The organism is Streptomyces sp. NPDC036764 (assembly GCF_055609385.1).
The window spans coordinates 1-57,671 of sequence record NZ_JBVJPT010000001.1; the positions used below are offsets into that span (position 1 = coordinate 1).

General features: G+C 70.3%; 45 protein-coding genes, 1 tRNA gene and 1 rRNA gene. 31 read left to right on the forward strand and 16 right to left on the reverse strand.

Features of this window, described 5'->3' with window-relative positions; genetic code table 11:
• Positions 1-167: 167 nt before the first annotated feature.
• The 3 genes from rrf (at position 168) to ACZ69Q_RS00015 (ending at position 1,211) form a co-directional block, all read left to right on the forward strand.
• A 5S ribosomal RNA gene (gene rrf, locus ACZ69Q_RS00005) occupies positions 168-284 on the forward strand.
• 113 nt (positions 285-397) lie between these two features.
• The gene (locus tag ACZ69Q_RS00010) at positions 398-1,060 is read left to right on the forward strand and encodes a DegT/DnrJ/EryC1/StrS family aminotransferase (RefSeq protein WP_471039950.1); all 663 of its coding nucleotides are present in this window, start codon (positions 398-400) and stop codon (positions 1,058-1,060) included.
• Between the two features lie 75 nt (positions 1,061-1,135).
• Positions 1,136-1,211 (forward strand) — tRNA-Thr (locus ACZ69Q_RS00015).
• Positions 1,212-1,270: 59 nt separating this feature from the next.
• On the opposite strand, the gene ACZ69Q_RS00020 is transcribed toward ACZ69Q_RS00015, so the two are convergent.
• Entirely contained in the window at positions 1,271-4,015 is a 2,745-nt protein-coding gene (locus ACZ69Q_RS00020) for a SpoIIE family protein phosphatase (protein WP_471033761.1), read from the reverse strand.
• Between the two features lie 379 nt (positions 4,016-4,394).
• Between ACZ69Q_RS00020 and ACZ69Q_RS00025 the strand changes: the two genes are divergently transcribed.
• The 9 genes from ACZ69Q_RS00025 to ACZ69Q_RS00065 all read left to right on the forward strand — a co-directional run bounded on the left by ACZ69Q_RS00025 (position 4,395) and on the right by ACZ69Q_RS00065 (position 18,822).
• A complete protein-coding gene (locus ACZ69Q_RS00025) occupies positions 4,395-9,869 on the forward strand; it encodes a HAMP domain-containing protein (RefSeq protein WP_471033762.1) in 5,475 nt (1,824 codons plus the stop codon).
• A 244-nt stretch (positions 9,870-10,113) separates the two neighbouring features.
• Positions 10,114-10,797 carry a response regulator gene (locus ACZ69Q_RS00030; RefSeq protein ID WP_030949665.1) on the forward strand — a complete coding sequence of 228 codons (684 nt, stop codon included), beginning with the start codon at positions 10,114-10,116 and terminating at the stop codon, positions 10,795-10,797.
• Between the two features lie 161 nt (positions 10,798-10,958).
• On the forward strand, positions 10,959-13,697 hold the full coding sequence (locus ACZ69Q_RS00035) for a DNA translocase FtsK (protein WP_471033763.1): 2,739 nt from the start codon (positions 10,959-10,961) through the stop codon (positions 13,695-13,697).
• A gap of 283 nt (positions 13,698-13,980) precedes the next feature.
• A complete protein-coding gene (locus tag ACZ69Q_RS00040; protein WP_471033764.1) occupies positions 13,981-14,817 on the forward strand; it encodes a helix-turn-helix domain-containing protein in 837 nt (278 codons plus the stop codon).
• A 94-nt stretch (positions 14,818-14,911) separates the two neighbouring features.
• Positions 14,912-16,393, forward strand: coding sequence for a 30S ribosomal protein S12 methylthiotransferase RimO (gene rimO, locus ACZ69Q_RS00045; protein WP_471033765.1), 1,482 nt, complete (start codon positions 14,912-14,914; stop codon positions 16,391-16,393).
• The gene (gene pgsA / locus ACZ69Q_RS00050) at positions 16,390-17,181 is read left to right on the forward strand and encodes a CDP-diacylglycerol--glycerol-3-phosphate 3-phosphatidyltransferase (protein WP_471033766.1); all 792 of its coding nucleotides are present in this window, start codon (positions 16,390-16,392) and stop codon (positions 17,179-17,181) included. The genes rimO and pgsA overlap by 4 nt, the downstream gene beginning before the upstream one ends.
• Positions 17,178-17,723 (forward strand): CinA family protein, encoded by a 546-nt coding sequence (locus tag ACZ69Q_RS00055; RefSeq protein WP_471033767.1) that lies wholly within the window; start codon positions 17,178-17,180, stop codon positions 17,721-17,723. The genes pgsA and ACZ69Q_RS00055 overlap by 4 nt, the downstream gene beginning before the upstream one ends.
• A 109-nt stretch (positions 17,724-17,832) precedes the next feature.
• Positions 17,833-18,213, forward strand: coding sequence for a helix-turn-helix domain-containing protein (locus tag ACZ69Q_RS00060; protein ID WP_030046881.1), 381 nt, complete (start codon positions 17,833-17,835; stop codon positions 18,211-18,213).
• A 312-nt stretch (positions 18,214-18,525) separates the two neighbouring features.
• The gene (locus ACZ69Q_RS00065; protein WP_471033768.1) at positions 18,526-18,822 is read left to right on the forward strand and encodes a hypothetical protein; all 297 of its coding nucleotides are present in this window, start codon (positions 18,526-18,528) and stop codon (positions 18,820-18,822) included.
• Here the strand turns inward: ACZ69Q_RS00065 and ACZ69Q_RS00070 are convergent.
• From ACZ69Q_RS00070 to ACZ69Q_RS00080, 3 genes are all read right to left on the reverse strand, one after another.
• Positions 18,770-19,534, reverse strand: a complete 765-nt coding sequence (locus ACZ69Q_RS00070; protein ID WP_471033769.1) for an SDR family NAD(P)-dependent oxidoreductase — start codon at positions 19,532-19,534, stop codon at positions 18,770-18,772. The two genes, ACZ69Q_RS00065 and ACZ69Q_RS00070, sit on opposite strands and share 53 nt — an antisense overlap.
• Positions 19,535-19,566: 32 nt before the next feature.
• Positions 19,567-20,454, reverse strand: coding sequence for an Fpg/Nei family DNA glycosylase (locus ACZ69Q_RS00075; RefSeq protein ID WP_471033770.1), 888 nt, complete (start codon positions 20,452-20,454; stop codon positions 19,567-19,569).
• Between the two features lie 100 nt (positions 20,455-20,554).
• Positions 20,555-25,495 carry an ATP-dependent helicase gene (locus tag ACZ69Q_RS00080; protein WP_471033771.1) on the reverse strand — a complete coding sequence of 1,647 codons (4,941 nt, stop codon included), beginning with the start codon at positions 25,493-25,495 and terminating at the stop codon, positions 20,555-20,557.
• Positions 25,496-25,998: 503 nt separating this feature from the next.
• Between ACZ69Q_RS00080 and ACZ69Q_RS00085 the strand changes: the two genes are divergently transcribed.
• From ACZ69Q_RS00085 to ACZ69Q_RS00095, 3 genes are read left to right on the forward strand one after another with little or no spacing between them, the layout of a single operon-like run.
• Positions 25,999-26,835, forward strand: coding sequence for an AraC family transcriptional regulator (locus ACZ69Q_RS00085; RefSeq protein WP_471033773.1), 837 nt, complete (start codon positions 25,999-26,001; stop codon positions 26,833-26,835).
• 22 nt (positions 26,836-26,857) lie between these two features.
• Positions 26,858-27,580 (forward strand): AzlC family ABC transporter permease, encoded by a 723-nt coding sequence (locus ACZ69Q_RS00090; RefSeq protein ID WP_471033774.1) that lies wholly within the window; start codon positions 26,858-26,860, stop codon positions 27,578-27,580.
• The gene (locus ACZ69Q_RS00095; RefSeq protein ID WP_471033775.1) at positions 27,577-27,885 is read left to right on the forward strand and encodes an AzlD domain-containing protein; all 309 of its coding nucleotides are present in this window, start codon (positions 27,577-27,579) and stop codon (positions 27,883-27,885) included. Before ACZ69Q_RS00090 ends, ACZ69Q_RS00095 begins: the two co-directional genes overlap by 4 nt.
• 5 nt (positions 27,886-27,890) lie before the next feature.
• On the opposite strand, the gene ACZ69Q_RS00100 is transcribed toward ACZ69Q_RS00095, so the two are convergent.
• The 3 genes from ACZ69Q_RS00100 to ACZ69Q_RS00110 all read right to left on the reverse strand — a co-directional run bounded on the left by ACZ69Q_RS00100 (position 27,891) and on the right by ACZ69Q_RS00110 (position 30,232).
• On the reverse strand, positions 27,891-28,835 hold the full coding sequence (locus ACZ69Q_RS00100; RefSeq protein ID WP_471033776.1) for a hypothetical protein: 945 nt from the start codon (positions 28,833-28,835) through the stop codon (positions 27,891-27,893).
• 675 nt (positions 28,836-29,510) lie between these two features.
• Positions 29,511-30,017, reverse strand: a complete 507-nt coding sequence (locus tag ACZ69Q_RS00105; RefSeq protein ID WP_471033777.1) for a hypothetical protein — start codon at positions 30,015-30,017, stop codon at positions 29,511-29,513.
• Positions 30,018-30,097: 80 nt separating this feature from the next.
• The gene (locus ACZ69Q_RS00110; protein WP_471033778.1) at positions 30,098-30,232 is read right to left on the reverse strand and encodes a hypothetical protein; all 135 of its coding nucleotides are present in this window, start codon (positions 30,230-30,232) and stop codon (positions 30,098-30,100) included.
• Between the two features lie 62 nt (positions 30,233-30,294).
• Between ACZ69Q_RS00110 and ACZ69Q_RS00115 the strand changes: the two genes are divergently transcribed.
• From ACZ69Q_RS00115 to ACZ69Q_RS00125, 3 genes are all read left to right on the forward strand, one after another.
• Positions 30,295-30,606 carry a hypothetical protein gene (locus ACZ69Q_RS00115; RefSeq protein ID WP_471033779.1) on the forward strand — a complete coding sequence of 104 codons (312 nt, stop codon included), beginning with the start codon at positions 30,295-30,297 and terminating at the stop codon, positions 30,604-30,606.
• A gap of 112 nt (positions 30,607-30,718) precedes the next feature.
• Complete coding sequence (locus tag ACZ69Q_RS00120) at positions 30,719-31,345, forward strand: TetR/AcrR family transcriptional regulator (RefSeq protein ID WP_471033781.1); 627 nt, start codon at positions 30,719-30,721, stop codon at positions 31,343-31,345.
• Positions 31,346-31,451: 106 nt separating this feature from the next.
• Positions 31,452-33,371, forward strand: coding sequence for a Stk1 family PASTA domain-containing Ser/Thr kinase (locus ACZ69Q_RS00125; protein WP_471033782.1), 1,920 nt, complete (start codon positions 31,452-31,454; stop codon positions 33,369-33,371).
• Positions 33,372-34,011: 640 nt separating this feature from the next.
• On the opposite strand, the gene ACZ69Q_RS00130 is transcribed toward ACZ69Q_RS00125, so the two are convergent.
• The gene (locus ACZ69Q_RS00130; RefSeq protein ID WP_471033783.1) at positions 34,012-34,329 is read right to left on the reverse strand and encodes a type I restriction-modification system subunit M N-terminal domain-containing protein; all 318 of its coding nucleotides are present in this window, start codon (positions 34,327-34,329) and stop codon (positions 34,012-34,014) included.
• A gap of 647 nt (positions 34,330-34,976) precedes the next feature.
• Positions 34,977-36,590 carry an MFS transporter gene (locus ACZ69Q_RS00135; protein ID WP_471033784.1) on the reverse strand — a complete coding sequence of 538 codons (1,614 nt, stop codon included), beginning with the start codon at positions 36,588-36,590 and terminating at the stop codon, positions 34,977-34,979.
• Positions 36,591-36,775: 185 nt separating this feature from the next.
• Here ACZ69Q_RS00135 and ACZ69Q_RS00140 point away from each other — a divergent pair, with 185 nt between their 5' ends.
• Together ACZ69Q_RS00140 and ACZ69Q_RS00145 are read left to right on the forward strand one after the other, a co-directional pair.
• A complete protein-coding gene (locus ACZ69Q_RS00140; RefSeq protein ID WP_471033785.1) occupies positions 36,776-37,414 on the forward strand; it encodes a TetR/AcrR family transcriptional regulator in 639 nt (212 codons plus the stop codon).
• A gap of 36 nt (positions 37,415-37,450) precedes the next feature.
• A complete protein-coding gene (locus ACZ69Q_RS00145) occupies positions 37,451-38,233 on the forward strand; it encodes an LmeA family phospholipid-binding protein (protein ID WP_471033786.1) in 783 nt (260 codons plus the stop codon).
• 2 nt (positions 38,234-38,235) lie between these two features.
• Here ACZ69Q_RS00145 and ACZ69Q_RS00150 read toward each other — a convergent pair whose 3' ends face one another.
• Positions 38,236-38,871 carry a TetR/AcrR family transcriptional regulator gene (locus tag ACZ69Q_RS00150; RefSeq protein WP_471033787.1) on the reverse strand — a complete coding sequence of 212 codons (636 nt, stop codon included), beginning with the start codon at positions 38,869-38,871 and terminating at the stop codon, positions 38,236-38,238.
• 134 nt (positions 38,872-39,005) lie between these two features.
• Here ACZ69Q_RS00150 and ACZ69Q_RS00155 point away from each other — a divergent pair, with 134 nt between their 5' ends.
• The 8 genes from ACZ69Q_RS00155 (at position 39,006) to ACZ69Q_RS00190 (ending at position 49,140) form a co-directional block, all read left to right on the forward strand.
• Complete coding sequence (locus ACZ69Q_RS00155) at positions 39,006-40,151, forward strand: VOC family protein (RefSeq protein WP_471033789.1); 1,146 nt, start codon at positions 39,006-39,008, stop codon at positions 40,149-40,151.
• A gap of 26 nt (positions 40,152-40,177) precedes the next feature.
• Positions 40,178-41,116, forward strand: coding sequence for a fumarylacetoacetate hydrolase family protein (locus ACZ69Q_RS00160; RefSeq protein ID WP_471033790.1), 939 nt, complete (start codon positions 40,178-40,180; stop codon positions 41,114-41,116).
• 19 nt (positions 41,117-41,135) lie between these two features.
• A complete protein-coding gene (gene mhpA / locus ACZ69Q_RS00165) occupies positions 41,136-42,716 on the forward strand; it encodes a bifunctional 3-(3-hydroxy-phenyl)propionate/3-hydroxycinnamic acid hydroxylase MhpA (RefSeq protein ID WP_471033791.1) in 1,581 nt (526 codons plus the stop codon).
• On the forward strand, positions 42,713-44,692 hold the full coding sequence (locus ACZ69Q_RS00170; protein WP_471033792.1) for an acetoacetate--CoA ligase: 1,980 nt from the start codon (positions 42,713-42,715) through the stop codon (positions 44,690-44,692). Before mhpA ends, ACZ69Q_RS00170 begins: the two co-directional genes overlap by 4 nt.
• A complete protein-coding gene (locus tag ACZ69Q_RS00175; RefSeq protein ID WP_471033793.1) occupies positions 44,689-45,033 on the forward strand; it encodes a DoxX family protein in 345 nt (114 codons plus the stop codon). The genes ACZ69Q_RS00170 and ACZ69Q_RS00175 overlap by 4 nt, the downstream gene beginning before the upstream one ends.
• 80 nt (positions 45,034-45,113) lie before the next feature.
• On the forward strand, positions 45,114-47,246 hold the full coding sequence (locus tag ACZ69Q_RS00180; protein ID WP_471039952.1) for an ATP-binding SpoIIE family protein phosphatase: 2,133 nt from the start codon (positions 45,114-45,116) through the stop codon (positions 47,244-47,246).
• Positions 47,247-47,610: 364 nt separating this feature from the next.
• Positions 47,611-47,805: a DUF3046 domain-containing protein gene (locus tag ACZ69Q_RS00185; protein ID WP_471033795.1), complete on the forward strand. Its 195-nt coding sequence runs from the start codon at positions 47,611-47,613 to the stop codon at positions 47,803-47,805.
• A gap of 60 nt (positions 47,806-47,865) precedes the next feature.
• Positions 47,866-49,140 carry an AI-2E family transporter gene (locus ACZ69Q_RS00190; RefSeq protein WP_471033797.1) on the forward strand — a complete coding sequence of 425 codons (1,275 nt, stop codon included), beginning with the start codon at positions 47,866-47,868 and terminating at the stop codon, positions 49,138-49,140.
• A 114-nt stretch (positions 49,141-49,254) separates the two neighbouring features.
• Here ACZ69Q_RS00190 and ACZ69Q_RS00195 read toward each other — a convergent pair whose 3' ends face one another.
• Both ACZ69Q_RS00195 and ACZ69Q_RS00200 read right to left on the reverse strand, forming a co-directional pair.
• Entirely contained in the window at positions 49,255-50,421 is a 1,167-nt protein-coding gene (locus tag ACZ69Q_RS00195) for an MFS transporter (protein ID WP_471033798.1), read from the reverse strand.
• Positions 50,418-51,029 (reverse strand): helix-turn-helix domain-containing protein, encoded by a 612-nt coding sequence (locus ACZ69Q_RS00200; RefSeq protein ID WP_471033799.1) that lies wholly within the window; start codon positions 51,027-51,029, stop codon positions 50,418-50,420. Before ACZ69Q_RS00200 ends, ACZ69Q_RS00195 begins: the two co-directional genes overlap by 4 nt.
• Between ACZ69Q_RS00200 and ACZ69Q_RS00205 the strand changes: the two genes are divergently transcribed.
• The 3 genes from ACZ69Q_RS00205 to recX all read left to right on the forward strand — a co-directional run bounded on the left by ACZ69Q_RS00205 (position 51,028) and on the right by recX (position 53,941).
• Complete coding sequence (locus ACZ69Q_RS00205) at positions 51,028-51,549, forward strand: GNAT family N-acetyltransferase (protein WP_471033800.1); 522 nt, start codon at positions 51,028-51,030, stop codon at positions 51,547-51,549. The genes ACZ69Q_RS00200 and ACZ69Q_RS00205 overlap by 2 nt on opposite strands.
• Positions 51,550-51,889: 340 nt before the next feature.
• Positions 51,890-53,017 (forward strand): recombinase RecA, encoded by a 1,128-nt coding sequence (gene recA / locus ACZ69Q_RS00210; RefSeq protein ID WP_471033801.1) that lies wholly within the window; start codon positions 51,890-51,892, stop codon positions 53,015-53,017.
• Positions 53,018-53,020: 3 nt separating this feature from the next.
• A complete protein-coding gene (gene recX, locus ACZ69Q_RS00215; RefSeq protein ID WP_471033802.1) occupies positions 53,021-53,941 on the forward strand; it encodes a recombination regulator RecX in 921 nt (306 codons plus the stop codon).
• Between the two features lie 219 nt (positions 53,942-54,160).
• On the opposite strand, the gene ACZ69Q_RS00220 is transcribed toward recX, so the two are convergent.
• The 4 genes from ACZ69Q_RS00220 to ACZ69Q_RS00235 form a co-directional block, all read right to left on the reverse strand.
• Entirely contained in the window at positions 54,161-54,574 is a 414-nt protein-coding gene (locus ACZ69Q_RS00220; RefSeq protein WP_471039954.1) for a rhodanese-like domain-containing protein, read from the reverse strand.
• A gap of 206 nt (positions 54,575-54,780) precedes the next feature.
• Positions 54,781-55,377 carry a cupin domain-containing protein gene (locus ACZ69Q_RS00225; protein ID WP_471033804.1) on the reverse strand — a complete coding sequence of 199 codons (597 nt, stop codon included), beginning with the start codon at positions 55,375-55,377 and terminating at the stop codon, positions 54,781-54,783.
• A 91-nt stretch (positions 55,378-55,468) separates the two neighbouring features.
• Positions 55,469-55,636: a putative leader peptide gene (locus ACZ69Q_RS00230; protein ID WP_471033805.1), complete on the reverse strand. Its 168-nt coding sequence runs from the start codon at positions 55,634-55,636 to the stop codon at positions 55,469-55,471.
• A gap of 236 nt (positions 55,637-55,872) precedes the next feature.
• A complete protein-coding gene (locus ACZ69Q_RS00235; protein WP_471033806.1) occupies positions 55,873-57,519 on the reverse strand; it encodes an FAD-dependent monooxygenase in 1,647 nt (548 codons plus the stop codon).
• Positions 57,520-57,671: the final 152 nt, after the last annotated feature.

A 57,671-nucleotide genomic window follows, 5' to 3' on the forward strand; every position in this document is an offset into this window, starting at 1 on the left:
GTTGATAGGCCGGATCTGGAAGCACCGCAAGGTGTGGAGGTGACCGGTACTAATAGGCCGAGGGCTTGTCCTCAGTTGCTCGCGTCCACTGTGTTGGTTCTGAAACCACGAACAGCCCCACGTCCGGTCACGGCGTGGTGCGGCATCGTTCGACAGTTTCATAGTGTTTCGGTGGTTATAGCGTGAGGGAAACGCCCGGTTACATTCCGAACCCGGAAGCTAAGCCTTACAGCGCCGATGGTACTGCAGGGGGGACCCTGTGGGAGAGTAGGACGCCGCCGAACTCCTTTTATAGGGTTGGACCCGGAACTTTGGTTCCGGGTCCAACCCTTTTTTGTTGTGCGTCACCTGGCGTTCACGTTCCGCAACCAACATCACCCACATGGGTACTGCTGCAATGCTCAGGGCTGCCGGCGTCGGTGTCGGTGATGAGGTTGTCGTACCGGCCTTCGGGAACATCGAAGTCGCCGAGGCCGTGGTCCTGGCCGGAGCGCTGCCGGTGTTCGCCGACATAGACCCGGTGACGTACTGCCTGGACGCCGCCGCTGTCGAGGCGGTTGTCACTCGGCGCACGGCCGCCGTTGTCGCCGTACACCGCTTTGGTCGGTCGGCCGATATCGCGCGGTTGCATGAGATCGGGAAGCGGCACGAGCTGCTCGTGCTGGAGCAGGGGGAGTCCGAGGCTCCCTACGACGAGATCGCTCAGCGCAGGCAGCGGGCCTCGTACCTCGATGCGAAGCTCAAGGGTGTGTACACGCCGGACGGCGGCGACGGGCACACCTACCAGCAGTACGTCGTGCGGGTGCCGGGGAACGGGCGGCCGGATCGGGACGCTTTCGCTCGGGCCGTGCGGGCCAGGGGAGTTGAGTGCCGGGTGCCGGTGAAGACGCCTGTGCATCGGCTGCCCGAGTTCCGGCGGTGTGTGTCTCTGCCGGAGACCGAGCGGGCTGCTGACGAAACGTTGGCTCTGCCGGTTGACGCTTCCCTGACCAAGCGGGACATGCAGCGCATCGTGTCCGTCTGTAACGCGCTCGGAGGGCTGCTTCAGCCCGCGTTCTGAGCGAATTTGGGAGCGCGGCGCGTTCAGGGTATGATCTATTCCGTTGCCGCGAGGGAAACTTCGCAAAGGCAGCAAGCCCCTATAGCTCAGTCGGTAGAGCGTCTCCATGGTAAGGAGAAGGTCAACGGTTCGATTCCGTTTGGGGGCTCCACGCAGAAGGCCCCGCCCAATTGGGCGGGGCCTTTCTCATGCCCTTCTCCCTGCCCCGCCTCAGTCCTTGTGGATGCCCGGCACGCGCATCGCGAGGATCGCCATGTCGTCGGACGGGGCGTCAGAAGCGAAGCGTTCGACGGCGCGCATGATGCGGGCGGCCACCGCGCCCGCCGTGAGGCCGGTGCAGGTCGTGAGGACGTCGGTGAGGCCGTCGTCGCCGAGCATGCGGCTGCCTTCACGGCGTTCGGTGACACCGTCCGTGACGCAGAGCAGGACGTCGCCCGGGTCGAGTGTGACCGTCTGCTCGTAGAGCTCCAGGTCCTCCATGACGCCGAGCAGCGGTTGCGGTTCCGCGGCCGGTTCGACCGTGCCGTCCTGGCGCAGGCGCAGCGGCAGGGGGTGGCCGGCGCAGACCACCTTCAGCTCGGCGCTGCCGTCCTCCTGGGGCCTCAACTCGCCGTAGAGGAGCGTCAGGAAGCGGCTGCGGGCGCCCTCGTCGAGGATCGCGGAGTTCAGGCGCTCCAGGACCGCCGGGCCGCTGAGGCCCTCGCGGGCGAGGAGGCGGAGGGCGTGCCGGGCGAGGCCCGTGACGGCCGCCGCGTTGGGTCCCGTACCGCATACGTCGCCGATGGCGAAGCCGTAGGCGCCGTCGCTGATCGGGAAGAGGTCGTAGAAGTCGCCGCCGACCTCGTTGCCCTCGCCGGCCGCGCGGTAGATGACCTCGACCTCGACGCCGCCGATCTCCGGGAGCTCGGGCGGCAGGAGGCTGCGCTGGAGGGACTGGCTGATGGCCGTGCGTTCGGAGTAGAGGCGGGCGTTGTCCAGGGCCAGGGCGGCCCTTCGGGAGAGGTCCTCGGCCAACTCCAGGATTTCCTGGCGGAAGTGTTCGTCGGTGGGCTTGCCGAGGGTGAGCATGCCGATGACGCGGTTGCGGGCCACGAGGGGCAGGACGACCGTCTCGCCGCCGACCGCGGACGCCGTGGCGAGCGTGGGGCCGATGCCCGCGCTGATGCGGCCGATGGGCTCGCCCAGGCCCAGGCTGCGCATGGAGGTGCGCAGGGCGGCCTGGTGGGCAGACTCGGCCGGGGCCGACCAGACGCGGGCGCCAGGGGTGGGTACCGGGTCCGGCGGGGGGATTTTCGAGAGCAACGACTTGATGCCGTCGATGAGTTCCTCGTCCTCGTGCAGGACGTACGACAGGTACGGCTCCGAGGCCTGGTCGGCGATCGTGTAGACCGCGCACCAGGTGGCGAGGGTCGGGACCGTCATCTGGGCCATCAGGGCGAGGGTCTGGTCGCGGTCCAGGGTGCCGGCGAGGAGGTCGGAGGCCTCGACGAGGAAGCTGAGGGAGCCGCGGCGCAGGCGTTCGAGTTCGCCGAGGCGGGCCGACTCGACCGCGAGCGCGATGCGGTCGGCGGCGAACTGGAGGCGCAGTGCCTCCTCGTTCGAGTATCTGGCGGGGGCCTCTGCGGCGACGCCGAGGGAGCCGGTCAGGCGTCCTTCGACCTTCAGGGGGACCGTGACGACCGAGCGCATGCCGGTGCCCCGCAGGAGGGGTACGGCGCCGGGGACCATGGTGAGGTCCTCGTGGACCGCCGGCATGCGGGCCGAGCCGTAGCGGCCGGGACCTGCTTCGACGGGCACGCGCGCGAAGCGCTGGCGGGCGGAAGGCAGGCCGGTGGAGGCGCGGACCTCCAACTCCGTCTCGTCGTCGGTTGCGAGGAGGAGGAAGGCGGAGTCTCCGTCCAGCATGTCGCGGGCGCGTTCCACCGTGCGCTGGAGGAGGCCGTCGAGGTCGTCCGGGGCGGGCGAGCCGATGAACACCTCGAACGGGTCGGCGCTCGTCCCTTCGGAGGCGGTGTCGGAGGCGGGGACGCGCAAGGGGGTCTGGAGAACGGCGCGTTCGTGGTTGCGGACCAGGAGGCAGACCGTGGAGGGTTCGCCGCCGGTGTCGCGGACCCGGAGGTGGGAGGCGTACACGGGTGTGACGCGGCCGTTGGCGCCCCTGATGCCGTAGCTGCCTTCCCAGCGTGAGAGTTGGAGTGCCTCCGCGATGCCGGTGCTGGTGCCCGGGGTGTGCGGCCAGGCCGCGAGGTCGGTCAGGGGCTTGCCGGTGACCTGCTCGGCCGCGTAGCCGAAGAGTTCCTGCGCGTCCTCGTTCCACGACGAGATGGAGCCCGTGCGGTCGATCTGGATCACCGCGACGCGGACGCGGCCGTCGGCGAGCGGGAGGAGGTCGGAGGGCAGCGACGGGCCGGCGGCGCGGGTGCCCACCGGGCGCTCGGGGAGGTCGAGTTGGAACCAGACCTGCTTGTGCGTCGGCGTGTACTCGACGCCCCAGCGGCCGGCCAGGGCCGCGCAGAGCTGGAGGCCGCGGCCGCCCTCGCGGTCGGGGCTGCCCATGTTGACCGGTGAGCCCTGGAGCGGGATCTCGCGCTCCGGATACCGGTCGGCCACCTCGATTCGTACGCCTTCCTCACTGCGCAGACACAGGACGTCCGCGGAGGTGCCGGCGTGCACGACGGCGTTGGTCACCAGTTCACTGGTGAGGACGACGGCGTCATCGACGATGTCGGCGAAGCCCCAGCCCTGCAATGTGTCGCGGACGAAGGAGCGGGCGCTCGCGACCGATCGCCCGACGGGGTCGAAGCTGGCTGCCGCGCGCGCGGTGATCACTGAACTCCTAGTCCGGTTGTCGACGTGCAGGGCTCCCTGGCCGACCGGCTCGCGCCGCTGGTGCGGCATGTGCGCGCCCGTCGGCCGGTCCGGGGATTGTCCCCCCGGGATCAGTCCGGTGGTCATGTCCGGCTGCCCCTCCGTTGCCCGCTCGTGCTCCTCCTGTCACCGCCCAGTCCGGACGGGACCGGCGCGGCTGGACAGCCGCATGCAAGGTTACTTACCTTCGCGGTCCATGCGGATGCCGGTCTGCAGTGTTTCCGCCCGGAGGGTGTGCGGACCATGTGCGAAGCTGCCGAACTGTTATGGCCGGGTTCAGGCAGGGTGAAACACTGGGCAAGCTTCTTGTGAAGGTCCGGGCAGCCTGAGTGTGATTCGCGTACCGCGGGCAGCAGCACGTGGATGCGGCCTGGTATTACCGGCAGGACTACCCAGCAGTAATGGGTACGCGGAGCAGCAGAACCCGAGCATGGCAGTAACGGTCGACCCCTGCGGGAGGGACACAGTGGAGTCTGGCGCAGCGACGCGGGGCACTAAGACGCGCGCGAAAGGCGGACAGTCGCTGAGGAACGAGCGCAAGACGCGTGGCGGGACCACTGCCGTGGACACGGCTGCCCTGAACCGGCTGCTGGCGGCTCTGGTGTCGATGCGGGACGGGAACTTCCGCAAGCGGCTCACGGTGTCCGGGGACGGCGTGATGTCGGAGATCGCCGCCGTCTTCAACGAGGTGGCGGACCGAAATCTCCACCTCACGGGTGAGCTGGCGCGCGTGCGGCGCATGGTCGGCCGGGAGGGCAAGCTCACGGAGCGGCTGGAGACGGGCGCCTGCGAGGGCTCCTGGGCGGCCGCGATCGACAACTCCAATTCCCTGGTCGACGACCTCGTACGGCCGGTCTCCGAGGTCGGCCGGGTGCTGTCCGCGGTGGCCGAGGGTGATCTGTCGCCGCGGATGGAGCTGCGTACGCAGCCGTCGGACGGGACCGGGCATCCGCTGCGGGGCGAGTTCCTCAAGGTCGGGCGAACTGTAAACAACCTTGTCGATCAGCTCTCGACGTTCACCGACGAGGTCACGCGCGTGGCCAGCGAGGTCGGCACCGAGGGCAAGCTCGGCGGGCAGGCACGCGTGCGTGGGATGTCGGGTTCGTGGAAGGACCTCACGGACTCCGTCAACACGATGGCGTACCGGCTGACGGCGCAGGTGAGGGACATCGCCTTGGTGACCACGGCGGTCGCCAAGGGTGATCTGTCCCGGAAGGTCACGGTGCACGTGGCCGGCGAGATGCTGGAGCTCAAGAACACCGTCAACACGATGGTGGACCAGCTTTCGTCCTTCTCCTCCGAGGTGACGCGAGTCGCGCGCGAGGTGGGTACCGAGGGCGAGCTCGGCGGGCAGGCGCAGGTGCCGGGTGTGGCCGGCGTCTGGAAGGACCTCACCGATTCGGTGAACCTGATGGCCGGCAACCTGACGGCGCAGGTGCGCGGGATCGCGCAGGTGACGACGGCGGTCGCCAACGGTGATCTGTCGCAGAAGGTGACCGTGTCGGCGCGGGGCGAGGTCGCTCAGCTCGCGGACACGATCAATCAGATGACCGAGACGCTGCGGATCTTCGCGGACGAGGTCACGCGCGTGGCCAACGAGGTCGGCGCCGAAGGACAACTGGGCGGTCAGGCCAATGTGCCGGGCGCCGCGGGCACCTGGAAGGACCTGACGGACTCCGTCAACACCGTCTTCCGGAACCTGACCATTCAGGTGCGCGACATCGCCGCCGTGACGACGGCCGTGGCCAACGGTGACCTGTCGCAGAAGGTCACCGTCGACGTGGCCGGCGAGATGCTGGAGCTGAAGAACACCGTCAACGGCATGGTCGACCAGCTCTCGTCGTTCGGTGCCGAGGTCACGCGGGTCGCGCGTGAGGTCGGTGTCGAGGGTGAGCTGGGCGGGCAGGCCCAGGTGCCGGGGGCGGCGGGTACGTGGAAGGACCTGACGGACTCCGTCAACACCGCGTTCCGGAATCTCACCGGACAGGTGAGGAACATCGCCCAGGTGACGACGGCCGTGGCCAACGGTGATCTGTCGCAGAAGGTCACCGTGGACGTCTCCGGCGAGATGCTCCAACTGAAGAACACCGTGAACACGATGGTGGACCAGCTCTCGTCCTTCGCCGACCAGGTCACGCGGATGGCCCGGGACGTGGGTACCGAGGGCCGGCTGGGCGGTCAGGCCGTCGTACCGGGTGTCGCCGGTACGTGGAAGGAGCTGACCGACTCCGTCAACGGAATGGCAGGGAACCTCACTGCCCAGGTGCGCAACATCGCGCAGGTCACCACCGCGGTCGCGCGGGGCGACCTGTCGCAGAAGATCGACGTCGACGCGCGCGGCGAGATCCTGGAGCTGAAGAACACCATCAACACGATGGTCGACCAGCTCTCCGGCTTCGCCGACCAGGTGACCCGGGTGGCCCGCGAGGTGGGTACCGAGGGCCGGCTGGGCGGGCAGGCGCAGGTGCCCGGTGTGGCCGGTGTGTGGCGGGACCTGACCGACTCCGTGAACGGAATGGCAGGGAACCTCACCGCGCAGGTGCGCAACATCGCCCAGGTCGCCACCGCGGTGGCCCGTGGTGACCTGTCGCAGAAGATCACCGTGGACGCGCGCGGCGAGATCCTGGAGCTCAAGAACACGCTGAACACGATGGTGGACCAGCTTTCGTCGTTCGCGGAGGAGGTCACCAGGGTCGCCCGTGAGGTGGGTACGGAGGGCCAGCTCGGCGGTCAGGCCGAGGTGCAGGGCGTCTCGGGTACCTGGAAGGACCTCACCCAGTCCGTGAACTTCATGGCGAACAACCTGACCATTCAGGTGCGCCAGATCGCCGAGGTCACGACCGCGGTCGCCAAGGGCGACCTGTCGAAGAAGATCACCGTCGACGCCAAGGGCGAGATCCTCGAGCTCGTGACGACCGTCAACACGATGGTCGACCAGCTCTCCAGCTTCGCCGAGCAGGTGACCCGGGTGGCCCGAGAGGTGGGCACCGAGGGCATCCTGGGCGGCCAGGCGCACGTGCCCGGCATCACGGGCATCTGGAAGGACCTCAGCGGCAACGTCAACCTGATGGCCAAGAACCTGACCATGCAGGTGCGGAACATCTCCCAGGTCGCGGCGGCCGTCGCCAACGGCGACCTGACGCGGACGGTGACGATCGAGGCGCGCGGTGAGGTCGCGCAGCTCGCCGACACGTTCAACACCATGGTGAAGACGCTGAGTTCGTTCGCCGACCAGGTCACCAAGGTGGCCCGTGAGGTGGGCACGGACGGGATCCTCGGCGGTCAGGCGCACGTACCGGGTGTGGCCGGTACGTGGAAGGACCTCACCGAGTCGGTGAACCAGATGGCGTCCAACCTGACCGGCCAGGTCCGCAACATCGCCATGGTCACCACCGCGATCGCGAAGGGTGACCTGACCAAGAAGATCGACATCGATGCACGCGGCGAGATCCTCGAGCTGAAGACGACGATCAACACGATGGTCGACCAGCTCTCGTCGTTCGCCGAGGAGGTCACCCGAGTCGCCCGCGAGGTGGGCACCGAGGGCCAGCTCGGTGGCCAGGCACGCGTGCGTGACGTCGACGGAACCTGGCGCGACCTCACCGAGTCCGTGAACGAAATGGCAGGAAACCTGACTCGCCAGGTGCGCGCCATCGCGCGCGTGGCGACGGCGGTGACCCGTGGCGACCTGAACCTGAAGATCGACGTCGACGCGTCCGGCGAGATCCAGGAGCTCCAGGACTACATCAACAAGATGATCGCCAACCTGCGCGACACCACGATCGCCAACAAGGAGCAGGACTGGCTCAAGGGCAACCTCGCCCGCATCTCCGGGCTGATGCAGGGCCGCCGCGACATGCACGACGTGGCCTCGCTGATCATGAGCGAGCTGACGCCGGTGGTGACCGCCCAGCACGGCGCGTTCTTCGTCGCCATGCCGCTCCTCGACGGCAAGGACCTGGCTGCCGAGAACGACGAGGCGTACGAGCTGCGGATGCTCGGGTCGTACGGCTATTCGATGGGGTCGATGCCGACGTCCTTCCGGCCGGGTGAGGCGCTCATCGGGACGGCCGCGGAGGAGAAGCGCACGATTCTCGTGGAGAACGCGCCCAGCGGTTATCTGAAGATCTCCTCCGGGCTCGGTGAAGCGCCTCCCGCGCAGGTGATCGTCCTTCCGGTGCTGTTCGAGGGCAAGGTGCTCGGCGTCATCGAGCTGGCCTCCTTCACGCCCTTCACGCAGATCCAGAAGGACTTCCTCAACCAGATCGCGGAAATGATCGCGACCAGCGTCAACACCATCTCGGTCAACACCAAGACCGAGGTGCTGCTGAAGCAGTCGCAGGAGCTGACCGAGCAACTGCGCGACCGGTCGGAGGAGTTGGAGAACCGGCAGAAGGCCCTCCAGGCGTCCAACGCCGAGCTGGAGGAGAAGGCCGAGCTGCTGGCCCAGCAGAACCGCGACATCGAGGTGAAGAACACCGAGATCGAGGAGGCGCGGCAGGTCCTGGAGGAGCGCGCCGAGCAGCTCGCCGTCTCCATGCGCTACAAGAGCGAGTTCCTCGCCAACATGTCGCACGAGCTGCGTACGCCGCTCAACTCGCTGCTGATCCTGGCCAAGCTGCTCGCCGACAACGCCGAGGGCAACCTCTCGCCGAAGCAGGTCGAGTTCGCCGAGACAATCCACGGCGCCGGCTCCGACCTGCTCCAACTGATCAACGACATCCTCGACCTGTCGAAGGTCGAGGCGGGCAAGATGGACGTCTCCCCGACGCGTATCGCGCTCGTGCAGCTCGTCGACTACGTGGAGGCCACGTTCCGGCCGCTGACCGCGGAGAAGGGCCTGGACCTGTCCGTACGGGTCTCCCCGGAGCTGCCGGCCACGCTGCACACCGACGAGCAGCGGCTGCTCCAGGTGCTGCGGAACCTGCTGTCGAACGCGGTGAAGTTCACCGACTCGGGCTCGGTCGAGCTGGTCATCCGGCCCGCCGGGATGGACGTGCCGCAGGTCATCCGGGAGCAGCTCCTGGAGGCCGGATCGCTGACCGAGGCGGACGCGCCGCTGATCGCGTTCTCCGTGACGGACACGGGCATCGGGATCGCGGCCAGCAAGATGCGGGTGATCTTCGAGGCGTTCAAGCAGGCGGACGGCACGACCAGCCGAAAGTACGGCGGTACGGGGCTGGGGCTGTCGATCTCGCGGGAGATCGCGCAACTGCTGGGCGGCGAGATCCACGCGCAGAGCGAACCGGGACGCGGTTCGACGTTCACGCTGTACTTGCCGCTGCACCCGAGCGAACTGCCCCCGCACGGCTACCAGCAGCAGCTTCCGTCCCTCGACGCGGGTGATCTGGTGGCCGCGGCCGACCTGGCGGAGCTGTCGGACGCGGAGATCGAGACGCCCGCGGAGGTGCGGTCGTACCGGGAGACCCAGAACGGCGCCGCAGCGCTCTTCAGGCGCCGTCGCAGGGCCGCGCACGAGCTGGAACAGCGTCCGGCGCAACTGGAGCAGTGGTCGGCGCCGGAGCGGCAGGAAACGGCTCCGAAGTCGCGCCGCGGCATCCGGTTCGGCGGCGAGAAGGTGCTGATCGTCGACGACGACATCCGGAACGTCTTCGCGCTCACCAGCGTCCTGGAGCAGCACGGCCTGTCGGTGCTGTACGCCGAGAACGGCCGTGAGGGCATCGAGGTCCTGGAGCAGCACGACGACGTGGCGGTCGTCCTGATGGACATCATGATGCCGGAGATGGACGGGTACGCGACGACCACGGCGATCCGCAGGATGCCGCAGTTCGCCGGGCTCCCGATCATCGCGCTGACCGCGAAGGCGATGAAGGGCGACCGGGAGAAGGCGATCGAGTCGGGTGCTTCCGACTACGTGACGAAGCCGGTCGATCCGGATCATCTCCTGGCGGTGATGGACCAGTGGATGAGGGATCAGTGACGGCGGCTGAAAGTGTTCACACGGAGTTGCTGACTCAGTGTGCTCGAAGCCGTGTAGAAGTGCGGGATTCGGGGAACCTTCTGGTCTCCTGCTGCGTTTCTGCTACGTGCACAGTGACATCGCGGTGACAGGGTGTGGCGACAGGCGGGGTGCGGCTACCATGACCGGCACGAGGGCGGGCGGCGTAAGGGAGTCGTCCCCTGGGGCGGAGCCCGGTGCACTGCCGGGGCGAGGAGGGCGGGCCATGGTGCAGAAGGCCAAGATCCTCCTGGTCGATGACCGGCCGGAGAATCTGCTGGCGCTGGAGGCGATCCTCTCTGCGCTCGATCAGACCCTGGTGCGGGCATCGTCCGGGGAGGAAGCGCTCAAGGCACTTCTGACGGACGATTTCGCGGTCATTCTGCTGGATGTCCAGATGCCGGGAATGGACGGTTTCGAGACCGCTGCGCACATCAAGCGGCGGGAACGGACCCGGGACATCCCGATCATCTTCCTCACCGCGATCAACCACGGCCCGCATCACACCTTCCGCGGCTACGCGGCAGGCGCGGTGGACTACATCTCCAAGCCGTTCGACCCGTGGGTGCTGCGGGCGAAGGTCTCCGTCTTCGTCGAGCTGTACATGAAGAACTGCCAGCTTCGCGAGCAGGCGGCGCTGCTGCGGCTCCAGTTGGAGGGCGGTGGCGGCAAGGCCGCGGGCGCCGACTCCAAGGAGCCGGCGGGACTGCTGGCCGAGCTGTCGGCGCGGCTCGCCGCCGTCGAGGAGCAGGCCGAGGCGCTGTCCAAGCAGCTCGACGACGAGTCGGCGGACGCGGCGGCGGTGGCCACGGCGGCTCATCTCGAACGCAAACTCACCGGACTGCGGCGGGCGCTGGACGCGCTGGAGCCGGGCACCGGGAGCACCTCGTCGGTGCCCTCGCAGAACTGACCTCGCGTCGGCTCCGGTTGGCGGGCGAGCGGCGCCCGTTCGTCCTGTACGTGACCGGTCCGTGAACCGGCGTCAGTTCGCCGCCCCCGCAAGGGCGACACGAACGGGTGAAGCAGTGGGCACACGTGTCCACTGTCTTCTGCACCGGTAACCTCACACCCATGGCCTCACGTTCCTCCGCAGCCAAGAAGCCGCCCGCAAAGAAGGCGGCCGCTTCCGCGAAGGCTCCGGCGAAGAAGGCCGCCGCCAAGAAAGCCCCCGCGAAGAAGGCGCCGGCGAAGAAGGCCGCGGCCAGGAAAGCCGCGCCGCCGAAGCCCGCGCCCAACCCCACCGGGGGCGTGTACCGGCTCGTGCGCGCCCTCTGGCTCGGACTCGCGCACGCGGTCGGCGCCGTGTTCCGCGGCATAGGGCAGGGGGCGAAGAATCTCGACCCCGCCCATCGCAAGGACGGCATCGCGCTGCTGCTGCTCGGCCTCGCGCTGATCGTCGCCGCGGGCACCTGGTCGAATCTGCGCGGGCCCGTCGGCGACCTCGTCGAGATCATCGTGACCGGCGCCTTCGGCCGGCTCGACCTGCTCGTGCCGATACTGCTCGCGGTCATCGCCGTGCGGTTCATCCGGCACCCCGAGAAGCCCGAGGCCAACGGCCGTATCGTCATCGGCCTCTCTGCGCTCGTCATCGGCGTGCTCGGTCAGGTCCACATCGCCGTCGGCTCGCCCGCCCGCGGCGACGGCATGCAGGCCATAAGGGACGCGGGCGGGCTGATCGGCTGGGGCGCGGCGACCCCGCTGACGCACACCATGGGCGACGTCCTCGCCGTACCGCTGCTCGTGCTGCTGACGATCTTCGGCCTGCTGGTGGTCACCGCCACCCCGGTCAACGCCATCCCGCAGCGGCTGCGGCAGTTGGGTATCAAGCTCGGCATCCTGCCCGACCCCGAAGAGGACGACGAGTACAGCGACGACGACGAGCGCTACGACGACCAGTGGCGCGAGGCGCTGCCCGCGTCGCGCGGGCGCAAGCGGGCTGCGGCGCGTGAGGCGTACGACCCCGACGGAGCCGAGCAGGAGGCCCTCTCGCGGCGTCGGGGGCGCCCGAGGCGCTCCGCGGTGCCGCAGCCCGAGATGAACCGTCCCATGGACGCTGTGGACGTCGCGGCGGCAGCCGCTGCCGCGCTGGACGGCGCCGTCCTGCACGGGATGCCGCCGTCGCCGATCGTCGCCGACCTCACCCAGGGCGTCAGCGTGGGAGACCGCGCGGAGACCACCCCGGTGCCGACGCCCGTCCCGGCCGCGCGGCCCAAGCAGGAGAAGCTCCCGAAGACCGACGTACCGGACCTGACGAAGTCCGGGGTGCCGGACCTCACCAAGGCCGCGCCGGACGAGATGCGCGACCTGCCTCCGCGTGCCGAACAGCTCCAGCTCTCCGGCGACATCACGTACTCACTGCCGTCGCTGGACCTCCTCGAGCGGGGCGGCCCGGGCAAGGCGCGCAGCGCCGCCAACGACGCCATCGTGGACTCGCTCACCACCGTCTTCTCCGAGTTCAAGGTCGACGCCCGCGTCACCGGCTTCACGCGCGGGCCGACGGTCACGCGGTACGAGGTCGAGCTCGGGCCCGCCGTGAAGGTCGAGCGGATCACCGCGCTGACGAAGAACATCGCCTACGCGGTCGCCAGCCCGGACGTGCGGATCATCAGCCCGATCCCCGGCAAGTCGGCGGTCGGCATCGAGATCCCCAACACCGACCGCGAGATGGTCAACCTCGGTGACGTGCTGCGCCTCGCGGCCGCCGCCGAGGACGATCACCCGATGCTGGTCGCACTCGGCAAGGACGTCGAGGGCGGCTACGTGATGGCGAACATCGCGAAGATGCCGCATGTGCTGGTCGCCGGTGCGACCGGTTCCGGTAAGTCGTCGTGCATTAACTGCTTGATCACTTCGATCATGATGCGCGCGACCCCGGAGGACGTCCGCATGGTCCTCGTCGACCCCAAGCGAGTCGAGCTGACCGCCTACGAGGGCATCCCGCACCTGATCACGCCGATCATCACCAACCCCAAGCGGGCCGCCGAGGCGCTCCAGTGGGTCGTACGGGAGATGGACCTTCGCTACGACGACCTGGCGGCGTTCGGATACCGGCACATCGACGACTTCAACGAAGCCGTGCGCAACGGCAAGGTGAAGGCGCCGCAGGGCAGTGAGCGCGAGCTCCAGCCGTACCCGTACCTGCTGGTGATCGTCGACGAGCTCGCCGACCTGATGATGGTCGCGCCGCGTGACGTCGAGGACGCGATCGTGCGCATCACGCAGCTCGCGCGCGCGGCCGGCATCCACCTGGTGCTCGCGACGCAGCGCCCCTCCGTGGATGTCGTCACCGGTCTGATCAAGGCGAACGTGCCCTCGAGGCTCGCCTTCGCCACCTCCTCGCTCGCCGACTCCCGGGTCATCCTCGACCAGCCCGGTGCCGAGAAGCTGATCGGCAAGGGTGACGGACTGTTCCTGCCGATGGGCGCCAACAAGCCCACGCGTATGCAGGGCGCGTTCGTGACGGAGGAAGAGGTCTCGGTCGTCGTCCAGCACTGCAAGGACCAGATGGCGCCCGTCTTCCGGGACGACGTCACCGTCGGGACGAAGCAGAAGAAGGAGATCGACGAGGAGATCGGCGACGACCTCGACCTGCTGTGCCAGGCGGCGGAGCTGGTGGTCTCCACGCAGTTCGGTTCGACGTCCATGCTCCAGCGCAAGCTGCGCGTCGGGTTCGCCAAGGCGGGGCGCCTGATGGACCTCATGGAGTCCCGCGGCATCGTGGGCCCGAGCGAGGGGTCCAAGGCTCGTGACGTTCTTGTGAAACCTGATGAGCTGGACGGAGTGCTCGCCGTGATCCGCGGGGAGGCATAAAGCGAGCCCGACGCGGAATACGGGATGCAGTGGTCGCCTCGCGGGCGGTGGGTGGGCGATGAGCCGATGCCCGATCGTGACTCACCCGTAAGGGATCATTGAGCAACCGTTCCCCTTCGGCGTACGTCAAGTTGAGCGAAGAGACAAACAGGTACCCCACCATCAGCGTGTCCGGCCATTCTGATGGCGTATAAAGTCCCACCGCCCGGTTGCCCCACCCTTTCGTTACCCCCCTAGACTGAACCTCCAGCACAGGTGGCTTAAACGCTCGAAAGGCGCCCCCGTGTCCATCGGCAACTCCCCTGAAGACGAGCGTCCGTTCGAAGACGTATCCGAGGAAGCCCGCCCCTCGATCGGCCGTGCCCTGAGGCAGGCGCGCCTCGACGCCGGGCTGACCGTCGACGACGTCACCAACGCCACCAGGGTCCGCATCGCCATCGTGCAGGCCATCGAGGCGGACAACTTCGCCCCGTGCGGCGGCGACGTGTACGCCCGTGGCCACATCCGAACCCTGGCCAAGGCCGTCCACCTCGATCCGGCCCCGCTGCTCGCCCAGTACGACGCCTCGCACGGCGGACGACCGGCGCCGACCCCGGCGGCCCCCCTGTTCGAGGCGGAGCGCATCCGTCCCGAGCGGCGCGGGCCCAACTGGACCGCGGCCATGGTCGCCGCGATCGTCGCGGTGATCGGGTTCGTCGGGTTCACCGCCTTCAAGGGCGGGGACGACGGCGGCAAGTCGGCCGTCGCCGAGGGCGGCTCGACTCCGACGTCCGACAAGACCACGCCCACCCCGAAGACCGACAAGCCCAAGGACCCCAAGCCCGAGCCGTCGGACAGCGCCATCGCCGCCGTCCCGCAGGACAAGGTGACCGTCCAGGTCAGCGCCGCCGATGGGCGGAGCTGGATCGCGGCCAAGGACCACAACGGCCGGTTCCTCTTCGACGGCCTCCTCAAGCAGGGCGACACCAAGACCTTCCAGGACAGCGAGAAGATCAACCTGGTCCTCGGTGACGCGGGCGCGATCGACCTCTACGTCAACGGCAAGAAGATCGAGGACGACTGGCAGCCCGGCGCCGTGGAGCGCCTCACGTACACCAAGGGCGACCCGCAGGCGGGATAAGTCCGGCTGAACGGTCGAGCTGAGGACGGGGTTGGCCAAGATCGGCCAACCCCGTCGACGTGGGCTGTCAGTGAGACAAAGTAGTCTTGAGCCCATGCCTGAACGCCGTACCGTCGCACTCGTCACTCTTGGCTGCGCCCGTAACGAGGTGGACTCGGAGGAGCTCGCAGGCCGCTTGGAGGCGGACGGCTGGGACCTCGTGGAGGACGCCGCGGACGCGGACGTCGCGGTCGTCAACACCTGTGGGTTCGTCGACGCCGCCAAGAAGGACTCCGTCGACGCCCTCCTGGAGGCCAACGACCTCAAGGATCATGGAAGAACCCAGGCCGTCGTGGCGGTGGGCTGCATGGCCGAGCGGTACGGCAAGGACCTCGCAGAGGCCCTCCCCGAGGCCGACGGCGTGCTCGGCTTCGACGACTACGCGGACATCTCGGACCGCCTGCAGACCATCCTGTCCGGCGGCATCCACGCCGCGCACACCCCGCGCGACCGGCGCAAGCTGCTGCCGATCAGCCCTGCCGAGCGGCAGGAGTCGGCGGCCGACGTCGCGCTCCCCGGGCATGCCCCCGTCGACCTTCCCCAGGGGCTCGCTCCGGCCTCCGGCCCGCGTGCGCCCCTGCGCCGCCGCCTCGACGGCGCCCCGGTCGCCTCGGTGAAGCTCGCCTCCGGCTGCGACCGGCGCTGCTCCTTCTGCGCCATCCCGTCCTTCCGCGGCTCCTTCATCTCGCGCCGGCCCAGCGATGTGCTGAACGAGACGCGGTGGCTGGCCGAACAGGGCGTGAAGGAGATCATGCTGGTCTCCGAGAACAACACCTCCTACGGCAAGGACCTGGGCGACATCCGCCTGCTGGAGTCCCTCCTGCCGGAGCTCTCCGAGGTCGACGGCATCGAGCGCGTCCGCGTCAGCTACCTCCAGCCGGCCGAGATGCGGCCCGGCCTCATCGACGTGCTGACCTCCACGCCGAAGGTCGCCCCCTACTTCGACCTGTCCTTCCAGCACTCCGCGCCCGACGTGCTGCGCGCGATGCGCCGCTTCGGCGACACCGACCGGTTCCTGGAGCTGCTCGACACCATCCGCGGCAAGGCGCCGCAGGCCGGTGTGCGCTCCAACTTCATCGTCGGCTTCCCCGGCGAGACCGAGGCCGACCTGGCCGAGCTGGAGCGTTTCCTGAACCACGCGCGGCTGGACGCCATCGGCGTCTTCGGCTACTCCGACGAGGACGGCACCGAGGCCGCGACGTACGACAACAAGCTCGACGAGGACGTCGTCGCCGAGCGGCTGGCACGTGTCTCGCGGCTGGCCGAGGAGCTCGTCTCACAGCGGTCCGAGGAGCGCGTCGGGGAGACCGTGCACGTGCTCGTCGAGTCGGTGGACGACGAGGACTCGGCGGAGGGCGTGTACGGCCGTGGGGCGCACCAGGCACCGGAGACGGACGGCCAGGTGCTGCTCACGAGCGGCGAGGGGCTGAGCGTCGGTCGTATGGTCGAGGCGAAGGTGGTCGGTACGGAAGGTGTCGACCTGGTGGCCGAGCCGCTGCTGGGCTCGCTCGCGTGTAGTGAGGAGGCGGACAGATGACCGGAGTTCCGGCGTCCGCCGCGGGCGGCTCCCAGGCGGGTGCGGCGGGCAAGGCGAGCGCGGTGGGATCGTCCAAGGCCGGCTCGTCCAAGGGCGCCGGCTCGAAGTCGGGCGGTTCGAGGGCGGGCGGCGCCGAGACCGGTGCCCCGGGCGGGGCGAAATCCCCGCGCGGCAAGAAGATCGCGGCCGCGGCCGTCAACCAGGCCAGCGTCTGGAACATCGCCAACCTCCTGACCATGCTCCGGCTGGTCCTCGTGCCCGGGTTCGTCGCGCTGATGCTGGCCGACGGCGGATACGACCCGGCGTGGCGCTCACTCGCCTGGGCGGCCTTCGCCATCGCCATGATCACGGACCTTTTCGACGGTCATCTGGCGCGCGCGTACAACCTCGTCACCGACTTCGGGAAGATCGCCGACCCCATCGCCGACAAGGCGATCATGGGGGCGGCGCTGATCTGTCTGTCGGCACTGGACGATCTGCCGTGGTGGGTGACGGGCGTCATCCTCGGCCGGGAACTCGGGATCACGCTCCTGCGTTTCCTGGTCATCCGGTACGGCGTGATCCCGGCGAGCCGGGGCGGCAAGCTCAAGACGCTCACGCAGGGCGTGGCGGTCGGGATGTACATCCTGGCGCTGACGGGGTGGCTGGCCACCCTGAGGTGGTGGGTGATGGCTGCGGCGGTCGTCCTGACTGTGCTGACCGGGCTCGACTATGTGAGACAAGCCATTGTGCTGCGCAGGCAGGGAATCGCCGAGCGCAAGGCCGCGTTGGAGGAGACGGAAGCGTGAGTTCCCGGGCCACCGACGTGGTGCGACTACTCACAGTGAGGGGTGAGACGCTCGCTGTGGCGGAGTCGCTGACGGGCGGACTGGTTGCGGCGGACATCACAACCGTCCCGGGGGCATCAAAGGTCTTCCGGGGGTCGGTCACCGCCTACGCGACCGAGCTGAAGCACCGGCTGCTCGACGTCGACGCCACCCTGCTGGAGCAGCACGGCGCGGTGAATCCGCAGGTCGCGGCACAGATGGCGGCCGGTGTGCGGAAGGCGCTGGGAGCCGACTGGGGCATCGCCACGACCGGTGTGGCGGGGCCCGACATGCAGGACGGACACCCCGTGGGGACCGTTTTCGTCGCCCTGGACGGGCCCGTCGGCCCTGATTCCGGTTCTGCCGGTGGCGGAAAAGTGGAGGCCCTGCGGTTGAACGGCGGCCGCGAGGAAATTCGTATGGAGAGTGTACGGAGCGTACTCGCACTGCTCCTGAAGGAGCTTGCGGGCGAACACACTGGGAATGAGCGGGCACAGGATACGGAACGGAACGGGGGGTTTTGATGTTTGCAGCCCTGAGTGAACACGACATCGCTCCCCGCACGGCCGCGGCGCAAGGCGGTACGGTGGGGCGTGAAGGATGCGGCTACGCGGTCCGAGGAGGGAGCCACCGATGATTCTGCTCCGTCGCCTGCTTGGTGACGTGCTGCGTCGGCAGCGCCAGCGCCAGGGCCGTACTCTGCGCGAAGTCTCCTCGTCCGCCCGAGTCTCACTCGGCTATCTCTCCGAGGTGGAGCGGGGGCAGAAGGAGGCTTCCTCCGAGCTGCTCGCCGCGATTTGCGACGCGCTGGACGTACGGATGTCCGAGCTCATGCGGGAAGTGAGCGATGAGCTCGCCCTCGCCGAGCTGGCCCAGTCTGCTGCGGCCACACCCAGCGAGCCTGTACCCGCGTCGGTCCGTCCGATGCTGGGTTCCGTGTCGGTGACCGGTGTGCCGCCGGAACGGGTGACCATCAAGGCGCCTTCCGAGGCGGTGGACGTGGTCGCCGCGTGACGGTGACGCCCGTGCGCATGGGCTGACCATGTGCTGAGGAGTTGTGTGAGACCCCGGTCGGGGCTTCTCCAGGGAGACCTGGGGGAGAGCGGCCGGGGTTTCGTGCTGTTCGGGGCCGGTGCCTTTGGCGGGGCCGTGGGCCTGACGTCGCCGTCGGGTGCGTTTGCCGGGGTGTGATCACGCGGTCATGGTGGAGGGGGTGACGGCGCCCGACGCGGCGTGAAGGCGTTGGCCTGCGCCGTCACCGTCTGCCGTTGCTGCGCCCTCCCGGCCGGTGTGCGGGCGGCCTAGCCTCGGGCTGGAGGTGAGCGGATGGCACGGCCGATAGTCCGCTGGGGGGCGGCTCTCGGGTTCGGGGCGCTGTGGTGGTGGGCCGTGCTGCGGCTTGCGCTGGCGCCGGATGCGGGGGTGCTGGAGGCGTCCGTCGCGGCCGGAGGGTGGGGGCTGAGCCTGCTGCCGGTGCACTGCGTGCCGAAGGCGCGGGCCGTGGGGGCCGTCGATCCGCGGCGGTGGGTGCGGGCCTGGCGGGCCGGGCGGACGGGGCAGGCCGCCGCGGTTACCACGGCATCGCCACACCGCCGTTCGGACGCAGGATCTGGCCCGTGGTGAAGGACGCCGCGTCGGACGCCAGGTGCAGCACCGCGTGCGCGACGTCCTGCGCTTCACCGACCCGGCCCAGTGGCGACATCCGCGCCATGAACGTCTCGGTGTGCGTCTGCGCCGCGGTGTCGTGGCGGTCGGTCATGGGCGTGCGGATCCAGCCCGGGGCGACGGCATTGACCCGGATGCCGTGCGGCCCCATCTCGGTGGCCAGCGTCTTCGTGAGCTGTACGACGGCTGCCTTGGCCGCGCCGTAGCAGAGCAGACCGGGGCCGCCGGTGTCCACGGCGCCCGAGGCCATGGTGATGATGCTGCCTCGGACGCTCTCGGCGAGCATCGCGCGGGCCGCCTCCTGGCAGGCGTACAGCACACCCTTGAAGTTGACGCTCAGTACCCGGTCGAGGTCCTCGTCGAGGGTCTCCAGGACCGGGCTGCTGTGCATGATCCCGGCGACCGCGGCCATGACGTCCAGCCGCTCGCAGGAGGCGACGGCCTGGCGGAGCTGCGCGCGGTCGGTGACGTCGAGGTGGTGGACGTGGGCGGTGCCGCCGCTCGACTTGATCAGGGTCGCCGTGTCGTGCAGGCCCTGCGGGTCGCGGTCGGCGCAGTGCACGGCCGCGCCGGCTTCGGCGAGCAGCACGGCCGAGGCGCGGCCGATGCCGCTGGCGGCGCCGGTGACGAATGCGGTGCGTCCGGTGAGGTCGTACGCCTTGACGGGCATGAAGGGACGGTACGAGTGGATCTGACGGGTCGTCAATTAGTCGTACGGGGTTGGGTTCCGCGGTGCGGGTCGGTGCCGGGCGTCCGGCTCGGGGACGGGCCCGCCTGGCAGTTGGGGCACCAGTAGGTCGGGCGCTCGCGGGAACCGTCGCCCTGGTCGGCCGCGCGGATCGGGGTGGTGCAGCGCAGGCAGGGGCGCCGGGCGCGGCCGTACACGAAGAGGTCCTGGCCGCGGCGGCCCGTCGTGCTGCGGACCGGGCGGTCGCGGTTGGCTTCCAGGAGCTTTTTGGCGAGGACCGGCAGTTGGGCGGTGTGTTCGGCGGGGAGCGCGCCGACGGGGAGCCAGGGGGTGACGCGGAGCAGGAAGCAGAGCTCGCTCTTGTAGACGTTGCCGATGCCGGCGAGGTTGCGCTGATCCAGCAGGGCCTCGCCGAGGGGGCGGGCGGGGTCCGTGAGCAGGTTGGCGAGGGCGCGGTCGGGGTCCCAGTCCGGGCCCAGCAGGTCAGGGCCGAGGTGGCCGACGGCGCGGTCTTCCTCGGTGGTGCGCAGGAGTTCGAGGACGGGGAGGCGATAGCCGACGGCCGTGCGGGCGGGGTGGGCGTCGGGGATGCCCGCGGTGCCCGGGGCGGGGGCGGTGGCGAGGACCACGCGGATCTGGTGCACGGGGCCGCCCGTCCAGCGCTGCTGGTCGGCGAACACCTTCCAGGAGCCTTCCATCCCCAGGTGCGAGTGGATCGTCAGGCCGCCTTCGACGCGGGTCAGGAGGTGTTTGCCGCGAGGGGTGACGTCCAGGACGGTGCGGCCCGTGAGGTCGACCGTGGCGTACTTGGGCACCCGGAAGTCGCTACGGGACAGAGTCCCGCCGGCGAGGGCGGTGTGCAGCCGCTTCGCGGTCTGCCAGACCGTGTCTCCTTCGGGCATGGGTCAAGGGTGGCATGGGGGGTGGGCGTGCGCGGGTGGGTGGCGGTCCGGGGCGGTGTCAGGCATCGGGTACCTGGCATCTGGCTTCTGGCATCTGGCGTCAGGCGCGTAGGCGCAGGCCCCTGGGGGTCGCGATGAAGCCCGCTCCTTCCAGGAGGGTGCCCATGGGGGACGTCAGCGCCGAGGCGCCGTTCACCCGTTCCACCGTGACCGTGCCGAGGGAGCCCGCGCGAGCGGCCGCGGCGAGGGCCTCCGCCGCCGTGTGCAGGCGGGGGTCGTCGGTGGGTTCCGTGTCCGGGGCCGAGGGCCAGGCCAGCAGGGTCTTGCCGCCGCGCTCCATGTAGAGGGTCAGCTCGCCGTCGACGAGGACCACCAGGGAGCCCGCTTTGCGGCCCGGCTTGTGGCCGGCGCCGGTGGGGGGCTCGGGCCAGCCGAGGGCGGCGCCGTAGGCGTTCGCAGGATCGGCGGCGGCGAGGACGACGGCTCTGGTGTCGGGGGTCGGCCGGGTGCGGCGGGATGCGGAGCCGGCGCCGTACTGGGCGCCGCCGTTCTGCCATGCGGGCGCTTGCGGGGTGCGTCGGCCGTTCCCGGGGGCGAGGTCGCGGGGTGAGACCCATTCGCTCGGTCCGAGGTGGGCGTCCAGGAAGTCGTGGTCGAGGTCGGGGATGTCGTACGTGGGGGTGCCGTCGGGGTCGTACGTCGATGTGTCGGCCTGGTCGGCGTCGGGATTCCCCGGGGTGCCGTAGGGGGCAAGGGTGCCGAAGGCGTCGGGGGCGCCCGCGCCCGGCAGGTCGTCGCCGCGGTCGCGGGCGTTGGACACCGCGCGGAGGCGGTCCACCGCGCCGTCCATCGCGAACTGGGCCGCGCCGAGTCCCTCCACCACATAGCCGCGTCGCGCCTGGCCGCTGTCCTCGAAGGCGGACAGGATGCGGTACGTCGCCGAGAAGCCGCCTTCGACGCCCTCCGCGCCGACCGCTCCCCGCGTCACCACGCCGTGCCGGTCGAGGAGGGTGCGGGCCAGGGCGTGTGCGCGGACGGTGGGGTCGGGCTCGTGTGCCGGGAGCACGGACCAGCGGCCGGCGACGGTCGGCGGGCCGGTGCGGGACGCGGGTCGGGCGGCGGCCGTGAGGGAGCCGTAGCGGCCTCGGGGGATGGTGCGCTTGGCGCGGTGGGCGGTGGAGCCCGCGGTGCGGCCCGAACCCAGCAGGGAGCGCATGGGGGCGAGCGTGTCGTTGGTCAGACGGCCCGACCAGGCCAGCTCCCAGAGGGCGTCGGCGAGTTGGGGATCCGTGGCGTCGGGATGGGTGGTGGCGCGGACCTGGTCGGCGATCTGGCGGAAGAACAGGCCGTAGCCGCCGGAGAGGGTGTCCAGGACGGACTGGTGCAAGGCCGTCAGCTCCAGAGGGTGGGGCTGCGGCAGGAGCAGGGGGGCCGCGTCCGCCATGTAGAGCGAGACCCATCCGTCCTTGCCGGGGAGTGAGCCGGCTCCGGCCCATACGACCTCCCCGGCCGAGGTGAGCTCGTCGAGCATCGCGGGGGTGTAGTTGCTGACGCGTGACGGCAGCACGAGCTTCTCCAGGGCCGACGCCGGCACCGACGCGCCCTGCAACTGCTCGATGGCGCGGACCAGTCCGTCGATGCCGCGCAGCGCGTGGCCCCTGCCGATGTGCTGCCACTGCGGCAGGAACTGCGCGAGCGCGGCCGGCGGCACTGGCTCCAGTTCATGACGCAGTGCGGCGAGGGAGCGGCGGCGCAGGCGGCGCAGGACCGTGGCGTCGCACCACTCCTGGCCGATGCCGGCCGGATGGAACTCGCCCTGGACGACCCGGCCGCTCGCCGCCAGCCGCTGGAGGGCACCGTCCGTGATCGCCGCGCCCAGACCGAAGCGGCCCGCCGCTGTGGCCGAGGTGAACGGGCCGTGCGTGCGGGCATAACGGGCGAGCAGATCGCCGAGCGGATCCTTGACCGGCTCGGTGAAGGCCTCGGGGACGCCGACGGGCAGCGCTGTGCCGAGCGCGTCGCGCAGCCGGCCCGCGTCCTCGATCGCCGCCCAGTGGTCGGTGCCGGCGAGGCGGACCTTGATGGCGCGGCGGGCGCCGGCCAGCTCCTGGGCCCAGTGCGGCTCGGCGCCTCGCTCGGCCAACTCGGCGTCGGTGAGCGGGCCGAGGAGGCGCAGGACGTCCGCGACGCCCTCGACGTCCTTCACACGCCGGTCCTCGGTGAGCCACTGGAGCTCGCGCTCCAGCTCGGTCAGAACCTCGGCGTCGAGCAGTTCGCGCAGCTCCGCCTGGCCGAGCAACTCGGCGAGCAGCCGTGAGTCCAGCGACAGGGCGGCGGCGCGCCGCTCGGCGAGCGGGGAGTCTCCCTCGTACAGGAACTGGGCGACGTACCCGAAGAGGAGGGAGCGGGCGAAGGGGGACGGCTCGGCGGTGGTGACCTCGACGAGGCGCACCCTGCGGGACTCCAGGTCACCCATCAGCTCGACGAGCCCGGGCACGTCGAAGACGTCCTGGAGGCACTCGCGGACGGCCTCCAGGACGATCGGGAACGAGCCGAACTCGCTGGCCACCTGGAGCAGTTGGGCGGCGCGCTGGCGCTGCTGCCACAGCGGGGTGCGCTTGCCGGGATTGCGGCGCGGCAGCAGCAGCGCGCGGGCGGCGCACTCGCGGAACCGGGACGCGAACAGGGCCGAGCCGCCGACCTGGTCGGTGACCATCTGGTCGACGTCACCCTTGTCGAAGACGACGTCCGCCGCGCCGACGGGCGCCTGGTCCGCGTCGTACTCGGTGCCGGCCTTGCGCGGCTCCTGGTCCAGCAGGTCCAGGCTCATGAGGTCGGCGTCGGGCAGGCGCAGCACGATGCCGTCGTCGGCGTGCATGACCTGCGCGTCCATGCCGTACCGCTCGGAGAGCTTCGCGCCGAGGGCCAGCGCCCAGGGGGCGTGGACCTGGGCGCCGAAGGGGGAGTGGACGACGACGCGCCAGTCGCCGAGTTCGTCGCGGAAGCGCTCGACGACGATCGTGCGGTCGTCCGGGACGTGGCCGCAGGCCTCGCGCTGCTCGTCCAGGTACGACAGGACGTTGTCGGCCGCCCACGCGTCCAGGCCGGCCGTGACTAGACGCAGGCGGGCGTCGTCCTTGGGCAGCGATCCGACCTCGCGCAGGAACGCGCCCACCGCGCGGCCCAGTTCGAGCGGGCGGCCGAGCTGGTCGCCCTTCCAGAAGGGCAGCCGGCCCGGTACGCCCGGTGCCGGGGAGACCAGGACGCGGTCGCGGGTGATGTCCTCGATGCGCCAGGAGCTGGTGCCGAGCGTGAAGACGTCGCCCACGCGGGACTCGTAGACCATCTCCTCGTCGAGCTCGCCGACCCGGCCGCCGCCCTTCTTGGGGTCCGATCCGGCGAGGAAGACACCGAAGAGGCCGCGGTCGGGGATGGTGCCGCCGGAGGTGACGGCGAGGCGCTGGGCGCCGGGACGGCCGGTGATCGTGCCGGCGACCCGGTCCCAGACCACGCGCGGGCGCAGTTCCGCGAAGGCGTCGGACGGGTAGCGGCCGGCGAGCATGTCGAGGACCGCGGTGAAGGCGGACTCGGGGAGGGACGCGAAGGGGGCGGCCCGGCGGACGGTGGTGAGGAGGTCGTCGAACTGCCAGGTGTCCATCGCCGTCATCGCGACGATCTGCTGGGCGAGGACGTCGAGGGGGTTGGCGGGGACCCTCAGGGATTCGATGGAGCCGGTGCGCATGCGTTCGGTGACCACTGCGGCCTGGACCAGGTCGCCGCGGTACTTCGGGAACACCACGCCGGTGGAGACGGCGCCGACCTGGTGGCCCGCGCGGCCCACGCGCTGGAGGCCGGAGGCCACGGAGGGGGGTGATTCGACCTGGACGACGAGGTCCACCGCGCCCATGTCGATGCCGAGTTCGAGGCTGGAGGTGGCTACGACGGCGGGGAGGCGGCCGGCTTTGAGGTCCTCCTCTACGAGCGCGCGTTGTTCTTTGGAGACCGAGCCGTGGTGGGCTCGGGCGATGACCGGGGGCGCGCCCTGGGCTGCTCCTGAGCCGCCCATGAGTTCCGCCGGGGCGTGGTGTTCGTCCAGGGTTTCGCCGGTGGCGCGCTCGTAGGCGATCTCGTTGAGGCGGTTGCAGAGGCGTTCCGCGAGGCGGCGGGAGTTGGCGAAGACGATCGTGGAGCGGTGGGACTGGACCAGGTCGGTGATGCGCTCCTCGACGTGCGGCCAGATCGAGGGGCGTTCCGTGCCCTCGGAGCCGTCGGCCACCGGGGAGCCGCCGAGTTCGCCCAGGTCCTCCACGGGGACGACGACCGAGAGGTCGAACTCCTTGCCCGACTTCGGCTGGACGATCTCCACCCTGCGGTGAGGGGAGAGGTAGCGGGCGATCTCGTCGACCGGGCGGACGGTCGCGGAGAGGCCGATGCGGCGGGCCGGCTTCGGGAGGAGCTCGTCCAGGCGCTCCAGAGTGAGGGCGAGGTGGGCGCCGCGCTTGGTGCCGGCCACCGCGTGGACCTCGTCCAGGATCACCGTTTCGATGCCGGTCAGGGCGTCGCGGGTGGCCGACGTCAGCATCAGGAACAGGGACTCGGGGGTGGTGATGAGGATGTCCGGGGGGCGGGTCGACAGGGCCCGGCGCTCTGCGGCGGGGGTGTCGCCGGAGCGGATGCCGACCTTTACCTCGGGTTCGGGGAGGCCCAGGCGTACGGATTCCTGGCGGATGCCGGTGAGGGGGCTGCGGAGGTTGCGCTCCACGTCCACGGCGAGGGCCTTGAGGGGGGAGACGTAGAGGACCCGGCAGCGCTTCTTGGGGTCGGCCGGTGGGGGTGTGGAGGCCAACTGGTCCAGGGCGGCGAGGAAGGCGGCGAGGGTCTTGCCTGAGCCGGTGGGGGCTACGACCAGCACGTCCGAGCCCTCGTTGATGGCTTGCCACGCGCCTGCCTGGGCTGCGGTGGGCGCGTCGAAGGCGCCCGTGAACCAGCCGCGGGTTGCGGGGGAGAAGCCGGCCAAGGCTCGGCGCGGGTTGCTGACCATGCGTCCATCCTGCACCCGGGGACTGACAATTGGGCTGAGCTGCGGGAATGCCGGATTGGTGGGGGTGCGCGTTGATGCCTGCGGCGCCTGTGCGGGGGTCGGTGGGGGTTCGCGTTGATGCCTGCGGCGCCTGTGCGGGGTTGGTGGGGGTTCGCGACGATGCCTGCGGCGCCTAGTGCGGGGTTGGTGGGGGTGCGCGTCGATGCCTGCGGCGCCTGTGCGGGTTGGGTGGGGGTTCGCGTAGCGCCTGCGGTGGTGTGGTGGGTCGGGGCCGTGCCGGGGGGTGTCCGTCCTCGGTCGGGCGGTTGCTGTCGGGCAGGGAGGGGCTGTTCGTTGACGCCCGCCGCTGCGGGCGGACACCCCCCGGCACGTCCCCTTGCCGCCGTACGCGGCTGCGGCGCCGCCGGGGTGCGCGCCTGTGCCGCCGTACGCGGTGCTGCGGTGTGGGGCGGACGCCCTCGACCCTTGCCGCTGTGCTCGGCTGGTTCGCGGACAATGGGGGTATGGGGTCTCGGGAGCGGGCGCGGCATTGGCGGTATGCCGCGTTGCCCGGTGTCGATCTGCTTCGGGCCCGGTACATAGAGAAGACCTTTGTGCGGCATACCCATGAGCACTTTGTGATCGCCGCGATCGCGGAGGGCGTGGAGGTCTTTCATCATCGGGGGGCCGATCAGTACGCGGGAGCCGGTGCGCTTGCGTTGGTCAATCCTGATACGCCGCATACGGGGCGGGCGGGGGTGCCTGAGGGGTGGCAGTACGGGGCTGTGTATCCGTCGCCGGAGCTTGTGGCTGAGATCGCTGCCGAGACCACCTCTGTGCGGGGTACTCCGGGGTTTGTTCGGCCGGTGCTCGATGACGCTTATGCGGTGGGGCTGGTGCATCGGGTGCTGCGGGCCGCTGATGAGGGCAATGCTCTCGCGGCGGATACGTTGCTGAGGGTGGCCGTGACGCGGTTGCTGCGGTTGAACGGTGGGGCGCTGCCGCAGCGGGAGGTGCGCACGGCGGGGGCTCAGGTCGCCGTACGCGCGCGTGAGGTGCTGGAAGGGCGGATGGCCGAGCCTCCCAGTTTGGAGCGGCTGGCTGCCGATCTTGATACCGGTCCGTTCGCCCTGCTGCGGGCCTTTCGGGACGTGTACGGGATGCCGCCGCATGCCTGGCTGACCGACGCGCGGGTGCGGCGGGCTCGGCGGTTGCTGGATGCCGGGGTCTCGCCGGCCGAGGCGGCGCTCGCCGTGGGGTTCACCGATCAGCCGCATCTGAATCGGCACTTCGCCCGGATCGTCGGCGTGCCGCCGGGGGCCTATCAGCGGGAGCGCAAGAACGTACAAGACCTGCGGTAGCGGGTTGCCTAACGTCGAGGGCGTGTCAGAACAGAACGCGCTCACAGATCTTCACGTCGGGCGGGACAAGCCCGATGCCGCCGTCGTACGGGACGCCCTGGGCGTCGGGGTCGCCGTCGGGCTGTCCGGGTTCGCCTTCGGGGTGACCTCGGCGGGCAGCGGGCTCACGCTCGTGCAGACGTGTGTGCTCAGCCTGCTGGTGTTCACGGGGGCGTCGCAGTTCGCGCTCGTGGGGGCGCTCGCGGCCGGTGGGAGCCCGTTCACCGCGGCTGCCGGGGCCTTCTTCTTGGGGGTGCGCAACGCCTTCTACGGGCTGCGGCTGTCGCAGGTGCTGCGCCTCACGCGCGCGGTGCGGCCGTTCGCCGCGCAGTGGGTGATCGACGAGACGACGGTCGTCGCGCTGGCGCAACCCACTCGGCGCAGTGCGCGGATCGGGTTCGTGGTGACCGGGCTGAGTCTGTATGTGCTGTGGAATCTCACGACGCTGCTGGGCGCGCTGGGGGCCGAGGCCATCGGTGACACCGCCGCGTGGGGGCTCGACGCCGCCGGGCCGGCCGTCTTCCTGGCGCTGCTCGCGCCGATGCTGAAGTCCGGTACCGAGCGGGCCGTGGCCGGGCTGGCGGTGGTGCTGGGGCTCGGGCTGCTGCCGATGCTGCCTGCCGGGGTTCCCGTACTGGTGGCCGCTCTCGCCGCGCCCGTCGTGCTGTGGGTGCAGGGGCGGCGTGTGGGGGAGGGTGCGCGGTGAACACCTGGATCGCCATCGGCGTCACCGTCGTCGGCTGCTACGCGGTCAAGCTCATCGGGCTGCTCGTTCCCGCGGGTGCGCTGGAGAGGCCTCTCGTACGGCGTCTTGCCGCCCTGCTGCCCGTCGCCCTCCTCGCCGCCCTCACGGCCCAGCAGACGTTCGGCGACGGACAGGCGCTGGTGCTGGACGCGAGGGCGGCAGGGGTCGCCGCGGCTGCCCTGGCGCTCGTCCTGAGGGCGCCGTTCCTGCTCGTCGTCGGAGCGGCCGTGGTGGTGACCGCCGGGGTGCGGGCCCTGGGCGGGTGAGGTGATCAGCCGATGTGGCGGCCGTGCGCCCTGAGCGTGCGCAACGCCTGGATCGTCACCATGGGGCGGGCCTCCAGCGGGATGCCCGGTGCCCACTGGCGCCAGCGGACGGGCCAGCCGCCGTCTTCCTGCTGCTCGTCGGCGAGGTGGTCGAGGGAGCGGTTCATCTCGTCGTCGGTGAACCACGCGCGCGCGAGGGAGCGCGGCGTCTGCGCGTAGTCGTGCGGGAAGTGGTGCTCGCTCGGGGCGTAGCCGGGCGGGACAGGGTACGAGTCGAGGTCGTCCGGCTCCAGTACCGCCAGGCGCTGATCGCGCACCAGGCGGCCCAGTCGGTCTGCGGCCGCCTCCGCGCGCGGCCGGTCGGGAGCGGAGTCCAGGAAGGCCACGGCGGCCTCGATCTCGTACGGATGGGACTTCTCCAGGGACTCCACCGCCTGCCAGCAGAAGTCCGTGGCCCGGAACAGCCAGGCGTGCCAGACCTCGTTGCGGTGCAGCAGACCGACCACCGGGCCGGTCGCAAGGAGCGAGCTGGGCGGGTCGTCCACGACCGGGATGAACGGGGCCGCGGGGTAGCCGCGCTGGCCGCTGTGGACCGCCGGAAGGGCGCCGTCCGGAGTGGAGACCGACGTCAGATAGCGGCACACGCGGTCCACGCGCTGTCCGCCGCAGCGCTCGATGGCGTCCAGGACGTGGAGGGCGTGACCGATGTGCAGCGGCTGGCTGACCGGGCCGCGCAGATCCGGCTCGAGCGCGTGGCCGTACCCGCCGTCCTCGTTGCGGTAGGCGTCCAGGGCGGTCTCCACCGGGTCGGCGGCGCCGTTCAGGAAGAGATACGCGAAGAGGCGCTGTTCCAGCACGCGCGCGGTGAGCCAGACGAACTGCTCGGCGCGGAAGAGCGGGGAGTGCGTCGGGGGCGTCGGGGGGAGTGGGGAAGCTCCGGATTCGGGCATGCGTCAGACCGTAGGGCGGAAAGCGGTCTCGGCAAGCGGTCCCGGCGCAGGCCTACCCCCAGGGGCGGGATACTGGACGCATGCGGTTGACGGACTTCTGGGAGCGGAAGACCTGCCGACCTGCGGAGATATACGTGAGTTAGTGCTGTGACACCTTCTGGTACTGGTCTACCGCCGGCTGCCTGGATGAGGTGGTGCGGCGCTGACCCGACGAGCTTCTCGGGGCAGCCGCGCACGACGCGACGACGACGGCGCTGGGGGAGTTCCGGCCGGTGCCGGTCCGCTTCTGCGGTGCTGACGTTACGAACACGGAGAGCCCCCATGGCCTGCGCTTCCGCAGGTCATGGGGGCTCTCGATGAGTGGAGCCAAGGGGAGTCGGTGCTGGGCATGGCGTACGTGAAAAACGGGACCAGACGCGACGATCGGTCTACTGCACCGTGATGTGGCGAGCCGACGGCACTCCTGAGGGGAAGCAGGAGCCAGAGGTATTCGAACGAGGAGCCGGCAGCCGAGCGCCTCAGACCCATCTCACCTGCGCCGGGTAGGAATACGTGGCGGCCTCGGTCATGAAATGAGCCATGGCCCGTGCCAGCGCGGCCACGAGTAACGCGAAGACTCCCACGCACGAGCAGACGAGGGCCTCTCGGGCTAAATCGGGATCTTTGCTGTGGTCATCAGTGGCGGCCCACAAGAGGACTCTGCAGAGCGTGAGAGCAAGCGTGAGGCACATGCCGGTCCAGACGAACCAGACCACGACGGGTACCACCAACCGGGCCATGCGCCTGCGGGCTGCCGCCTCCCCCCTCGCACAGTCCAGGTAGGCAAGCTGTTGTGGTGAGGGGGCCTACACCGGCACGTATGGCAAGGACGTTGACAGCAATCGCTATTTCCTCGTCTTCATAGATCGCCTTGCCTCTTGTCACAAGCCACTTCATAAGGGCGTGAATCTCGATGAAACCGGCCACGAGGACGGCGGCGATCACGGAAGCGATGACCGCAGCGTAGTCATCGCTCATTGCTAAGAAGGTGTTGCACTCGAGGGTCTTGGTGGGCAGTTGGCTCGGGTTGGAGCCGCTGCCGCTGATCGCCCCGGCCGGTGCCGTGGAGCACAGCGGGTCGGCCCACTCAGGACGACCGTTGCAGGCGCCCGTGCCGGTCGCCGCGTAGTACGTGGCGACCATGGTGCCCGCGTCCGACCCGGCCGACTTGGGCAGGCTGCTCTTACTGACGCGGCCCTGGGAGTCGTACGTCAGCGACGTCCTCAGCGCCGGCCCTCCGTGGCGGCGACCGTGGCGACGGACACGCCCTTGGTCCAGTCGTACTGCGTGGCAGTGGTGCGCACGTCCGCGTCCGACGGGTAGCCGCCTACGTACGCGCCCACCTTGGTGGTGGTCACTCGACGTCCCGGCTGCTGACGACGGTGTGGTGGGCGAACCTCCACGTGGGTGACGTACGCATTTGTGTGAACTCTTGGACATCGACCGGATGCCGGTGGAGGACGCCTCGGTCCTGTGGCCCGAGGAACTGTCACCGCACCAGACCGTGGCCGTGCTGCACCTGCCCGCCCAGGACGCCTACAGCGACGCCCGCCGCCGCTACGCCGACGACGTGCTCTCCTTCAGCCCCTGGCGTGCGCTGGAGGCCCACCGCCCGCTGGGCTCCATCATGCGCTCGCGCCGCGCCGCGTACCCCGCCTCCAGCGACTTCCGCCACCGCTTCAACGGCATCGAGGCGCAGGAGCCGTCCGACATCAAGGAGCTTCCCGCCTGATTCCCGTCTGACCAGGTCCCGACCGATCCCCGATGCGGCCGCGAATCGGTCGGGACCCGCGTGCCAGAATGGAGAAGTCCGTCCTCCGCCCTGGCTTCTTCGAGGTTCCGCCGTGTCCCCGCCCGTCGGCCGTGTGCCCCAGCGCCGCAACGCACGGTCCAACCGGGCCCGCATCCTGGCCACCGCGCGCCAGGAGATGGGGCGCAATCCCGACATCACCCTGGAGGAGCTCGCCCGCGCCTCCGGTGTCGTACGACGCACGCTGTTCGGGCACTTCCCCGGACGGGCCGCGCTCCTGGACGCACTGGCCGAGGAGGCCACAGAGGCGCTCCAGGCCGCCGTTGCAGTAGGAGCAGGCGCGACGGAACCGGCGGATCGGGCGCTCGCGCACTTCTCGTTGTCGCTCTGGCCCGTGGGCGACCGCTACCGGATGCTCCTGGCGCTGGCTCGACGGGACCTCGGCATGGACCGGGTCGCCGGGATCCTGGAGCCCGCCCGGGTCAGAGTCACGGCCATTGTCGAGCAGGGACAGCGGGACGGTGTCTTCCACTCCCACCTGCCGGCCCCGGTGCTGAGCGCCGGCCTGGAGGCGATGACGGTCGCCCTGCTGGAAGAGGTCAACACCGGGGCGCTGGAGGACGACGGCACCCGGGTGGCCGTCACCACGCTCATCGCGGCCGGTGTGCCGGAGAAGCAGGCGCGGGCCGTCGTCGACGAGGTGGCCGCCGCTGAGGGCTGAGGCCGCCCACACACAGTTCGACGCGACCCCGGCGCAAAGGCGCCGGGGTCTTTCCGTGTCCGCCCTCACTTCTTTACTTACCCCTTCATGTGCAATTATCTTCGGTATGAACTTCGGTGGACCAGACGATCTGGCCTTCTCCCACCCCGCGCCGGTGGCGGTCCTCAGCGACAGGTATGAAATGCGACTGCTGCTCGGCTCCGGAGGCATGGCCGAGGTGCACCTCGCGCACGATCGCCGGCTCGACCGCAGCGTCGCGGTGAAGACGCTGCGCACCGACCTCGCCCACGATCCGGCAGCCCAGGAGCGGTTCCGGCGGGAGGCCCAGTCCACCGCCTCGCTCAACCACCCGGCCATCGCCGCCGTCTACGACACGGGCGAACACTTCTCGTACGGGGCGCAGTTGCCGTATCTCGTGATGGAGTACGTCGACGGCACGACCCTGCGCGACGCCCTGTATTCCGGACCGCCGCTGACCGTCGAACGTGCCCTGGAGATGACGGCCGGCGTCCTGGCCGCGCTCGCCCATTCCCACCAGCACGGCATCGTGCACCGGGACATCAAGCCCGCCAACGTCATGGTGACCTGGTCCGGTCAGGTCAAGGTCATGGACTTCGGCATCGCCCGTGACGCACGGGACGCCGGGCTGACCCAGACCTCCATGGTGATCGGCACCGCACAGTACCTCTCCCCTGAGCAGGCGATGGGACACGCCATCGACGCCCGCTCCGACCTGTACTCGGTGGGCTGTCTGCTGTACGAACTCCTCACCCTCCGCACTCCGTTCACCGGTGACTCGCCGATGGCGGTGATGTACCAGCACGTCCAGGAGGAACCGCGACCGCCGAGTCTCTACAATCCCGAGGTCGGTCCGCGGGTCGACGCGATCGTCCTGCGGGCCCTGACGAAGGACCCCGCGTACCGCTACCAGTCCGCGCAGGAGATGCTCGCCGACGTCGAGGCGTGCCTCGGGGCGCAGACTGTCCTGGATCAGGCGTTCGACGGTGGCGACGAGGAGCCTGACGGCGGAGACGCGGCGGACAGCGGTCGCCGCAGAGGAAGTGCCGCGCTGATCGGGGTGGGCGTCTCGGTCGTCGTCGTGGCGCTCGTGCTCGGCTGGTTCATGTTCGGGCGCGGTACGGCCGACGACGGCAAGGCGGACGTACCCGACCTCGTCGGCCAGAACCTGGAGGAGGCCCGGCGCACGGCGGACAATGTCGGACTCACGCTCAACGTCACCAAGAAGGAGCCCTGCGCGGACCAGCCCAAGGGCCACGTCTGCGAGCAGACCCCGTTGGACGGCCGGCTCGACAAGGGCGACGCCGTGTCGGTCACCGTCTCCACCGGCGCGCCGAAGGTGGAGGTGCCGGACGTCACGGACAAGGACGAGGACGACGCGGCCCGCATCTTGGAGGACAAGGGCTTCAAGGTGAAGCTCCGGCACGAGGTGTCCGCCGAGGACGCCGGGACCGTCCTGGAGCAGGATCCGGCGGGCGGCGAGAGCGTCGAGAAGGGCACCGAGATCACCCTCACGGTGGCCAAGGAGGCCGAGAACGCCACGGTTCCCGACCTCACCGGAAGCACCCTGAGCGAGGCCCGCAAGCTGCTCGCCGAGCACGACCTCGAACTCGGCGACACCACCGAGGTCGAGAGCGGCGCCGAGGCCGGGACCGTCATCGAACAGAGCGCCACCGCGGGAGATGAGGTCAAGCCTGGTACCTCGGTCGACGTCCAGGTCGCCAAGTCGGTGCAGACCGTGCAGATCCCGACCGACATCGTCGGTAAGACCCTTGCCGAGGTCCGGACCGAACTGGACGGACTCGGCCTTCAGATGACCGTCGCCTCCGGGTACTCCCAGACCTTCGATGCCGTGGTCACATCGAGTACCCCGGGGGCGGGAAGCGAGGTCGAGGCGGGCAGCACGGTGGTCGTCGTCACCCAGGAGGCCCAGGACGCGCCGTCGGACGACGGGACACCGGCCGACGACATGGCGACGACGCCGGGGGCGACGACCGACGGCCAGTGAGACGTCACTGACACCGGAGAGCAGCGAGCCCTCAACCGGCCATGCGCGGTTGAGGGCCTGTTGCTGCCCCTCCTTGAGAAGAGGTCACTCAGTCGATGACCGGATCCAGGGTGACAACCTTCCGGTGTCCTCCCGGGGGAACTTGTGGTCCCTGCCGCAGCGCAGTGTGATGTCCCCGCTCGTCTTGTCGAACTTGTGGAACAGGAACAGCTCCCGTGCGTCGCAGTCCTCGCGGACCTCGACCCTCGCGACGGGCCACGACGGCAGCAGATGCGGGTAAAAGAGGGGCCTTCCACGTGGATGCGGTCCGGGTCGAGGTGCCGGGGAATGAGCGTTGGAAGGGCTCCCGGTCAGGATGGCTTCCTTGGAGACGCCGCCCGATCAGGGTGAATCCGCGGTTGCCGGTGTAGGCGCAGGTGTCGACCAGTTCCCAGCGGAGGGCGGAAAGCGTCGGTGACGGTGTCGGCGCTCACCCCGAAGTACTGCCGCAGCGGCTGCTCGACCGCGACCTCTTGGTAGCCGAGGTCATCGACGTTGAGCAGCAAGGCCTCGTCCTCACCGTCTGTTTCCTGCCCCTCCCTCGAGCTACCGGCGTATGCGGCCTCGTAGCACTCGGCGAGGCGGACTATGTGCTGGTCGGTCAGGTTGTGCCGTTCACGGCCCAGCGTCCCCCGCAGGGTCGCGAAGTGCCCCGGCCATCCACCGCGATCACTTTGCCCCGTAGTCGGGGCGGCTTGCGGTTGGGCACCAGCCACAGACACGCGGGGAAAACGGTGCTGATGAAGAGGTGCGAAGGCAGGGCGACCACACCCTCCAGCAGGTCGTTCTGCAAGAGGCACTGCCCGCCGCGCAGGCAGTCCATCCGACGCAGCAAGACGAACGGAAGGATCACGGTGGGGTACTGATTGGCCGTCATGCTGCCCCGCAGTAGCTCCGCCACAGCCCAGCCGGCATCCACCAGCGGCAAGCCGGTGCTGATGGACCCGGAGGGCGAGTACGGTCATCCGGTGCTTGGCTTCGACGTCGAGGCTGACCGAGTCCTTCTCCTTGCAGACCCGCAGGTCAGGTGACTGGGGCTGACGGCCGCGGTTCGTAGAAGCTGCCGTCGGGGAGCATGGCGAAGAGGAAGCCTTCTTCCCGGCCGGGGTGACGGCGGTGGCGTGGTGTTCGCTCTTGCCGGGGCCCAGGCCGAGGAAGACGTCGATGTCGGCGGTGTCGATCACGTGCAGGCCCCTCCATCACGCTCTCGTCCGGCCTTGCCTCGGCACCGAGCTGCCACATCCGCGTTACGGAGAGCTCTTCCGACCCGGGTTGGAGCTGGTGCTCAGGCCCCTGATCAGCGGTCCGTCGATGCCTCCGGACCCGGTGACACCACTTCCCAGATCATCAACAGCAGGAGGGGGAAGTCATACCGGCCCCGAAGGTCACGAGCCCCAACCGGGCTCTACAAGGAAGGTAATGGGCGACGCCCCGGTGGCGGACAACGAAAGAGGACGGTGCCGGGTGTCCCCTCCCGGCACCGTCCGGGGCCGTGCGCCGCTCAAGGCACGGCCCGTCGTGGGGTGGAGGCCGGAATCGGGGTTCCGGCCTCCGGTGTACGAGGGCTCAGGCGCCCACGGTCTCGGTCTGCTCCTCGGTCGTCTCCACCGCTTCTTCCGCACGGTGCTCGGCGGTGTGCTGCCGGCCGGGCAGGACGGCGATGACGATCACCGTTCCGACGGCCATGATGATGCCGCCGATGAGGCTGGTGTTGGCGATGGCGTGGGCGAAGGACTCGTGCACCGCCCCCAGCAGGGTCTGGGCCTGCTCGGCGCCGCCCTGCGGGTTCTTGGCGACCTCCTCGGCGACCGCGATGCCGCCGCCGACCGAGTCCTTGGCGATCTCCATGCCCTCGGCCGGGAGGTGGCCGCCGACCATGTCGGTGAGCTTGTCCTTGTAGGACGTGGCCAGCAGCGAGCCGAGGATGGCGATGCCCAGGGCGCAGCCGAGTTCGAGCGCGGTGTCGTTGGCGCCGCCGCCGACGCCCAGCTCGTCCTCCGGGAAGGAGCCCATGATGGTGTCGGTGGCCGGGGACAGGCTCAGGCCGATGGCGAAGCCGAGCAGCAGCAGGGGGGCCAGGAAGTCGGTGTAGGTCGAACCGGACTCGATCTGCGTGAGCAGGAAGACGCCCGCCGTACCGATCACCATGCCGGTGCCGACCACCAGCTTCACGCCCAGCTTCGGGGCCAGCTTGCCGGTGACCGCGGCGCCGACGAATACCGCGCCGGCCAGCGGCAGCAGGCGGATGCCGGTCTCCAGGGCGTCGTAGCCGAGGACGAACTGCAGGAACTGGGTGGAGTAGTAGATCGAGCCGAAGGTCCCGAAGAAGAAGAACAGCACCGCGAGCATCGAGCCGCTGAAGGGACGCTCGGCGAACTTGCGCACGTCCAGCATGGGGTTCGGGTGCTTCAGCTCCCAGGCGACGAAGGCGAGCAGGCCCACACCGGCGATCACGGCCGCGGCGATCGGACCGGCGCCCCAGCCGAAGTGCGGGCCCTCGATGGTCGCGTAGACCAGGGCACCGACCGAGACGATCGAGAGCAGACCGCCGACGTAGTCGATGCGGCCCATGCCCTCGGCCTTGGACGGCGGGACCAGCAGCAGGGCAGCGACGGCACCGAGGAGGGCGATGGGGACGTTCATCAGGAAGGTGGAGCCCCAGGCGTGGTCCTCCAGCAGCCAGCCGGCGGACACCGGGCCGGCCGCGATGGCCAGGCCGGAGGTGGCGGACCAGGCCGTGATGGCCTTGGCGCGCTCGACCTTCGGGAAGATCGCGACCAGCAGGGACAGGGTGGCCGGCATGACGACGGCGGCGCCGATACCCATGATCGCGCGGGCGATGATGACCAGGTTGGTCTCGTCGACCAGGCCGCCCATCACCGAGCCGCCCGCGAAGATCAGCAGGCCCAGGATCAGGGCGCCGCGGCGGCTGTACTTGTCGCCGATCGCGCCGAGCACGAGCATCAGCGCGGCGTACGGGACGGTGTAGCCGTCGATGACCCACTGCAGGTCACTGCTGCTCAGCCGCAGTTCCTTCGTCATGTCGGGGGCGGCCACGATCAGCGACGTGTTCGCCATGACCACGATCAGCAGGCTCAGGCACAGGACCAATAGAGCCCACCAGCGGCGTGGATACGGCTCGGTCATCTTCTCGACAGGTGTCTTCGCAAAGAGCGGCATCGTCAGGCTCCTCGGCAGGAGGTGAAGCGGAGGCTTCGGGGTGCGGATCGACAGGGGTGATGCGGGCGAGCCCACGAGAGGGCCGGCATCAGGGCAGTTAATTGCCCGCTGATGTGCAGACTAGTTTATTGCCCGTCGATGTGCAACTATCGAGTCATCCTCCCCCGTCAACCGGAGGTCCGACAATGACCCACGCACCCGTTACAGCCGTCCCGGAACGCAGCCGAACCCTGCTCACGCGGGCCCGCATTCTCGAGGCGGCTCGGCAGCAACTCGGCCGCGACCCTGAGAGCAGCCTCGGCGACATCGCCGAGGCGGCAGGTGTGGTGCGCCGTACGGTCTACGGCCACTTCAACGGCCGGGCCGCACTCGTGGAGGGGCTGGTGGAGGAGGCCGCCCAGGCGTTGCGGCAGGCGCTCGCGGCCCCTCGGGTGCCGGTGACGGATGCCGTCACGGAGCTGGCGCGCTTCGTCCTCGCCGTGTGGCCTGTGGGTGACCGCTACCGCATCCTGCTCCGTCTCGCTCCCCAGGACCTCGGGGCCGATCGGCTCGCTGAAGTCCTGGCCCCCGCGCGGGACATGGCGGAGGCGATCATCGGCCGGGGGCAACGGCAGGGTGCCTTCCAGACCAGAGTTCCGCCGGCCGTACTGACCCGGGCGCTGGAGGGGCACTTGCTAGGGCTTCTCGACTGCGTGAACAGCGGGGTCTGGAGCGACGACGGCGCGGGCACCGCGACCGCCGCCCTGATCGCGATGGGCGTGGACGGAGACAGCGCGGCGACATGTGTCCGCGGGCTCGACCGGCCCGATGGCGACGCCGCGTAGGCGCACTTCCCCAAGCACTACTCGAAGAGGAGAACCATGCACCAGTCCTACCGTGACGAGGAGTACGTCGGCGAGCCCTACTACGGCGACGGCTCCGTATATGTGAGCCCCCCGACCCGGACGAGGCGGCGTCTGATCATCGTCGCCGCGTCCTTGGCGGCGTTGCTGATCGGCGCCGTCGCAGTCGACCGGATCGCCGCAGCTCGCGCCGAGAGTCGTACGGCCAAGGCCTTTCAGGACGGCATGGGAACCGCCGATCGCCCATCGGTGCACGTCAGCGGCTTCCCTGTGCTGACCCAGCTCACCGAGGGACGTCTGGATCACGTCGACCTCACCGCCCACGACATCCCCGCGAACAGCACGACACGGCCTCTGCCGGTGACGAGGCTTACGGTCGGGATGGACGGGCTGAAGACCTCAGGGAGCGCCGACGAGGCACACGCCCGGAGCGTTCGGGCGACCGCCCACCTGTCCTACGCGGACGTGTCGAGCGCGCTCGGCCTGGACGTGTCGCAGGGAAACGAGCCGGGCCGGGTCAACGCGACCGCGAGTCTGCCGCTCGTCGGCGACGTGACCGCGAGCGCGGCCGTCTCGGCGGCGAGCGGCAACCGCATCGCCTTCACGGACGTGCGCGCAGAGCAGGGTGAACTGCTCCCCCCGCTGAAATCACTGCTCGACAAGGCCTTGGAAGTGCCCGTTCCGCTGCAGAACGTCCCCGAAGGGCTTCACCTGCGGTCGGTCACCACCGGCAAGGACGGGATCGACGCCCGCTTCACGGGCAGCTCGGTCACGTTCCGCCCGGACTCGTCGTCCGCGTGAGGTCAGTCGGGGTCGGGCAAGGGGCGCCGGGCGACCTCGTGGGCCTCGTCCGCCGACAGGCCCAGCATGCGCATGACCATCTCGGCGAGATTCACCGCGGCCTCGTCGCCGTCCACCTCCGGGCGGGCGAACCGCAGCTCCACCAGGGACAGCAGTGCTCCGCCCAGCGCTGACAGGGCGACCACCGGGTCGAGGGTGGTGAAACGGCCGGAGGCGATGCCGACCTGCAGATCGCGCAGGGCGCGGCGGGCCAGGCCGTTGTTGGCGTGGATGTGCCCGAGGCCGCGGCGGCGCAGGACCTGCATCAGCTCCGGGTGGGAGTCGGCCATCCGGGCGCTGAGCCGGAAGCCCGCCGCGACCAGCTCCGCCGGGTCGTCGATCCCCGCCAGGCGCTCGTCGAAGGCCTGGCCGAACTCCTCCATGGCGTCCACCACCGCCGTCTCGAACAGCTCCGCCTTGGAGTCGAAGTGGTTGTAGAAGGAGCCGAAGCCCACGTCCGCGCGTTCGGCGATCGCCTGGATGCTCGCGCTGGTGTCGCCGCTCTCGGCGAGTATCTGCCGGGCTGCTCGCACAAGGGCCCTGCGGGTCTCTGCGCGACGCCGCTCAAACCGGTTGCTGGGCAGGGCTGACGTAGACATGCGCAGAGTCTAACCGCCGAGCGATGGTGATCGCAGTCCTGATGAATTCATCATTTCCTGCCGCGAACATCTTGACGACAGAACTGTCACAGTTGATGATTTCCTCATTACGGCAATGTTGCTCGGAGGGCACCATGTCTGAAATCCGCGTCGACGGGGCCGACGTCATCACGGCCCACCAGGACCTCCACAGTGAGCAGGGCGCCCTGCGCGGCGAACACCCCGGTCGCTCCCGGAATCCCGTGATCAAGGTGGCCGACCTGGCCTGGCTCGAGTTCGAGAAGCCCGACCTGGACCGGGCCGAGGTCTTCGCCCGGGACTTCGGGTTCGGCATCGCCGCGCGCACCGAGCGGGAGCTCTGGCTGCGGGGCACCTTCGCCGGTTCGCCCTGCATGGTGATCCGCAAGGGGCGTACGTCCCGGTTCATCGGCCCGGCGTTCCGGGCGGCGGAGCGGGGCGACCTGGACCGGCTGGCCCGAGCGACGGGCCGGGACGTACGGGATGCCGACGTTCCCGGCGGTGGCAAGGTAGTTGACCTGCTCGACCCGTCGGGCTTCCCGGTGCGGGTCGTGCACTGCGGCGAACAGCTCCCGGCGCTGCCGGAACAGCAGCCGTCGCTGCTGAACTTCGGCACGGATCATCGTCGTACCAATGCCACGCAGCGCCCGCCTCGCGAGCCGTCCCGCATCCAGCGTCTTGGGCATGTGGTGCTGGAGACCCGTGTCTTCGGCCGGGCTCTGGACTGGTATCTGGACACACTCGGGATGATCGTGTCCGACTTCCTGTTCCTGGACGGGCAGCGGGGCCGGGGTCCGACGATGGCGTTCATCCGCTGCGATCTGGGCGGTGTGCCGGCCGACCACCACACGCTGGCCATGCACCTGGGGCCGGGCACGGGTTACGTCCACTCCGCCTACCAGGTCACCGACCTGGACTCCATTGCCGCAGGTGGCGAGTACCTCAAGGAACGCGGTTACAAGCGCAGTTGGGGCATCGGCCGGCACATCCAGGGCAGCCAGCTCTTCGACTACTGGCGCGACCCCGACCACTTCATGCTGGAGCACTTCGCCGACGGCGACCTGTTCTCCTGTGACGTCGAGCCGGGCTGGGCGCCGATGTCGACCAGCGGTCTCGCTCAGTGGGGCCCGCCCGCCACCCGCGACTTCCTCGGCGCCAGTCCCTCCCCGCAGCGGGTCCGCGATGTCATCGAGGCGCTGCGCGGCGACAACGAGATGGACCCGGCGCGACTCTTCGGCCTGCTCAAGGCCGCGAACTCCTGAACCCGCCCCCTGAAGAAGGCACTGACATGAGTACCAACGTCCTGCGTACCGCCGAGGGCTGGTGGGTGGTGCGCGACACGCGTGCCGTCCGCGTCGAGACCAAGGCCGTGACCACCGCCGAACTGCTGGCCGACCGGGATGCCGTCCGCGAGGCCGCCGCCTCCGACGAGCCGGGCGCGCCCGTCGCCGACCTGGTCGCAATCTCCCCGGTCACCACGCCCTGCCGGGTCGTCGCCCAGATGGTCAACTACCGCAGCCACGCCCGTGATTCGGGCTTCACCGGTGACATCCCGCCTGCCTTCTTCCGTAAGGCGTCCGGCTCGGTCAGCGGCCCGGGCGAGGCCGTCGTCCGCCCCGCCCACGTGAAGTTCCTCGACTACGAGATCGAGCTCGGGCTCGTCCTGGGCGCGCCGCTGCCCGTCGGCACCGTGGTCGAGGAGCGGGACCTGCCGGCATACGTCGCCGGACTGGTGATCACCAACGACATCAGCGCCCGCGAGGTGCAGCTGACCAAGACGCAGTTCTACGAGAGCAAGTCGTACCCCACCTTCACGCCGACCGGTCCGTACCTGTCGTTGCTGGAGCCGGAGGACTTCACCCACCTCCTCGACCTGCGGCTGAAGTTGAGCGTCAACGGTGAGCTGCGGCAGGACCGCACCCTCGCCGACATGATCGTCCGCCCCGCGCAGGCACTCACCCTGCTGGCCCGCTTCCAGACCCTGGACGCCGGCGACCTGCTGCTCACCGGGACCCCCGGCGGCACGGCCCTGAAGGCGCCGCCGAAGGCCGTCGAGAAGATCGGCGCGCTGCTGCCGCCCGCGTTGAAGTGGAAGGCCTTCTTCAAGAGCCAGGCCAAGAACCCGCACTACCTGAACCCGGGCGACGTGATCACGGCGACGATCGCGACCCCGGACGGCCGGATCGACCTCGGCGAGCAGCGCACGCCCGTCGCAGACGCGAACTAGTACCCGAGGTGAGCCGCACATGACCGTCGATGAAGCCGCACGTGTGCCCGTCGTGATCGTCGGTGCCGGGCCGGTGGGTGTGACCGCTGCCCTTCTCCTGGCCCGGCGTGGGGTCCGCAGTGTCGTCCTCGAACGCCACCGGGACGTCTACCCGCTTCCGCGCGCCGTCGCAGGCGACGACGAGATCCACCGGATCCTGCAGGCCGCGGGTGTCGGGGAGGTGTTCACCGCGATCTCCCGTCCGGCGGGCGGGCTGCGGCTGCTGGACGCCCGGCACCGGGTGATGGCCGAGTTCCGCCGCACCGAGCACGGCCTCCACGGCTACCCGCAGTCCAGCATGTTCGACCAGCCCGAGCTGGAACGCGTCCTGCGCGACGCCCTGGCCCGGCGCCCGGAGTGCGAACTGCGCGGTGGCGTGGAGGTCACTGGCGTCGGCCCGGGCACCACCGGCCCCGTCCGTGTGACCTACCGCGACGAGGACGGTGAGCACGAGCTGTGGGCCGACGCGGTCCTCGGCTGTGACGGCGCCAACAGCCTCACCCGCGAGGCGATCGGCGGAGTGTGGGAGGACCTGCGCTTCGAGGAACGCTGGAAGGTCATCGACGTCGACACGGCGGGCCCCGTCCGCTGCTGGGAGGGCGTCGACCAGGTCTGCGACCCGGAGCGCCCGGGGACTTTCATGCGGGTGAACGAAAATCGCTATCGCTGGGAGTTCCGGCTCGGGGAAGGGCAGGGGACGGTCCGTGAGCTGATCGCCCCATGGCTGCCGCCTTCGTACGACGGGGAATTCGAGGTCGTCCGCGAGACGGAGTACACCTTCCGGGCGCGCGTCGCCGACCGCTGGCGCGGCGGACGGGTCTTCCTGCTCGGCGACGCCGCCCACCTCACCCCGCCGTTCATCGGACAGGGCCTGTGCTCGGGCCTGCGGGACGCCTACAACCTCACCTGGAAGCTCGCCCGAGTGCTCCAACAGGGCGGCGAAGAACGGCTGTTGGACACGTACGAGAGCGAACGCAAGCCGCACGCCCGGCATGTGATCCGGCTCGCGGTCGCCATGGGCTGGGCCATGACCGGCGGCCAGGACGGCGCCGCCGCGATCCGCCGCAGGCTCCTGGCCACGGCCTGCCGCATACCCGGCCTGACCGAGCTGGCCGGCCGCGACCTCAGCCCACCCCTGACCGCCGGGCCGCTCGTGCGGCGCGGTGCCCGCCGGGGTCTTGCGGGCACGCACTGCCCGCAACCGTGGGTGAGCGTCGGTGGACGGCGCACCCGTCTCGACGAGGTGCTCGGCGACTCCTTCGCCGTGCTGACCGCCTCCGAACCCGCACCTGGCCTGGCCGCGCTCGCCCACGGCCTCGGCGTGTGCGCGGTCCCGGTGTCCGATCTCGGCGAGGACGGCACGCTCGCCGCCTGGCTGCGCGCCGGACGCGCGGACGCGGTCCTTCTGCGGCCCGACCGGGTCGTCATGGACGTCGTCCCCTCCGGCGGGCGCGACTTCACGTCGACCGCCGTCTGGGCGTCCCTGCTGCACAGCACTCGAAGCCCTGTTCCTACCGAACGAACGGCCCCGAAAAGCCTGTTGAGGAGCACCACACGATGAGTACGTCGTATCCGGACCCGTTCTTCACGCCCGATCCGGAGACAGCAGCGGCCAGCCACATCGCGGACTTCGCCCGCCACGCCCACGTGGACGGCACCGACTACGCCGCCCTGCACCAGTGGTCGGTCACCGACCTGGAGGGCTTCTGGGGCGCGGTGTGGGAGTACTTCGACATCGACGCGGACACCCCCTACGAGCGGGTACTGGCCGAGGAGAGAATGCCCGGCGCCCGCTGGTTCCCCGACGCCACCCTCAACTACGCCCACCACGCCCTGCGCAACGTCAGGGACGGCGATACGGCGATCATCGCCCTCGACGAGACCGGCTCGGGGTACGAAGTGACCGGCGAGCGGCTGCGTGCCCTGGTCGCCTCCGTGGCCGCCACCCTGCACGATCTCGGCGTCGGCAAGGGCGACCGGGTCGTCGGCTATCTGCCCAACACCCCGCATGCCATTGTCGCGTTCCTCGCCGCCGCGAGCCTGGGCGCCGTCTGGTCGGTGTGCGGACAGGACTACGCGCCCAAGGCGGCCGCCGACCGGTTCGCCCAGCTCGAACCCACCGTCCTGATCGCCGCCGACGGCTACCTCTTCAACGGCACCACCCACGACCGCCGCGACGCCGCCCTCGAAGTCGCCCGGGCCCTGCCGACGCTGAAGGCGACTCTGCTGGTGGACCACGTGGGCCTGCCGTGGCCGTCGCAGGCGTACCCGTCACTGGTCGTCCCCTGGGAGGACGCCTCCACCCGCACCGAAGATCTCACCTGTGTACCGGTCCCGTTCGACCATCCGCTGTGGGTCGTCTTCTCCTCCGGCACCACCGGCCTGCCGAAGGGCATCGTCCACGGCCACGGCGGCGTGCTGCTGGAGCACCTGAAAACCCTGGGACTCCACTCCGACTTGGGCCCCGGCGACCGTCTGCTCTGGTACACCACCACCCACTGGATGATGTGGAACCTGGTCGTCTCCACCCTTTTGACCGGCGCGACGACCTGCACGTACGACGGCAGCCCAGCGCCGTTCGCCAAGCCCGACGTCCTGTGGGAACTGGCCGCCCGCCACCGCGTCACCGTCTTCGGGACCAGCCCCCAATACCTGCTGGGCATGGCCAAGTTCGGCATCGACCCGTCAGTGCACGACCTGTCGGCGATCCGCGTCGTCGGCTGCACCGGCTCCGCCCTGCCCGCCTCCGCCTACCCCTGGGTCCGCGACCACGTCGGCGAGCACGTCCTGCTGGCCTCCATCAGCGGCGGCACCGACATCGTCTCCGGCTTCGCGGGCAGCGCGCCCAACACCCCGGTCTGGGCGGGCGAGTTGTCGGCTCCGCATCTGGGCGTGGCGCTTGCCGCGTACGACGCCGAGGGCTTCCCCGTCATCGACCAGGTCGGCGAGCTGGTCGTCACGCGCCCCATGCCCTCGATGCCGCTGTACTTCTGGAACGACCCGGACGGCACCCGCTACCGCGACGCCTACTTCTCGGCGTACCCCGGGGTGTGGCGACACGGCGACTGGATCACGGTCACGGGGCACGGCTCGGTGATCATCCACGGCCGCTCCGACTCGACGCTCAACCGCAACGGTGTACGGCTCGGCAGCGCCGACATCCATGACGTCGTCGAACGTCTGCCCGAGATCGCCGAGGCCCTGGTCATCGGTGCGGAGGAGCCGGACGGCGGCTACTGGATGCCGCTGTTCGTGGTCCCGGCGGCCGGGGTGACCCTGGACGACACCTTGCGCGAGAAGATCCGCGACGCCGTCCGCACCGGCGCCTCACCGCGCCACGTCCCCGACGAAGTCCTCGAAGCGCCGGGTATCCCGCACACCCGCACCGGCAAGAAGCTGGAGGTCCCGATCAAGCGACTGCTCCAGGGCGCCCCGGTCGAGCAGGTCGTCAACCCCGCCACCGTGGACAGCCCCGACCTCATCGACTACTACGCGCGTCTGGGCGCCGAGCGCCGCGAAGGCAGGGCCACCGCATGACCACCGTGCTCGCCATCGTCCTGTCCCTGGTCTTCCTCCCACTGGGCCTGGCCAAGATCGCAGGGGTACCGGTCATGCGGCAGGCAGCGGCCCACCTCGGCATGTCGACCGGCCTCTATCGCGTTGTCGGCGCGATGGAGGTGGCCGGCGTCGCCGGTCTGCTGATGGGGCTGACCTGGACGCCGCTGGGCGTGGCCGCCGCGACAGGCCTCGCCCTGCTGATGGCCGCCGCGGCGGTGGTCCACCTGCGCCACGGCGACCCGCCGGTCCGGGCCGTCCCGGCCGCCGTACTGGCCGTGGTGGCGCTGACATACGCAGGGACGGCGGTCTCCGTGGGCTGACATCGTCCGAAGGCTCGCCGATGACTCGGGCCTGCCGTGCGGCGTACCGTCGAAGTGTGGACTTCACGGCCGACGGTCTGATGGCCCGTGTCGCGGGTCAGCTCGCACCGAGAGCGGACGAGATGATCGCGGAGGTGACGCGATGCCTGCGACGTGAGGTGCCAGAGCTCTGGACAGTCCCGGACCTCGCCCGGATGACCTCCGAGAACATCGCGGAACACGTGGTCGGCGTGCTGACCGGACTGGAGCTCGGCATCCAGCCGGGCGACATCGAACCACCGCCGGCCGACGTGGAACGCGCACGTCGGCTGGCCCGGCACGGTACGCCCGTCACCGCGATGCTGCGGGCGCACCGGCTCGGCCAGGGGGTCGTCCTCGACAGGCTCCTCGCGGAAGTCCCGCGGCTGACCGACGATGGCGAACTGATCAGCGCGACGTCGCGCCGAATGATCGAGATGGCCACCGGATACGTCGACCGCGCCTCCGAGCAGGGCGTCCTGGCCTTCCAGGAGGAGCGGGACCGTCGACTGCAGTGGCGGCTGTCGGTGGTCAACGAGGCCGGCCTGCGTATCGGAACCACCCTGGACATCGCTCGCACCGCCCGGGAACTGGCGGACCTCGCCGTCGGCCGCATCGCCGACTCTGTCACCGTCGACCTGCTCGACTCCGTGGTCCATGGCCGCGACACGTCCGCAGCGGGCCCGCCCGTACTGCGCAGGATGGCCCGGACGACGGTGGCGGAAGGTGCCCCTGACCCGGCAGCGGAGGTGCAGGAACTCCATACCTGCCCCGTGGGATCCCCCGCGGGGCGTGCCCTTGCCGCCGGGCAGCCCTCCCGGTACGAGGACGGAAACCGGTCGACGCTGGTGGTGCCGCTGAGCGCGCGGGGCACGACCCTCGGCGTCGCCCAGTTCTCCCGTCACCGGACTCCCGAGCTCCATGACCTCCCTGGCCTCTTTGACGACGAGGATCTCCTCCTCGCCCAGGAAATCTCGGCCAGGGCGGCGGTGGCCGTCGACAACGCCCGCCGCTACACGCACGCCCGCGCCACCGCGCTCACCCTGCAGCGCAGCCTGCTCCCACGGCGTACGGCGGAGCAGTCGGCCGTCGAGGTCGCCTGCCGGTACCTTCCCGCCGGCACCCGGGTCGGCGTCGGCGGCGACTGGTACGACGTGATCCCGCTGTCCGGGGCCCGGGTCGCTCTGGTGGTCGGCGACGTGGTCGGCCACGGCATCCACGCCGCCGCCACGATGGGACGCCTGCGGACGGCGGTCCGCACTCTCGCCGACATCGACCTGCCGCCCGACGAACTGCTGACGCACCTGGACGACGTCGTCATCCGCCTGTCCGCCGAAGCCTCGGCCGACCCGGACACGGAGGAGACGGTTGGGGACATCGGCGCCACGTGCCTGTACGCCGTCTACGACCCCGTGGGCGGCCACTGCTCCCTGGCCCGGGCGGGCCACGTGCTTCCCGCCGTGGTGAGCCGCGACGGCACCGTCGACCTCCTCGATCTGCCGCCCGGCCCGCCACTGGGCCTGGGCGGCCTGCCCTTCGAGCCGGCCGAGGTCGAATTGCCCGAAGGCAGCCTGCTGGCCCTGTACACCGACGGCCTGATCGAGGCCCGTGATCACGACGTAGAGGCAGGCCTCACCCTCCTGCGCCACGCCCTCGCACAACCCGCTGCCTTCCTGGAGGCAGCTTGCGACACCGTGCTCGAAGCCCTGCTGCCCGCCGACCGGCCCCATGACGACGTAGCCCTGCTGCTGGCCCGCACCCGCACCCTCGGGGACGGCCAGGTCGCGGCGTGGGACGTGGACGCCGACCCGGCAGCCGTCTCCGGGGCGCGTTCCAGCGCCTTGCGGCAGCTCACCGCGTGGGGACTGGGGGAACTCGACTTCACCGCTGAGCTCGTGATCAGCGAACTGGTCACCAACGCCATCCGCTATGGCCGGCCCCCCATCCGGTTGCGGCTCATCCACGACCGAGGCCTCCTGTGTGAGGTGTCCGACTCCGGGAGCACAACTCCCCACCTGCGCCGGGCCCGCACCTTCGACGAGGGCGGGCGCGGCCTCCTCCTCGTGGCCCAGCTCGCCGACCACTGGGGAACCCGCCACGGCCGCCAGGGCAAGACGGTCTGGGCCGAGCTGAGCGAAAGCGAACAGGCCGGATTTCCGGACCTGACCTCCCTTCTTCAGCCCGCCACGGGCTGAGATCACCATCAGGTCGACGGCGTCGCCCTTGATCTCCCGTTGGACGAACAGGCCGTCGGCGCCGGCGACCGCGTAGGTGGTAAGGGCGCGCACGGCGTCCTCGTCCAGGTCCGGGATCAGGGTCTGGACGACTTCGGTGATCTTCTGGTCAGGAGAGGCGGCCTGGGCCAGGGCTGGGCACGCCGACCCTGGCTTTACTCTGCGTACATACACTCAGTTCATGCCCGACGCAGGTACGCGAGGTCGCGCCGCCATGGATGCCTGGTTCAGCGGGGAGGCGAACTCCCTGGAAACCCCTGACGGCCATGCGGGGGTGTGAGGGGCAGGAAAACGTGCAGGTCATTGCGGGTATGGAGCGGAACGCATGCGGTTGACGGTCTTCTGGCAGCGGATGGCGGAACACTTCGGTCCGGGGTACGCCGACACCTTCGCGCGCGATCATGTGATGGCGGAGCTCGGCGGGCGCACGGTGCACGACGCGCTGGAGTCCGGCTGGGAGGCCAAGGACGTGTGGCGTGTGGTGTGTGCCGTGATGAACGTTCCGGGGGAGAAGCGCTGACCGGTAACGAAGATCGACGGACCGGGGCCGATTGTCGGTGGCGTGGGCGAGACTTGCTCCGTGGCACGCACTGACGAGACCGGGGAGATCGCCCGGCACGGGTCCCCGTTCGGCACGACGCCGCCCGATCCGCCTCCGGGCGGGGGCGACGCCGGGGCGAACGGCAGGATGCCGCGCTGGCTGCCGCGAGCCCTGGTGCTCGCGCTGACGCTCGTCGGCGTGTTCCAACTGGGAAGCTGGGCCTTTCACCAGCTCACCGGGCTGCTGATCAACATCCTCATCGCGTTCTTCCTGGCCCTCGCCATCGAGCCCGCGGTGAGCTGGATGGCCTCGCGCGGCCTGCGCCGGGGACTGGCCACCGCCCTCGTCTTCCTCGCGGTGATCATCGTGTCCGCCGGGTTCGTGACCTTGCTGGGGTCCATGCTCGCGGGCCAGATCATCAAGATCGTCGAGGATTTCCCGAACTACCTCGACTCCGTCATCAACTGGATCAACGCGCACTTCCACACCGACCTGCGCCGCGTCGACGTCCAGGAGGGCCTGCTCAGATCCGACTGGCTGCGCAACTACGTGCAGAACAGCGCCAGCGGCGTCCTGGACGTGTCCGCCCAGGTCCTCGGCGGTCTGTTCCAGCTCCTGACGATCACGCTGTTCTCGTTCTACTTCGCCGCGGACGGCCCCCGGCTGCGCCGCGCGCTGTGCTCCGTACTGCCGCCCGCCAGGCAGGCCGAGGTGCTGCGCGCCTGGGAGATCGCCGTCATCAAGACGGGCGGCTATCTGTACTCGCGCGGCCTGATGGCCCTCGTCTCCGGCATAGCCCACTACATCCTGCTGGAGATCCTGGATGTGCCGTACGCGCCCGTGCTCGCGGTGTGGGTCGGTCTGGTGTCGCAGTTCATCCCCACCATCGGCACGTATCTCGCCGGCGCCCTGCCCATGCTGATCGCGTTCACGGTCGACCCCTGGTACGCGCTGTGGGTGCTGATCTTCGTCGTGGTCTATCAGCAGTTCGAGAACTATGTGCTTCAGCCCAAGCTGACCGCCAAGACCGTCGACATCCACCCCGCGGTCGCCTTCGGTTCGGTCATCGCGGGCACCGCGCTCCTCGGCGCGGTGGGCGCGCTGATCGCCATCCCGGCCGTCGCCACGTTGCAGGCGTTCCTGGGGGCCTACGTGAAGCGCTACGACGTCACGGACGATCCCCGCGTCCACGGGCACCGGGGAACGGGCCGCAGCCTGTTCGCACGGGCGCGTGAGCTGTGGATACGACGGCCGGAACAGCCCGGGCAGAAGCCTCCGGAGGGGACCGGGGGGTCGGGGGACGGGGCGGACTGACGCCTGTCGGCAGCCTCGTCGCGTGTGAAGCGGGGGCGAGGCAGCGGATGCGGGGGTGCCCCGCCGGGGCACGCAGATGGCCTGGCTGCTCCGCCGGGGCTGGAGCCCCGCGAATCATGAGGCCGGTGCGGAGGGCGTGCGTCCCAGAGCAGCGGCAAGGAGGAGCGCGGTGATGGCGGTCAGCGCGGTGCCCTGCCAGCCGACGGTGTCGAGCAGCGGGGCGGCGAGAGCGGTGCCGATGGCGCCGATGGCGAAGTAGAGCACCAGATAGACGCTGCTGAGGCTGCCCGAGCGGTGGGGGTCGAGGGCGATGACGCGGCTCTGGTTGGCGGCCTGAGCGGCGAAGCAGCCGGCGTCGAACAGTGCGAGTCCGAGTGCCGTGGCCGGCGGGCTGTTCAGGCCGGTGGCGAGCAGGGCCGTTCCCGCCGCTGCGGTCAGCATGCAGGCGGTGATCACGGTCTGTGGCGTGTACCGGTCGGTGAGCCGTCCGGTGATCGGGAGCGCGGCGAAACCGAGGATCCCGGCGAGGCTGTACAGGCCGATGGCGGTCGGGTCCAGGGAGTGCGGCGGCTGAGCCAGGGTGAGGGCCAGGGCGACCCATATGAGGTTGAAGGCGAAGTACCACAGGCCGCCGGTGGCCACCGCGCGGCGCAGTTGCGGGTGGTGGCGCAGGAGCGGGGGAAGCGAGGCGAGGGTGGCGCGGTAGCCGCGGTCCGGCCGGGGCCGTTGCCGGGGCAGGAGGGTGAGGGCGGCGACCGCGCCGAGCAGGGCGAGTGCGGCGAAGACGAGGAGCATCCGCCGCCACCCGAAGATGTCGGCGAGTGCCCCGCCCGCCAGACGGCTGAGCAGGATGCCGGCCGACATGCCGGCGGCCACGGTGGCGACGCCCGCTCCGCGGCGTTCGGGAGGGGCGTGCCGGCCCGCGATGTTGCCGGCCTGCGCGGCGACGCCGGCGCAGGCGCCGATGAGCAGGTAGGCGGCCAGGAGCGGGACCGGGCCGGGTGCGGCCGCGGCGAGGACGAGGGCGGCTGTGAGCGTGCCGAGCTGTGCGGTGACCAGGCGGGCCGGGGCGAGGTGGTCGGTGAGGGGCAGCAGGACGGCGAAGCCGATCACGCAGCCGGCCAGCGCGGCGGTGGGCACGAGACCGATCACCGAGGCGGGGACGCTCAGGTCGGTGGCCACGGCGGTGAGCGCGGGCTGGATGGCGTAGTTGTTCGCGATCGCCGTACCGGCTATGGAGGTCAGGAGGAACGTGCCGCCCCGGGGAAGGGGTCGGGTCACGGCCGGGTGCCGCGGGTGAGGATGACGGCGTAACGGCACGCTGTGTCGGTGGTGTTGGCGAAGACGCGCTCTGTGGGCTCCCCGAGCTCGATGGTGTCGCCGGCGTCGAGCTCGTGGACCGTGCCGCCGTCGTGGAAGGTCAGACGGCCGTCGAGGACCCAGACGACCTGCCGGACGAAGGCGAAGGCCGCCGCCGGGTACGGGACGCGCGCGCCGGCGGGCAGGCGGATCTCGGCGATCTCTGCGGGGAAGTGCGGGCCGGTGATCTGGCGGCGTCGGTAGCCGGTGGCGGGGTCGCGCCACTCTGCCGCCTCGGCCTGGCGGCGCACCTCCCCGAGTCCGTCGGTCCGGTCATGGGAGTCCTGAGTTCCGTCCCGCGATCCTTCGGCTAGGGCGAGCAGGGAGGAGACGCTGAGCTGGAAGGCGGCCGACAACTTGCCGAGGACCACGGCGGTGGGGCTGCTCTCGCCGCGCTCGATCCTGCTGATCATGGCCTGCGAGACGCCGGAGGCATCCGCGAGCTGGGCCAGGGTCCAGCGGCGGCGCTCCCGTTCGGCGCGGATACGGGATGCGATCTGCCCCACCAGAGGATCTACTATGTTGGACATGAATCCAATATACGAGAGAGAGCGGGTGGCTGTGACGGTGCGTCCGGCCCACTCCGGTGACGTGGAGGTCATCCGCGCGATCCGCAACCACGCGATCGAGCACTCGACGGCACTGTGGACGCAGACCCCGCAGTCCCCCGCCGAGGCTGCGACCTGGCTGGCCGCCCACCTGGAGCGCGGCTCGGCCCTCGTGGCCGAGGCGGACGGCGAGGTGGCCGGGTTCGCGGTCTACGGACCGTGGCGGGAGCTGGACGGCTATCGCCACACGGTGGAGGACTCGGTCTACGTCCGTGAAGGCCGGCACGGACTCGGTATCGGCTCCGCGCTCCTCGCCGCGCTCATCACCGCCGCGCGCGAGGCGGGTCACCATGTCGTCATCGCCGGCATCGAGGCGGAGAACGCCTCATCGATCCGGCTGCACGAACGATTCGGGTTCCAGCGCGTCGGCCTGATCCCGGAGGTGGGCACGAAGTTCGGCCGGTGGCTCGACCTGGCGCTCCTGAGGCTGGCACTGACCTGAGTCGCGGTCCGCGGGTGCGTTGTGGACGCCGTCCGTGCGGACGATGCATCCGCTGCGCTGTCTGTGGCACCCGAGTTGCCCGGCCGGTACGCCCGGTCGTGGTGTGCGCGGGTCCGGTTGCGGCGGGTGTCCGGGTGCCGTGTGGTGCGCTTGACACGAAAATCGAACATCCATTCTCATGGAGCTGCCGGCGAAGTGCTCGGCGGGCATTTCGCCACGGTTTCAACCGAGAAGTGCCCGAGTTATCCACAGGCCGGACGGGCGTCGGGGCGCATTGTCAGTGGCAGGCGTTAGCGTCTTTGACGTGAAGCGATCGACTCAAGCAAACCGGGTGGAACCCATGGCAGGAACCGACCGCGAGAAGGCCCTTGAAGCCGCACTCGCACAGATTGAACGGCAATTCGGCAAGGGCGCGGTCATGCGCATGGGTGACCGGACGATGGAGCCCATCGAGGTCATCCCGACCGGGTCGACCGCGCTCGACGTGGCCCTCGGCGTCGGTGGTCTGCCGCGCGGCCGTGTCGTCGAGGTCTACGGACCGGAGTCCTCCGGCAAGACGACCCTGACCCTGCACGCGGTGGCCAATGCGCAGAAGGCCGGCGGCCAGGTCGCGTTCGTGGACGCGGAGCACGCCCTCGACCCCGAGTACGCCAAGAAGCTCGGCGTCGACATCGACAACCTGATCCTCTCCCAGCCCGACAATGGCGAGCAGGCCCTGGAGATCGTGGACATGCTGGTCCGCTCCGGTGCCCTCGACCTCATCGTCATCGACTCCGTCGCCGCGCTCGTCCCGCGCGCGGAGATCGAGGGCGAGATGGGTGACAGCCACGTCGGCCTCCAGGCCCGTCTGATGAGCCAGGCGCTGCGGAAGATCACCAGCGCGCTCAACCAGTCCAAGACCACCGCGATCTTCATCAACCAGCTCCGCGAGAAGATCGGCGTGATGTTCGGCTCCCCGGAGACCACGACCGGTGGTCGGGCGCTGAAGTTCTACGCCTCGGTGCGTATCGACATCCGTCGTATCGAGACCTTGAAGGACGGCACGGACGCGGTCGGCAACCGCACCCGCTGCAAGGTCGTCAAGAACAAGGTCGCGCCGCCCTTCAAGCAGGCCGAGTTCGACATCCTCTACGGCCAGGGCATCAGCCGCGAGGGCGGTCTGATCGACATGGGCGTGGAGCACGGCTTCGTGCGCAAGGCCGGCGCCTGGTACACGTACGAGGGCGACCAGCTCGGCCAGGGCAAGGAGAACGCGCGCAACTTCCTCAAGGACAACCCCGACCTGGCCAACGAGATCGAGAAGAAGATCAAGGAGAAGCTGGGCGTCGGGGTACGGCCCGAGGAGCCTGCCGCCGAGCCGGGCGCGGACGCCGCGGTCTCCGCCACCCCGGACGACGCCGCGAAGACGGTGCCGGCACCGGCTGCGGCCAAGACGGCCAAGACCAAGGCCGCCACCGCCAAGAGCTGATCCGTGACACGGCGAACCGACTGGGCCGAGTACGCCGCCTACCCGGACGCTCCGCGAGGGCGGGGGAGAGGCGGCGAGGAAGGCTCCTCCGGGATGGGCGGACACGCCTCCGGAGGAGAGGCGGCCCATGACACGGACAGGGGGAACGACGGCACGAGTGGCTCGTACGGCACGGGCGATTCGTACGGGGGCACGAGCGACTCGTACGGCGGGAGTGGCTCGTCCGGGGGATTCGGCGATTACGGCGACGAGTCGGGCCCGGCGTACGGCGCCGGTGCCTCCGGTGGCGGCTCGCGTCGTGGTCGTGGTGGGACTCGGGGCTCGGACGGCTCACGAGGGCGTCGTCGACGCGGTCGTACAGAGCCGTCCGGTGAGGACGGAGGTGCCTCTTCCTCGTCGAGGGCCGAGGAGGGGACGCCCCCAGCGGACCCGGTGGAGCAGGCGCGGGCGATCTGTCTGCGCCTGCTCACCGGGACCCCGCGCACGCGGAAGCAACTCGCGGACGCCCTGCGCAAGCGGGAGATCCCGGACGCCGCCGCCGAGGAGGTGCTGTCGCGGTTCGAGGAGGTCGGCCTCATCAACGACAGCGCGTTCGCGGACGCCTGGGTGGAGTCCCGGCACCACGGCCGAGGGCTGGCGCGGCGCGCGCTCGCCCAGGAACTGCGCACCAAGGGCGTCGACTCGACGCTGATCGACGCGGCCGTCGCCCAGCTCGACTCCGAACAGGAAGAGGCGACGGCCCGCGAACTCGTCGACCGCAAGCTCCGCTCCACGCGGGGCCTCGACCGCGACAAACGCCTGCGTCGCCTTGCGGGCATGCTGGCCCGCAAGGGCTATCCCGAGGGCATGGCCCTGCGGGTGGTCCGGCAGGCGCTGGAGGAAGAGGGTGAGGACACGGAGTTCCTCGGGGACGAGGGCTTCTGATCACCGTGCTCTCGCCCGCCCGTGCTCCCGTCCACTCGTCCGCCGACCTACCGCCCGCTCGGGTCGCGGGATCCCGGCCCTGAACACGGTGGACGCACGGGGGCGCCCATCGCGTTCCGGGCCGGGATCGTTATGTGGGTGTGGGTGCGGGTTCGGCTTGTGGACGTGGGGAGGAGGGGGGCGGGGTGACCGGTCAGTGGTTTCGGGGCTGAGCCGTGATCAGGGGGCGTGCACGGCACGAGGCGGTGCAGGCGGTCCCGTTTCCGTCGTCACCGGCAAGCCCTCCGCCCGCCAGGCCTGGAATCCGCCGACCAGATCGGTGGTCCGGTGCAGCCCCAGCCGCCGTAGTGACTCGACTGCCAGGCTCGACGCGTATCCCTCGTTGCAGATCACCACGACCCGCAGGTCGTGACTCGTCGCCTCGGGGGAGCGATGGCTGCCCTGTGGATCGAGCCGCCACTCCAGTTCGTTGCGCTCGACCACCAAGGCACCGGGGATCAGGCCGTCCCGCTCGCGCAGCGCCGCGTACCGGATGTCGACCAGCAGGGCCTCGCCACCCTGGGCGGCCTCGTACGCCTCCCGGGGCTTGATCCGCTCGTAGCCCGCGCGCACCCGCTCCACCAGTTCGTCGATGCCGACCGGCTGTTCATCCGTGCCGTCGACGGCCGCCGGCGATTCGCTGCCGACGACCTGCTGCTCGACCCCACCGCTCACGCCGTCGCCCCTCAACTCCGGCCCATCAAAGGTCCGTTCGCCATCCACCCCTGCGCCATCCAACCCTTCGCCATCCGGGTGTCCGCCGACGCCACGCACCGTCGCCGCTTCGCCTCGCACCCCGCTCACTGCCAGTCCTCCGGACGTTCCACCTGCTCCAGGCGCAGGATCGGTCCGTTGCGGCTGAAGCGGCGCATCTGTGGCAGGGGCGGGTAGTAGGCGTGGACGGAGATCGCGTGCCGGTCGGTGGACTGGTTGAGGACCTCGTGCACATGGTGACGGCCGAAGGAGCGTCCCTTGCCGGCCGGCAGGCGGCGTGAGCGGTCCACGTCGTCCGCGAGTTCCAGGGTCTTCCAGCCGTCGGCCGGCAGCCGCACGGCGAGCGAGTGCTCCTTGAGCTCGCCGTCCGCCGTCACGAAAGCCCCGACCGAGTCGGCGTGGTCGTGCCAGCCGGTGCCGGTACCGGGCGGCCAGCCGATCAGCCAGGCCTCGCTGCCGCCGGGTCCTTCGAGCCGTACCCAGGTACGGCCCTCGGGATCGAGGGGGAGCGAGGCGACCAGCTCGGCGTCGGCGGCGGTGCGCCGGACGAAGTCGAGAAGGTCCGCCTGCGTCGGAGTGGAGTTCGGAACAGAGTCCGGGGCGGAGTGGTGAATGGGGTCCGAAGCAGAGTTCGGCGTGGCAACCGGCTCGGAAGCGCCGACGGCGGCAGGAGAGACAGACACGGGCACCGTCCTGAAGAGAGTTCGCGAAGAGCCCGCTATGGCACCGGCCAAGGGCGCGGCACGCGCGGGAAAGAAGAAGGAGGATGCGAATTCAGCAGGACGGGCGACACACGCAGCCCGCATAGCGGACGAGGTCCATATGGACCCTCCGCCACAGGCGCACACAGGTGTCGGTCACGATCCGGAGTACACCATGCCGGTGCGGGCGGGTCAACTCACTGTCACTATGCGGACCGCACAGTGACGGTGAGTGCTGCATTCAGGCGAGATCGGTGCTGGGGGTGATCACTGCCGCCTGGATGCGTACCCCTTCCGTCCGGTGGGAGCCGGGAGACAGTCCCGGTAGGCAGGGGGCAGTCCCGGGCGATGGGCCGTAGGAGTCACGCCCCGGACGAAGGGCGGCGGGAGACAGTCCCCGGACCGCCCGGACCGCCCGGACCGCCCGGACCGCCCGGACCGCCCGGACCGCCCGGACCGCCCGGACCATGGGCGCCATCAGCGCGAACCGGCCGCCGCGCTCGCCTCCTCCGCGGCCGCAGCCACCTTGATCGGTCCGCCTACGGCCGCCTCTGCCGCCGTGTACAGATCGGCCGGCCGCACCCCGCTCAAAGCCGTCACCAGGTGACCGTCGGGCCGCACCAGCAGGACCGAATGCGCGGCCGCGCCGGGGTAGCTCTCGGCGACGAGCAGCTCGGCCGGATACGGCAGCGCCGTCACCGCCGCCGCGAGCCGGGGCATGATCCCGGCGGTCGCCCAGTGCTTGCGCTCCCACACGCCCGTGCCCGGCGCGATCAGCAGGACCAGCAGCGCACCGCGCCCGAGCCGGTCCCGCAACTGGACGAAGGAGCCGTCCTCCGCGGTGACCCGTACATCCGCGACCGGCGCACCGCGCGGCGTGTCCACCGGGACCTCGCCCTCCAAGGGCTGAGGCGCGAGCGGCGACTGGGCGTACGAGCCGGGCGAACCGATCGCTCCCTGCCCCAGGTGGCCGTCCGTCAGCAGGGCGTCCAGGCCCCGGGCGGAGCCGCGGACGTACGAGCGCAGCCCGCTGCCCGCGCGCAGCAGCGGCAGCGCCTGGTCGGCCGCGCGCAGCCGGGCGGCGACGACCGCGCGCCGCTCGCTCTGGTAGCTGTCGAGCAGCGCTTCGTGCGGCCCGTGGTGCCAGGCCGCCGCCAGCTTCCAGGCGAGGTTGTCGGCGTCCCGCAGGCCCTCGTCGAGTCCGTGCGTGCCGAGCGTGCCGAGGCAGTGCGCCGCGTCCCCGGCGATGAAGACGCGGCCCACGCGCCAGCGGCGCGCCAGGCGGTGGTGGACCGTGTGAACCCCGGTGTCGAGGAGTTCGTACGACGGTGTCGGCCCCTCGGACCAGCCGGCGAGCGTCTCGCGGACGTGCCCCACGAGCAGCTCGGGCGTGACCAGGTCCTTGCCCGGGGGCAGCAGCCAGTCCAGGCGCCACACCCCCTCCGGGAGCGGCCGGCCGGTGACCTCCCCGCCCGAGGGTCCGGACGTCCGCCACGGTGGCATCCGATGGAGCAACGCCTGGCCCTCCCACGGAAGTTCCACGCGCAGCGCGGCCACGGCGTGTCGCTCCACCGCCGTACGGCCGGGGAAGCGGATGTCCATGAGTTTGCGCACGGTGGAGCGGGGGCCGTCGCAGCCGATGGCGTAACTGCCGCGCCACCAGGTGCCCTTCGGGCCGCGGGTGTGGACGGTGACGCCCGAGGATTCCTGCTCGATGGCGTCCAGGCGGCTGTCCACGGTGATCTTGACGAGCGGCTCGCCGGCGAGGGCCGTGCGCAGGACGCCGGTCAGGACGTGCTGGGCGATGTGCAGGGGCGCGGGGTTCGTGAGGTTGAGATTCTCGGGCTCTTCCGCGGCGTCGTCGAATGTGACCTCGCGCATCACCTGCTTGCGCCGCATCGACCGCCATCCGGCCCAGCGGGTTCCGGCCTCGCCGAGCGGTACACCGGTCAGGCGTTCGATGAGGGCGGTGGTGTCCTCGCGCAGGACGACACTGCGGGCGAGACGGGGTTCGTCCTTGCCGGGACCCTCGTCGAGGACGACGCAGGGGACATCCTGACGGGCCAGTGCCAGGGCGAGCGTGAGCCCGACGGGCCCCGCTCCGACGATGATCACCGGGTCCATGGCGCGGCGCCCCCTGCCCGCAGCGGTGTCCCCAGGAACGCGAGTGAACAGAGAGTTGGAGCAGGGTGCACGATCACAGAACGTATGCAACCCATTGCCGGTGCTTGCGTCAAGTGACGGAGGGCAGTGGCGATCATGCCACTGCCCTCCGT

Coding starts and splice junctions, on each gene's coding strand:
- ACZ69Q_RS00010 (WP_471039950.1), top strand. CDS start 398: ATGCTCAGGGCTGCCGGCGTCGGTGTCGGTGATGAGGTTGTCGTACCG.
- ACZ69Q_RS00020 (WP_471033761.1), bottom strand. CDS start 4,015: ATGACCACCGGACTGATCCCGGGGGGACAATCCCCGGACCGGCCGACG.
- ACZ69Q_RS00030 (WP_030949665.1), top strand. CDS start 10,114: ATGGTGCAGAAGGCCAAGATCCTCCTGGTCGATGACCGGCCGGAGAAT.
- ACZ69Q_RS00035 (WP_471033763.1), top strand. CDS start 10,959: ATGGCCTCACGTTCCTCCGCAGCCAAGAAGCCGCCCGCAAAGAAGGCG.
- rimO (WP_471033765.1), top strand. CDS start 14,912: ATGCCTGAACGCCGTACCGTCGCACTCGTCACTCTTGGCTGCGCCCGT.
- pgsA (WP_471033766.1), top strand. CDS start 16,390: ATGACCGGAGTTCCGGCGTCCGCCGCGGGCGGCTCCCAGGCGGGTGCG.
- ACZ69Q_RS00060 (WP_030046881.1), top strand. CDS start 17,833: ATGATTCTGCTCCGTCGCCTGCTTGGTGACGTGCTGCGTCGGCAGCGC.
- ACZ69Q_RS00065 (WP_471033768.1), top strand. CDS start 18,526: ATGGCACGGCCGATAGTCCGCTGGGGGGCGGCTCTCGGGTTCGGGGCG.
- ACZ69Q_RS00070 (WP_471033769.1), bottom strand. CDS start 19,534: ATGCCCGTCAAGGCGTACGACCTCACCGGACGCACCGCATTCGTCACC.
- ACZ69Q_RS00075 (WP_471033770.1), bottom strand. CDS start 20,454: ATGCCCGAAGGAGACACGGTCTGGCAGACCGCGAAGCGGCTGCACACC.
- ACZ69Q_RS00080 (WP_471033771.1), bottom strand. CDS start 25,495: ATGGTCAGCAACCCGCGCCGAGCCTTGGCCGGCTTCTCCCCCGCAACC.
- ACZ69Q_RS00085 (WP_471033773.1), top strand. CDS start 25,999: ATGGGGTCTCGGGAGCGGGCGCGGCATTGGCGGTATGCCGCGTTGCCC.
- ACZ69Q_RS00100 (WP_471033776.1), bottom strand. CDS start 28,835: ATGCCCGAATCCGGAGCTTCCCCACTCCCCCCGACGCCCCCGACGCAC.
- ACZ69Q_RS00105 (WP_471033777.1), bottom strand. CDS start 30,017: ATGGTCGCCACGTACTACGCGGCGACCGGCACGGGCGCCTGCAACGGT.
- ACZ69Q_RS00125 (WP_471033782.1), top strand. CDS start 31,452: ATGAACTTCGGTGGACCAGACGATCTGGCCTTCTCCCACCCCGCGCCG.
- ACZ69Q_RS00135 (WP_471033784.1), bottom strand. CDS start 36,590: ATGCCGCTCTTTGCGAAGACACCTGTCGAGAAGATGACCGAGCCGTAT.
- ACZ69Q_RS00140 (WP_471033785.1), top strand. CDS start 36,776: ATGACCCACGCACCCGTTACAGCCGTCCCGGAACGCAGCCGAACCCTG.
- ACZ69Q_RS00145 (WP_471033786.1), top strand. CDS start 37,451: ATGCACCAGTCCTACCGTGACGAGGAGTACGTCGGCGAGCCCTACTAC.
- ACZ69Q_RS00150 (WP_471033787.1), bottom strand. CDS start 38,871: ATGTCTACGTCAGCCCTGCCCAGCAACCGGTTTGAGCGGCGTCGCGCA.
- ACZ69Q_RS00155 (WP_471033789.1), top strand. CDS start 39,006: ATGTCTGAAATCCGCGTCGACGGGGCCGACGTCATCACGGCCCACCAG.
- ACZ69Q_RS00160 (WP_471033790.1), top strand. CDS start 40,178: ATGAGTACCAACGTCCTGCGTACCGCCGAGGGCTGGTGGGTGGTGCGC.
- mhpA (WP_471033791.1), top strand. CDS start 41,136: ATGACCGTCGATGAAGCCGCACGTGTGCCCGTCGTGATCGTCGGTGCC.
- ACZ69Q_RS00170 (WP_471033792.1), top strand. CDS start 42,713: ATGAGTACGTCGTATCCGGACCCGTTCTTCACGCCCGATCCGGAGACA.
- ACZ69Q_RS00175 (WP_471033793.1), top strand. CDS start 44,689: ATGACCACCGTGCTCGCCATCGTCCTGTCCCTGGTCTTCCTCCCACTG.
- ACZ69Q_RS00180 (WP_471039952.1), top strand. CDS start 45,114: ATGGCCCGTGTCGCGGGTCAGCTCGCACCGAGAGCGGACGAGATGATC.
- ACZ69Q_RS00185 (WP_471033795.1), top strand. CDS start 47,611: ATGCGGTTGACGGTCTTCTGGCAGCGGATGGCGGAACACTTCGGTCCG.
- ACZ69Q_RS00205 (WP_471033800.1), top strand. CDS start 51,028: ATGAATCCAATATACGAGAGAGAGCGGGTGGCTGTGACGGTGCGTCCG.
- ACZ69Q_RS00200 (WP_471033799.1), bottom strand. CDS start 51,029: ATGTCCAACATAGTAGATCCTCTGGTGGGGCAGATCGCATCCCGTATC.
- recA (WP_471033801.1), top strand. CDS start 51,890: ATGGCAGGAACCGACCGCGAGAAGGCCCTTGAAGCCGCACTCGCACAG.
- ACZ69Q_RS00230 (WP_471033805.1), bottom strand. CDS start 55,636: ATGCAGCACTCACCGTCACTGTGCGGTCCGCATAGTGACAGTGAGTTG.
- ACZ69Q_RS00235 (WP_471033806.1), bottom strand. CDS start 57,519: ATGGACCCGGTGATCATCGTCGGAGCGGGGCCCGTCGGGCTCACGCTC.